The sequence below is a fragment of the Wolbachia endosymbiont of Chironomus riparius genome (assembly GCF_918315375.1).
Window position 1 is genome coordinate 388,598 of the sequence record NZ_OU906733.1, and the last position, 53,076, is coordinate 441,673.

General features: G+C 30.7%; 45 protein-coding genes and 1 pseudogene. 16 read left to right on the forward strand and 30 right to left on the reverse strand.

Translation table 11 applies throughout. From position 1 onward, the window contains the following. From coxB to murD, 3 genes are all read right to left on the reverse strand, one after another. Nucleotides 1-652 (reverse strand): cytochrome c oxidase subunit II (gene coxB, locus NL275_RS01875; RefSeq protein WP_253299829.1); only part of this gene is annotated, 652 nt, incomplete at its 3' end. Between the two features lie 465 nt (nucleotides 653-1,117). Then, nucleotides 1,118-1,726 (reverse strand): COQ9 family protein, encoded by a 609-nt coding sequence (locus tag NL275_RS01880; protein ID WP_253299830.1) that lies wholly within the window; start codon nucleotides 1,724-1,726, stop codon nucleotides 1,118-1,120. Further along, nucleotides 1,713-3,083, reverse strand: coding sequence for a UDP-N-acetylmuramoyl-L-alanine--D-glutamate ligase (gene murD / locus NL275_RS01885; RefSeq protein ID WP_253299831.1), 1,371 nt, complete (start codon nucleotides 3,081-3,083; stop codon nucleotides 1,713-1,715). The genes NL275_RS01880 and murD overlap by 14 nt, the downstream gene beginning before the upstream one ends. Nucleotides 3,084-3,208: 125 nt before the next feature. Between murD and NL275_RS01890 the strand changes: the two genes are divergently transcribed. The 3 genes from NL275_RS01890 to recO all read left to right on the forward strand — a co-directional run bounded on the left by NL275_RS01890 (nucleotide 3,209) and on the right by recO (nucleotide 6,195). After that, complete coding sequence (locus tag NL275_RS01890) at nucleotides 3,209-4,420, forward strand: pyruvate dehydrogenase complex dihydrolipoamide acetyltransferase (RefSeq protein WP_253299832.1); 1,212 nt, start codon at nucleotides 3,209-3,211, stop codon at nucleotides 4,418-4,420. A gap of 83 nt (nucleotides 4,421-4,503) precedes the next feature. Then, entirely contained in the window at nucleotides 4,504-5,328 is an 825-nt protein-coding gene (locus tag NL275_RS01895) for a hypothetical protein (RefSeq protein ID WP_253299833.1), read from the forward strand. A 153-nt stretch (nucleotides 5,329-5,481) separates the two neighbouring features. Next, nucleotides 5,482-6,195, forward strand: a complete 714-nt coding sequence (recO, locus tag NL275_RS01900) for a DNA repair protein RecO (protein WP_253299834.1) — start codon at nucleotides 5,482-5,484, stop codon at nucleotides 6,193-6,195. Nucleotides 6,196-6,266: 71 nt separating this feature from the next. Here the strand turns inward: recO and NL275_RS01905 are convergent, their stop codons facing one another. The 6 genes from NL275_RS01905 to polA form a co-directional block, all read right to left on the reverse strand. Then, on the reverse strand, nucleotides 6,267-7,424 hold the full coding sequence (locus NL275_RS01905) for a ribonuclease D (RefSeq protein ID WP_253299835.1): 1,158 nt from the start codon (nucleotides 7,422-7,424) through the stop codon (nucleotides 6,267-6,269). Nucleotides 7,425-7,588: 164 nt separating this feature from the next. Further along, nucleotides 7,589-9,385, reverse strand: coding sequence for a hypothetical protein (locus tag NL275_RS01910; RefSeq protein WP_253299836.1), 1,797 nt, complete (start codon nucleotides 9,383-9,385; stop codon nucleotides 7,589-7,591). 572 nt (nucleotides 9,386-9,957) lie between these two features. Continuing rightward, the gene (locus NL275_RS01915) at nucleotides 9,958-11,511 is read right to left on the reverse strand and encodes a penicillin-binding transpeptidase domain-containing protein (protein ID WP_253299837.1); all 1,554 of its coding nucleotides are present in this window, start codon (nucleotides 11,509-11,511) and stop codon (nucleotides 9,958-9,960) included. Further along, the gene (locus NL275_RS01920) at nucleotides 11,508-12,293 is read right to left on the reverse strand and encodes a polysaccharide deacetylase family protein (protein WP_253299838.1); all 786 of its coding nucleotides are present in this window, start codon (nucleotides 12,291-12,293) and stop codon (nucleotides 11,508-11,510) included. The genes NL275_RS01915 and NL275_RS01920 overlap by 4 nt, the downstream gene beginning before the upstream one ends. Nucleotides 12,294-12,366: 73 nt before the next feature. Further along, entirely contained in the window at nucleotides 12,367-13,239 is an 873-nt protein-coding gene (locus NL275_RS01925) for a hypothetical protein (RefSeq protein WP_253299839.1), read from the reverse strand. 94 nt (nucleotides 13,240-13,333) lie between these two features. Then, nucleotides 13,334-15,865 carry a DNA polymerase I gene (gene polA, locus NL275_RS01930; RefSeq protein ID WP_253300226.1) on the reverse strand — a complete coding sequence of 844 codons (2,532 nt, stop codon included), beginning with the start codon at nucleotides 15,863-15,865 and terminating at the stop codon, nucleotides 13,334-13,336. Between the two features lie 289 nt (nucleotides 15,866-16,154). Here polA and NL275_RS01935 point away from each other — a divergent pair, with 289 nt between their 5' ends. Together NL275_RS01935 and NL275_RS01940 are read left to right on the forward strand one after the other, a co-directional pair. Further along, the gene (locus NL275_RS01935; protein ID WP_253299840.1) at nucleotides 16,155-17,396 is read left to right on the forward strand and encodes a hypothetical protein; all 1,242 of its coding nucleotides are present in this window, start codon (nucleotides 16,155-16,157) and stop codon (nucleotides 17,394-17,396) included. A 280-nt stretch (nucleotides 17,397-17,676) separates the two neighbouring features. After that, the gene (locus NL275_RS01940; protein ID WP_253299841.1) at nucleotides 17,677-18,942 is read left to right on the forward strand and encodes a hypothetical protein; all 1,266 of its coding nucleotides are present in this window, start codon (nucleotides 17,677-17,679) and stop codon (nucleotides 18,940-18,942) included. 26 nt (nucleotides 18,943-18,968) lie between these two features. On the opposite strand, the gene NL275_RS01945 is transcribed toward NL275_RS01940, so the two are convergent. The 7 genes from NL275_RS01945 to NL275_RS01975 all read right to left on the reverse strand — a co-directional run bounded on the left by NL275_RS01945 (nucleotide 18,969) and on the right by NL275_RS01975 (nucleotide 26,435). Further along, nucleotides 18,969-19,526, reverse strand: coding sequence for a hypothetical protein (locus NL275_RS01945; RefSeq protein ID WP_253299842.1), 558 nt, complete (start codon nucleotides 19,524-19,526; stop codon nucleotides 18,969-18,971). A gap of 77 nt (nucleotides 19,527-19,603) precedes the next feature. Next, nucleotides 19,604-21,622, reverse strand: a complete 2,019-nt coding sequence (locus NL275_RS01950) for an ATP-dependent DNA helicase RecG (RefSeq protein WP_253299843.1) — start codon at nucleotides 21,620-21,622, stop codon at nucleotides 19,604-19,606. 16 nt (nucleotides 21,623-21,638) lie between these two features. After that, complete coding sequence (mnmG, locus tag NL275_RS01955) at nucleotides 21,639-23,534, reverse strand: tRNA uridine-5-carboxymethylaminomethyl(34) synthesis enzyme MnmG (RefSeq protein WP_370107083.1); 1,896 nt, start codon at nucleotides 23,532-23,534, stop codon at nucleotides 21,639-21,641. A gap of 21 nt (nucleotides 23,535-23,555) precedes the next feature. Further along, nucleotides 23,556-24,461, reverse strand: a complete 906-nt coding sequence (locus NL275_RS01960; protein WP_253299845.1) for a hypothetical protein — start codon at nucleotides 24,459-24,461, stop codon at nucleotides 23,556-23,558. A 556-nt stretch (nucleotides 24,462-25,017) separates the two neighbouring features. After that, nucleotides 25,018-25,422, reverse strand: a complete 405-nt coding sequence (locus NL275_RS01965) for a hypothetical protein (protein ID WP_253299846.1) — start codon at nucleotides 25,420-25,422, stop codon at nucleotides 25,018-25,020. 50 nt (nucleotides 25,423-25,472) lie between these two features. Further along, the gene (locus tag NL275_RS01970) at nucleotides 25,473-25,922 is read right to left on the reverse strand and encodes a DUF3482 domain-containing protein (RefSeq protein ID WP_253299847.1); all 450 of its coding nucleotides are present in this window, start codon (nucleotides 25,920-25,922) and stop codon (nucleotides 25,473-25,475) included. Between the two features lie 93 nt (nucleotides 25,923-26,015). Continuing rightward, the gene (locus NL275_RS01975; RefSeq protein WP_253299848.1) at nucleotides 26,016-26,435 is read right to left on the reverse strand and encodes a hypothetical protein; all 420 of its coding nucleotides are present in this window, start codon (nucleotides 26,433-26,435) and stop codon (nucleotides 26,016-26,018) included. A 124-nt stretch (nucleotides 26,436-26,559) separates the two neighbouring features. Here NL275_RS01975 and NL275_RS01980 point away from each other — a divergent pair, with 124 nt between their 5' ends. Next, nucleotides 26,560-27,744 carry a dicarboxylate/amino acid:cation symporter gene (locus NL275_RS01980; protein WP_253299849.1) on the forward strand — a complete coding sequence of 395 codons (1,185 nt, stop codon included), beginning with the start codon at nucleotides 26,560-26,562 and terminating at the stop codon, nucleotides 27,742-27,744. A gap of 8 nt (nucleotides 27,745-27,752) precedes the next feature. Then, entirely contained in the window at nucleotides 27,753-28,370 is a 618-nt protein-coding gene (gene pyrE / locus NL275_RS01985) for an orotate phosphoribosyltransferase (protein WP_253299850.1), read from the forward strand. A 40-nt stretch (nucleotides 28,371-28,410) separates the two neighbouring features. Here the strand turns inward: pyrE and NL275_RS01990 are convergent, their stop codons facing one another. The 5 genes and pseudogenes from NL275_RS01990 to NL275_RS02010 all read right to left on the reverse strand — a co-directional run bounded on the left by NL275_RS01990 (nucleotide 28,411) and on the right by NL275_RS02010 (nucleotide 36,511). Further along, the gene (locus NL275_RS01990; RefSeq protein ID WP_253299851.1) at nucleotides 28,411-34,311 is read right to left on the reverse strand and encodes an ankyrin repeat domain-containing protein; all 5,901 of its coding nucleotides are present in this window, start codon (nucleotides 34,309-34,311) and stop codon (nucleotides 28,411-28,413) included. Nucleotides 34,312-34,593: 282 nt separating this feature from the next. Continuing rightward, nucleotides 34,594-34,740 (reverse strand): annotated as a pseudogene (locus NL275_RS01995) (coproporphyrinogen III oxidase); the annotation flags it as partial. Between the two features lie 266 nt (nucleotides 34,741-35,006). Continuing rightward, the gene (locus NL275_RS02000; protein ID WP_253299852.1) at nucleotides 35,007-35,882 is read right to left on the reverse strand and encodes an enoyl-ACP reductase FabI; all 876 of its coding nucleotides are present in this window, start codon (nucleotides 35,880-35,882) and stop codon (nucleotides 35,007-35,009) included. Continuing rightward, complete coding sequence (locus NL275_RS02005; RefSeq protein WP_370107087.1) at nucleotides 35,883-36,146, reverse strand: hypothetical protein; 264 nt, start codon at nucleotides 36,144-36,146, stop codon at nucleotides 35,883-35,885. 92 nt (nucleotides 36,147-36,238) lie between these two features. Then, on the reverse strand, nucleotides 36,239-36,511 hold the full coding sequence (locus NL275_RS02010) for a hypothetical protein (RefSeq protein WP_253299853.1): 273 nt from the start codon (nucleotides 36,509-36,511) through the stop codon (nucleotides 36,239-36,241). A gap of 127 nt (nucleotides 36,512-36,638) precedes the next feature. Between NL275_RS02010 and purM the strand changes: the two genes are divergently transcribed. After that, nucleotides 36,639-37,646: a phosphoribosylformylglycinamidine cyclo-ligase gene (purM, locus tag NL275_RS02015; RefSeq protein ID WP_253299854.1), complete on the forward strand. Its 1,008-nt coding sequence runs from the start codon at nucleotides 36,639-36,641 to the stop codon at nucleotides 37,644-37,646. A gap of 124 nt (nucleotides 37,647-37,770) precedes the next feature. On the opposite strand, the gene NL275_RS02020 is transcribed toward purM, so the two are convergent. Together NL275_RS02020 and typA are read right to left on the reverse strand one after the other, a co-directional pair. Further along, entirely contained in the window at nucleotides 37,771-38,172 is a 402-nt protein-coding gene (locus tag NL275_RS02020; protein WP_253299855.1) for a hypothetical protein, read from the reverse strand. 250 nt (nucleotides 38,173-38,422) lie between these two features. Continuing rightward, nucleotides 38,423-40,246, reverse strand: coding sequence for a translational GTPase TypA (gene typA / locus NL275_RS02025; protein WP_253299856.1), 1,824 nt, complete (start codon nucleotides 40,244-40,246; stop codon nucleotides 38,423-38,425). A 156-nt stretch (nucleotides 40,247-40,402) separates the two neighbouring features. Between typA and NL275_RS02030 the strand changes: the two genes are divergently transcribed. The 6 genes from NL275_RS02030 to NL275_RS02055 all read left to right on the forward strand — a co-directional run bounded on the left by NL275_RS02030 (nucleotide 40,403) and on the right by NL275_RS02055 (nucleotide 45,594). Beyond that, on the forward strand, nucleotides 40,403-41,404 hold the full coding sequence (locus NL275_RS02030; RefSeq protein ID WP_253299857.1) for a hypothetical protein: 1,002 nt from the start codon (nucleotides 40,403-40,405) through the stop codon (nucleotides 41,402-41,404). Nucleotides 41,405-41,624: 220 nt separating this feature from the next. Next, nucleotides 41,625-42,728, forward strand: a complete 1,104-nt coding sequence (locus tag NL275_RS02035; RefSeq protein WP_253299858.1) for a porin family protein — start codon at nucleotides 41,625-41,627, stop codon at nucleotides 42,726-42,728. A 277-nt stretch (nucleotides 42,729-43,005) separates the two neighbouring features. Next, complete coding sequence (locus NL275_RS02040; RefSeq protein WP_253299859.1) at nucleotides 43,006-43,299, forward strand: hypothetical protein; 294 nt, start codon at nucleotides 43,006-43,008, stop codon at nucleotides 43,297-43,299. Nucleotides 43,300-43,631: 332 nt separating this feature from the next. Further along, a complete protein-coding gene (locus NL275_RS02045) occupies nucleotides 43,632-44,006 on the forward strand; it encodes a hypothetical protein (protein ID WP_253299860.1) in 375 nt (124 codons plus the stop codon). Nucleotides 44,007-44,123: 117 nt separating this feature from the next. Further along, complete coding sequence (locus NL275_RS02050) at nucleotides 44,124-45,074, forward strand: outer membrane protein (protein WP_253299861.1); 951 nt, start codon at nucleotides 44,124-44,126, stop codon at nucleotides 45,072-45,074. 112 nt (nucleotides 45,075-45,186) lie between these two features. Beyond that, nucleotides 45,187-45,594, forward strand: a complete 408-nt coding sequence (locus NL275_RS02055; protein WP_253299862.1) for a hypothetical protein — start codon at nucleotides 45,187-45,189, stop codon at nucleotides 45,592-45,594. 675 nt (nucleotides 45,595-46,269) lie between these two features. On the opposite strand, the gene NL275_RS02665 is transcribed toward NL275_RS02055, so the two are convergent. After that, entirely contained in the window at nucleotides 46,270-46,404 is a 135-nt protein-coding gene (locus NL275_RS02665; protein ID WP_256468532.1) for a hypothetical protein, read from the reverse strand. Nucleotides 46,405-46,775: 371 nt separating this feature from the next. On the opposite strand from NL275_RS02665, the gene NL275_RS02060 reads away from it, so the two are divergent. Both NL275_RS02060 and ruvC read left to right on the forward strand, forming a co-directional pair. Then, the gene (locus NL275_RS02060; protein WP_253299863.1) at nucleotides 46,776-47,600 is read left to right on the forward strand and encodes a cytochrome c oxidase subunit 3; all 825 of its coding nucleotides are present in this window, start codon (nucleotides 46,776-46,778) and stop codon (nucleotides 47,598-47,600) included. Further along, nucleotides 47,600-48,085 (forward strand): crossover junction endodeoxyribonuclease RuvC, encoded by a 486-nt coding sequence (ruvC, locus tag NL275_RS02065; RefSeq protein WP_253299864.1) that lies wholly within the window; start codon nucleotides 47,600-47,602, stop codon nucleotides 48,083-48,085. The genes NL275_RS02060 and ruvC overlap by 1 nt, the downstream gene beginning before the upstream one ends. A 131-nt stretch (nucleotides 48,086-48,216) precedes the next feature. On the opposite strand, the gene trxB is transcribed toward ruvC, so the two are convergent. From trxB to NL275_RS02095, 6 genes are all read right to left on the reverse strand, one after another. Further along, entirely contained in the window at nucleotides 48,217-49,140 is a 924-nt protein-coding gene (gene trxB / locus NL275_RS02070) for a thioredoxin-disulfide reductase (protein WP_253299865.1), read from the reverse strand. Further along, a complete protein-coding gene (locus NL275_RS02075; RefSeq protein WP_253299866.1) occupies nucleotides 49,140-49,739 on the reverse strand; it encodes a peroxiredoxin in 600 nt (199 codons plus the stop codon). The genes trxB and NL275_RS02075 overlap by 1 nt, the downstream gene beginning before the upstream one ends. A gap of 58 nt (nucleotides 49,740-49,797) precedes the next feature. Further along, entirely contained in the window at nucleotides 49,798-50,688 is an 891-nt protein-coding gene (locus tag NL275_RS02080; RefSeq protein ID WP_253299867.1) for a hypothetical protein, read from the reverse strand. Nucleotides 50,689-51,016: 328 nt separating this feature from the next. Then, nucleotides 51,017-52,372, reverse strand: coding sequence for a hypothetical protein (locus NL275_RS02085; protein ID WP_253299868.1), 1,356 nt, complete (start codon nucleotides 52,370-52,372; stop codon nucleotides 51,017-51,019). A gap of 2 nt (nucleotides 52,373-52,374) precedes the next feature. Further along, nucleotides 52,375-52,575: a hypothetical protein gene (locus NL275_RS02090; protein ID WP_253299869.1), complete on the reverse strand. Its 201-nt coding sequence runs from the start codon at nucleotides 52,573-52,575 to the stop codon at nucleotides 52,375-52,377. Between the two features lie 94 nt (nucleotides 52,576-52,669). After that, nucleotides 52,670-53,076 (reverse strand): hypothetical protein (locus NL275_RS02095; RefSeq protein WP_253299870.1); only part of this gene is annotated, 407 nt, incomplete at its 5' end.

A 53,076-nucleotide genomic window follows, 5' to 3' on the forward strand; every position in this document is an offset into this window, starting at 1 on the left:
CTTGGCCACATAGTTCGTAACATTGTCCATAATATACACCTGTTTTTTTTATATTAAACCACGCTTCATTCAACCTTCCAGGTATTGCATCAATTTTTATACCAAAAGCAGGAATTCCCCAACTATGTATTACGTCTGCTGCCGTCACCTGTAATCGAATGTTGGTATTTATTGGTAAAACAACATTATTATCTACGGATAATAATCTTAAATCGTTAATATTAAGATCGCTATCACTCTTAATGTAGCTATCAAATGATAAATCTTTATATTCTGGATATTTGTAATTCCAGTACCATTGATTACCAACAATCTTTAATGTTAGGTCAGTTTTTGGAATGTCTTGCTGCATTTTTATTAAATTAATGTTTTCAAAAATAAGTATAGCTATAATTATAGTTGGAATTATAGTCCAGGTAATTTCTAAAATTGTGCTATGAGTAATTTTACTAATATTTGATACTTTGTTTTCACGAAAACGAAATATAACATAAGCAAGCAGTAAAAATACAAATAAGAGAATTACTGACATTATAAGCATAACGAAAGAGTGTGATTTAGTTGCAGCTTCCATTAATTCAGTTGCTGGTGACTGAAAGCCAAATTGCCAAGGGGATGGAGAAGAGGCTATTGATGGGTTGAAAAAAAACATTATCAATATTACAAGTAACTTCACTTACTTATTCTCCAAAATTAAATACTCTAATATAATAGAAACTTATTATATAAACAAGATTAATTATATTTAATGATTTCTTAGTACTAAATAGATATAATGATACCAAGATAAACGTTAGATAAAAATATTGAGTATTTTGAATTAATAGTAATAATACGTATAATGCTTATCAATAAGTATTTACTTTAAAAAAGTTGTATAATAAGTTTTATAGTGTCTGCTACTGAAATAACCCTCTAGCCTCACACCAAAACAGTAGCAGACACTATAAAACTTCATAAAAAACCCTTCTCAACAATCTACAAATATAGTCAATTTATAAATCTGTTAAATCAATTATGTATTGGTATTTATTAAGTAATTTTTAATCATAACTTTCTATTTGTAACATAATTATATCTTTTGTAAAAGTTAAATTTTTATGACAAGGTTATAAGTCTATAGTCTATTGTGTATATTAAAAATAATTTCTTTAAAATAAGATTTAAATTTTTGAAATTTTATTATATTTTCTATACGTCTATCAAGAAATGATAAAGTATTTGTAAAATTATCTGAGTAATCATTGATAAAAAATAATACTGTACTTGAATATAAGCCAGACAGTATTAGTCTTTTTGTATAATAATTGATATCTGTTGATTCATCATAAATACCATACCAAATGGTATTTATAGTTCTATACAAAATTTTACTCGAGAAATATATATTTCTTGGAAATATAGAAAATGATAAAATATTCTTTAAAAATTCTCTATAATTAGGTAACTTTGCATAATTTTTAAGATTTATTTTAATTGCTAATTTTATTCTTTCACGTATTTTATAATCTTCTAAGTTACAACTTTGCAATTCTATTTTCATTAAATTATTAAAATCTTCTGCTATATACTCTAAAGCACTGTATATTCCATTTTGAAATTTACAAAAACTATTAGCTAAATTAAGATCTTTACATACTTTCAACAATGTTTTATCACTTACTCCTTCAAAAGGTATAACTCTTATTAAACTATCTATTATTAAATTTATTTTATCGTCCTTCATTCTTACATTCCATATAAGCTTTATATGCTATTCTAATCTGATTATTTAAATTTTTAAACATTTTACGGAAAGCTTCACCACGTTCTTCAAAATTTTTCCACTGGTCAAAAGAAGCACATGCAGGAGAAAGTAATATAGTTATTGATTCCTCGCAATTAAAAGCTTCGTTATAAGCTAATCTGAAAGCTTGTTTTAGGTTGTTACACTTTTCAAAATCTATTTTATCTTTTACAATACTTTCAAAAGATTCTGCAGACTCTCCTATTAGGAATGCTTTTTTTACTCTTGAAAAAAACTTAATTAGTGGTTTTATACCTTCTATTTTGCTTTTTCCACCAACAATCCAATATATGTTATTATAAGATAAAAGAGCTTTCTGAGTTGCTTGAGCGTTAGTAGCTTTACTATCATTGACAAATAATACATTTTTTATTTTTCCTAATAATTCATTTCGGTGCTTTAATCCTGAAAAAGATTTAATTCCATTAACAATAGTTTCTTTGTTTATTTTAAGTAACTTACACACAGCATATGCAGCAGCTATATTTTCTGCATTAGAGATCAAATTGATTGTAGCATTGTTTATATGCACGTGTTTTCCATGATCAAATAAATCATTGCAAATATATGATATTCCATTTTTTACTAAAATTTTTCTTGATATTGGAACTTTATTTCCAGAAAAGTTATCGTATATTTTAGAGGTGATCTTACTATCATAACTTACTACTGCAGTTCTACTTCCTTGTACCAATTTTGATTTTATTTTTATATAATTCTCCATGCTTCTATGTCTATCTATATGATCTGGTGTAATATTCAATAGTACCCCAACATCCAGATTGATTTTATGAATTAGTTCTAGCTGAAAAGAAGAGAGTTCAATAATGTATATTTCTTCATTTATACTTAAATTTAAAACTGGATTTCCTAAATTGCCACCAATTTCTACTTTTTTTCCTGCACATTTTAATATATGGCCTATCAACGATGTTGTTGTAGATTTACCATTTGTTCCTGTAACACCTACTACCTTTTGTTTTGGCGTTAAAGTATCAAAAAATAATTCGATATCAGATTTTATTTTGCATTTAGCAAGCTTTGCTATCCAATGCTCTTTGAGATTTAAACCGGGGCTTGCAATTAACAAATTTATTTTATTCCAATCATATTCCTTAGGATGAATAAAATTACATTTTGTATATAGTTTACTTGCTTTTAAAACTTGTTCCTCGTCATCATCCCATGCATATACATTTGCTTTATTATTTATTAAAAAATTAATAACAGAAAACCCCGTCTTACCTAGACCAAAAACTACAATGTTTTTATTGTGATATTTTTTTTGGTTTATCATATACACGTTTATTCACTTAAACTTTTAAAAATAATGAATTAAGTTATTTTAAATTCAATAACCATTAGATTGACATAATGTAAAGAGTAATCTAAAAATTAAGTAGATTTTTAAGTATAAAATAGATGCCTATAGAAATATTAATGCCTGCTCTTTCTCCAACAATGAGTAAAACTGGGGGAAAAATAGTAAAATGGTGTAAACGAGAAAACGATAAGATAGAAGTAGGAGATGTAATTGCTGAAATAGAGACTGATAAAGCTATAATGGAATTAGAATCTGTGGATGAAGGAACTATGACAAAAATTCTAATCCCAGAAGGGACTAGTGGTATTCCTGTTAATCAAATTATAGCTTTGATGTTAGAAGAAGGAGAAGATGAAAATACTATTGATAATTTTGTTTTATCTTCCGTTAAAGATGAAGTTAAGAGTGAAATAAAAGAGCCAATAAATAGTCAAGGATCTAATACAACTTTGTGTAAAAGTAAAGATAGAATCAAAGTAAGTCCAATAGCTAGGGGAATAGCACAAGATAAAGGAGTAGATATAAGGCAGTTAAAAGGTACAGGTCCATATGGGCGTATAATTAAGGCTGATGTATTAGAATGTTTGAATAATGATTTGGAATTTGCAGAATCTAAAAGAACTAATGTGAAGGATGTTATATCTGAGGTTAGTAACATACGTCGAGTAATAGCTCAGCGTTTAGTTGAATCTAAACAAAATATTCCACACTTTTATCTAACAATAGATTGTAAAGTTGATAAATTAGTATCATTAAAAAACGAAATTAATTCTGCAAGTGAAAATAACAAAGTGACAATTAATGATCTGGTTATTAAAGCTTGCGCTCTGAGTATGAAAAAATTTCCTGATATAAATTCCTCGTGGGTGAATGAAACAATACTCAAATACTCAAATATAGATATTTCTGTAGCTGTAGCGTTGACCGAGGGATTAATCACTCCCATAGTCAAAAATGCAGATGAAAAAAGTATTTTATCTATTTCAAATGAAGTAAAGGATTTGGTGAGTAGGGCAAGATCTGGAAAATTAAAACCTGAAGAATTTCAGGGAGGTGGATTCACTATATCTAACTTAGGTATGTTTGGTATAAGGACTTTTAGTGCTATAATAAATCCACCTCAATCTTGTATAATGGCTGTTGGTGCATCTGAAAAACGTCCAATTGTTGTTAATGAAACAATAAAAATAGAAGAAATAATGACAGTTACACTTTCAGTTGATCATAGAACTGTTGATGGAGCGCTAGGAGCAAAATTTTTGAATGCTTTTAAATATTATATAGAAAATCCATACTCGATTCTTGTCTAGAATTTAGTGATTCATTTAGTCTTATAACAAAATTAATATTTTATAGGTTATTATAGTAGCAGTGAATAGGCTAGAGGGTAAAAATGACTTATATAAGTGAAAAAGATCAAGCACAAGTAGCAAGATACAAATCTAATGACTTTGCTTTAAAGCTGCAAAAATTTAAAATATTGGAACAAACGAAGCAAAAATATTTAAATAGTAGTGTAAATTATAAAGTTGCTCCTCCTGTTCCTAAGAGATCACCAGAAACTAAATTATCACAAGAAATACTATCTAAAACAACTCCTGATATACTTTTTAAATCATCAGAAGTAAAAGCAAATGGTAAAGAAATATTCACAAAGCAAGAAAAATCATTTAATGATGAACAGATTATAGTAAATCAAAAGAAAGAAGATACATTTTTACAAGTTGATAACATAAAAGTTCTAAATTGGCTTTCAGATACCGGGAAACTTGGTATATCAACTGTAAAAAACATTGAAGAGATCAAGAATATAGAAAGGCATCGTCGTAATTCATGCGATAGTGGTATATCTTCAGTTAGCAGTGATAACTGTGAATCAATAAGTAAAAAAAGTACTTTGAGCAATGACACTAGGGTATTTAGTCCTACAATGCAAAGGCTTATTAAAAAATTTGAACAACCTTCGAATGTAATCCCAGCAAAGGAAAAAAAATCACCTATAAAAGATAAGATTGAATTGTTTGATAAGATGAGTAACAAACAATCTACATTTTCCTTTTCTAACAAGGCTTCTGTCAACACATATGGAATAAGTGTAAAAAAATTGATGAATCAATTTGAAAAAGAAAAATCATTTAAAGCACCTAGTAAATATTCAAACACAGAGCTATCAAATGTTAGTGTTAGTGAATTAATCAATAAATTTCAAGGAAAGTGATGATAAGGATTATTTTTTATTAATAATTAGGGTTAATCCTGCTTATTAATATACTTTCATTTTCTTTGTGATTTTAATTTTATTAGCATTTTAATTGGCAAAAGGATAATAGCAGTTTATCATTTTTAAGTATTGTTTTATTATTCATCTAAAATGAAATGGAGAGATGAAGGTATTGTTATAGCAACAAAAGAATATGGTGATAAAAACTTAATTCTTTCTCTCTTTACAAAAAATCATGGAAAATGGAAAGGATTAGTTAGGGCAAGAAATGGTAAACTTCAAATAAGTAACTTATTGCACGTAGAATGGAGCGCTAAATTACTGGAAAATCTAGGGTTCTTTAAATGTGAATTGATTGAGTCTCCATTTCATTATTTTTATCATGATAGAATGAAAAATGTTGCTGTTGTTTCTTTTTCTTCAATCTTGGAAAAAGTACTTCCTGAGGGTGAGCCATTTACAGTGCTTTACAATAATTTTCAATGTTTCATCGATTTGATAAAAGATAATAGTAAATTTTGGTATAGTCATTACCTGAACTTAGAGCTTTCACTCCTTACACAACTAGGATTTCAGTTAGATTTATCTAAGTGTGCAGTTACAGGTTCTACGGAAGACTTACAATTTATTTCTCCAAAAACTGGTAGAGCTGTATCAAGAAAAATAGGAGGTATTTATGTGCAAAAACTCTTACCTTTTCCAAGAATGCTTTACGATGTATATAATCATAATGTGAAAGATAATTACTCAATTCAGGAATTTCAGAATGGACTAGAGGTTGTAGGATATTTCTTAAATAAATACCTGTTTTTACAGCTTAATAAAAAATTTCCTGAATCTAGAAAACTTATGTTTTCATTTTAGATTTTTGATAATAATTTGTATTACATTTCCCTATTTTAGAACTCCATTTTTTGATGAAAATCTGTTTCGGATTATGTGAACTCTCTACTTTGAATGCCAGTAATACCATTCATGGATTTTACTGCTGAGATTTCAAATTTCAAGCCAGAATTCATAAATAACTCAACAGATTTACCAAAAAAATTGTATCTCCAACCTTTAAATAAGTTATTTGTTTGTCCAGAAATTGACTTCATTAATTCTTCTTTTGATGCAATCAACTTTTGTGATATGTCACTTTTTTTACATTTACTATCTAAAATTATTGATAACATACTGAATATGGATTTATCATAATTCTTTAATGAAATACTATTATCTTGTGAATAGATTTTTTCATTCTTATTGAAGATTTCTATAAATTCTAATAAATCTTCATCTTTTAAATTTTTTATATTTTCCTTTAAGTAATCGAGAATTTCATCAACACGATCCAGTTTTTTTTTTATTAAATCATCTATAAGGGCATGATTTATTATCTTATTGCGATTTACGTTATAACGCTGTGCAAGAGTCTCTCGCCATTCACTAATTACTTTAATAGCTACGGGATTTTCTTCATAATAAAAGAGCATCTTTTTCCATGCATCTTGTGGATTGTGTGTGTATCTATCTATATTGCCTATTAAATGCATCTCTTCCGTAAACCAGTTCATTCTATTCTTCTCCTCAAGCTTTTCACGTAATATTTGATATAAATCATATAGATGAATTACATCATTTATAGCATAATCTAATTGTTCTTTTGATAATGGGCGTTTCAACCAATCTGAATTTTTAGCTTTTATTTTGTCTAATGTTATTCCTATGTATTGCTCTACCAATTTTGAATAACCAATAAAATCATAATAATAATTACAGAACATAGAAGCAATTTGAGTATCAAAAATAGGGAAAGGGACATTTTTAAATTTAGTTAATAAAGACTCAATATCCTGTTTGCAGCTATGAAATACTTTTATTATTTCTTTATTAATCATTAACTTCTCAATAGATGATAAATCAATTTCTGGTGCTAATGCATCTACAATAAAATGTTTTTCTCCGAAAGAAATTTGAATTAGTGATAATTTTGGATAGTAGGCTATATTATTTCTGATAAACTCTGTATCAACTGCTATAAATTTTGGTTTTTTTACAAGTAATTCATCACAAATATCTTCAAGCTCTGATGTTGTGCTAATGAACATATATTTTTCGCTTATATTGTTTGATATGTTTAAAGTATAAATCCAATAAATCAATTTATATTTTAAAATATTTTAATATAGAAAAATAGCACTAATTTTAGTACAAAGAAACCACAATTATTAAAAAAATATTAAATTTAATTTATTACACACATTGTGTTTTACTATCGTGTTTTATCATCATTTTCAAGGTATTGCTCAGTGACAGTTTCTTCAAGACAATTATTTATATCACGACTCACTCCAGCTCCGAGTGAAGCACCGACTACAGCAAATACAACAAATACTCCTATACCTAAAATAGCAGAAGTTAAAGAAGCAGCTCCTATATAATATGCTAAGTATAAACCAACTGATGCCAACATAATTGCACCTGTTGCTGTGCCAAAAATCATAATATCATTTTGTTTTTCTTTGAGCATCATATAATGAGGTGATGCGTAAAATTTATCTTTACGTATTTTTTCTTTATATTCATCATTTTTTATTTTTTCAATACGCTTCTCATTGCCAAAAATCATAATATCATTTTGTTTTTCTTTGAGCATCATATAATGAGGTGATGCGTAAAATTTATCCTTACGTATTTTTTCTTTATATTCATCATTTTTTATTTTTTCAATGCGCTTCTCATTATCTTCTCTTATATTTACTTCTTCAGCAGTTTCTAATTCTGAGCTATTTGTTGTTCTCATATTATGATCACAATCTTTATAAAGATTATCAAGTTTTTCTGTATCTTCTGAGTCAATTAAATTACTATACCCTATGATAAAAAAAAGATTATTTCGGCATTTTGAGTAACTACTTAAAAAAGCATAAGAATCTTTGCAATTTAGTGTCTTTTTTTCTCGTTTTGAGTAATAAATATTATCTGAATTTTCATTGTGATAAGCCGTAAATCTTGGAAAATATACTTCGGAGGTCTCATTACAAATAGTATGATTATAAGAAAAATCTTCTTGAATTTTTACCTTTTTCATCATCTTAGAGGCAATTTGAAATGTTAGTTTATTTTTGAAATAATCTGCAAAGTCAATGACAAAAGTTCTTGCATATTTACCTTCATTAAATTCTCTACCTTTTTCAAAGTCTCTTGCTTCCTCAGTTGTAAGGAAGGTTACAGTTTTTGCTAATTGAGGATTAGCTAATAGAATTAATTTTTCAATGAAATTTTGATTTTTTTTATCGACAATTATGGCTCTAACATTGAGTCGCTTATATAATACTTCTCCAGGTTCATTACCTGCTCCTGATAAAGTTATTTCATATGATGCAATTTTGGGTATCACCTCAAGTGAAAAAGAATTTGATAATATTCCTTCTTTTTTAATTGTATCAAGTAATTCTTGAGATTTAATATCTTTATAAAAAGTGTCATACTTGCCTATACCATCTCCTATCACTATTACTGGTATAGATGATAGCTCTTGATACAATTTTTTCATCTCAGGATTTTTAAGAATTTTTTTTAACTCTGTTACTGCTTCTGTTACTGCTAAAGATTTATCTACGTTATTATATTCCGTTAAAGATCGTTTTGTAAAATTTTCATAATTAAGTGCTTTATATCCTATTGAGTATTTTTGTGTAAGACTTAAATTTGCAGAAAAATCAGTTAATTGTAATGTGGATACGAAATTACTACCTTTTTGACCATTACCTCTTGCTTCACCTGAGCTAGCAAATAGTCCATTCAGTTTAATTTCATTTCCAGGTAGTAACTGCCCACCTGTAAATGCAAAAGCTGAAAATAATGCCCATCCCTTAGTACCATGGGCACACAGGTTCCTATAATTCACTTTTTCGGTTTTCTCTAGGCTAATTTCTGAATGTTCAGAAGAAAAATCTGCTTTTATCTTTTTTAATTTTTCTTCTGTCTTAGAGAGTTTTCTTTGCTGGTTATATTTTTTTTGACAATATATAAAATCTGTAATTAATGTGTCGTTACTCACTTCCATCACAATTAATGTTTTATACGTATATGTCAATTATATATATAATAATAAAAAAAATCAATTATTAAAAAATTAATACTCATGAAATGAGTTTTATTAGAACTTTTTAAATTCTATATTATTCCGTATAATGTTCATTCATAGATTCAAATAATTGTGTTAGAAAAATTTAAAATTGAACCTTTACTAAAGAATAAATCTCCATCTCAAACAAAAGTTGTTGTTAAAATATCAGGGAGATAAAAATATTTAAGATACTGTCACATGTTTATCGCAATTTTCAGAGAAAATATAACATGAGATTCAATATTGTTGCCGGAATTATCAATTTAGCTCATGGGTTACTTCTTAATGCTTTTTCCTAACTCCGTACCCCAAATTCTAAACTCTAAACGCTTCCTTCCTTATTCGCAGCAGATCTATTGTTTTATACCTTTTTTACTGCACCAATGCCTTCTTCTCACCCCTTGCTCAGTAGGCCTATATATAAAAGAATATTTAAGAATTCGATAAAAAGAGTTGATTTATTCTTCTTTTTTAATCTTTCAAAATGTTTTTGTAATATTACTCTGAAATCAGAGAAATTTATTTTTAAAATATTTTACTTTAACCATATAGTTGAATATTTTGTAAGCTACAGAAAAATCCTGGCGTGGTGTTGTACCGTGCTCTATAAATACAGAAATTGCATAGGATGAAGAGCTATAAGCAATAAATAACTTGTGACTTTGACCTTGAGAATTTATTTCTGGTGTGCCAGTTTTACCAGCAATTTGTACACCTTTAGGCAAGTCTCTAGTATATGCAGTACCAATTTTGGAATTCACTGTATCGAACATAGCCTTTTGCACTATAGCAAGGTGTTCACAGTCTACATCAATATCAGAAAAATCTTGCATTACTTTCTTTATCTCAATACAAGGAAGTATCTCTTTACCTGTTGCAAGCCTTGCTGCAAGTACTGAAAGTTGCATTGGCGTTGTTAGTATATAACCCTGACCTATAACTAAGTTAATAGTGTCACCTAATTGCCATTGTTTTTGCTTGCGCCAATCTTTTTTTGGTAATAATCCTGGAGTTTCCTCTTTGAATGTTTTGAGCAATGGTCCATTTCCAATACCAAATTTACTCGCCATTTCTACCAGAGAATCTATATTTATCTCTTTACCTATATTATAAAAGTACGTATTACATGAAGAAGCTATTGCTTCATTTAAAGATATATACCCATGACCATCCCTCTTCCAGCAATGAAATTTCCGGTTACCTATCATCATATGACCTGTACATAAGAATTTTTTCTGTGGTGTTATTATACCATCTTGCAAAGCTGTAAGAGCAACTATTACTTTAAAAATAGAACCAAGCGGAATTTGATAGGATAAAGCACGATTTACCAATGGTAACAAAGGAGTATTTAAACTCTCCCAAGCTTCATTTGATAACCCGCTAGTAAAAAGATTATTATCGTAAGCAGGTGAATTATATAATGCTAAAACTTCTCCACTTCTTACATTAAGTATTATTACTGAACCTTTATTTTTATGAAATATTTCTGCAACTTTTTTTTGTAAATTAATATCAATTGTTAACTTTACGTCCTTTCCATTTTGTGGTGGTATACTAGATAGCTCTTTCACTACATGTTTTTTAGAGCTTACTTCTTGTTCAATTTTTCCTGATATACCCCTTAATGTATCATCATATATATATTCAATTCCACTGATTCCCCCTTGTTCTCTTTTTGTGTATCCTAATATGTGTGAGCATATTGAACCAAATGGGTAGTAACGTTTAAAAAATGCAACTGTTTTCTCTTCAGGAGAAGATTTTTCTTTATCAGAATAGATCTCTTTCCAATTAGACTTTTCTCTAGAAGATTTTTTTTTATCAAATACAACAACATATGAAATTTTATTTACTGCAATTTCAATACTATTCCTATCTAAAATTTTCCCTCGCTGAGGAATAATTGTAGTAACTTTTATCTTATTATTATCAGATAGTATTTTATATTTTTGTTCGTCTCTTACTTGTAAAGTGTACAATCTATAACTAAAAATTGCAGAAATAGTAAATTGAACACCACCCAATATAAATGCTCTGCGGTTAAAGACCTTATTTTTCATCCGTATAAAATACTTTTAAAATAATTTTTTAATGTGCTTTCTTTTAGCGCATTACAAACCTTTTTTTCCCATTCACTCAAAGTAACAAACTTATAGCCTGATTTTTTTAATATTGTAATAATTTGAGGTAAAGCTTGTACTGTATTTGATTTATTACCATGGTCATGAAAAAGTATTATTGCTCCATTATGTAAACTACTTGTAACTCTCTCTATCAAAACCTCTGGCTTATCACCTTGCCAATCTAGCGAATCAATTGTCCATAATATTGAATCCATATTCAGTTTATTGGCATTTTTAATTACACTATTATCATGACACCCATATGGTGGACGAAACCATTTTAACTCTTTGTTTATTACTCTTTTAATTGCTATATTTGTCTTTTCTAACTCTTGAAATTGCTTTTCATTGTTCAATAACGTAAGCTTTCTGTGTGACCAAGAGTGATTTCCTATTTCATGTCCCGCTTTGTGAATTTTTTCTACTATTTTATACGTTTTTTTATTTATACGCTCGCCTAATAGAAAAAACGTTGCTTTGGATTTATAATCTTCTAATACTGAAATAATAGAGTTGGTTACATTGTAAGATGGCCCATCATCGAATGTTAATGCAACAAATTTGTCCTTCTTATTCAGAAATGTTTTTATATTGTTTAAACTTTTATGCGAAAGGTCTATATTACAATCGAGACCTGAATATGGTAAATTGAAGTTACAATTACCACAAAAAGCTATACTTGAATGTAATAAGAAAAAAACTACTGTTCTAATGAACATTTCGATATTTATTTTAGACTTTATTTTATATTACACTAAATATCCTAGTTTATAAAATTCAAATCTATCTATATTAGGAGGGTATTTGATTTTGTTGTAGATTTGGTTCAACTGATGCAGAATTGGAATTACTACTTGGTATACTTTTAATTTGCTCATGAGAATTTCCTCTTGTTTTGTCATCCTTAGAATTCAGAATATTATCGATTCCTTCATCAATTTTTTTATTCCAATCTTTTGGCTCAACTTCTCGTGAATAAGGGTTATATATAGTACCTTCTTTATCATTTGAAAAGAGGCTTGATATTGCTTTACATGTAGCAAATACTATACTAATAACACCAAAAATTATCATCAATGGATTCATGTTAAAAGCTAATGCCGTAATAATAAAAAGAGCTATAGGAAACAAAACTTTACAGATTGTATCGGTTACAATTTGTGTATCAGTCTTTGCTTCATTTTTGTCTTCTTGCACATGTAAAAATCTTTCAAGATTAAGATATGGAATTTTTTCTAACAAATCTCTTCCGGGAATTTTACTTTTGATATAATTAGTAAAGCAATCCCAAGCTTCTGCCTGGCGTGCATCTTCAGTGCACGTAGTTACTATTTTTTGTATTTTACCATCATCGGGATTCTTTTCATTAGTCAAACCTTGTTTTCTTGTTTCTTTTAATACATAAAGTAAAAACTTACAAAAATTTTCCTCGCTCAGCTGATTTGTATTTTTTTGGTTGATAATATCAAATATATCTTCTTTATGATCTAGTATGAAAGTAAAAAGTTCTATTTCTTCGGAATTTTGTTTTCTTTCTTTCAACACATTCAAAAAAGCATTCCAGACTTTCTCATGTTCTTTCTTAAGCATTTTTTTTTCATCTTTTTCAACTACCTGAATATCTGGCTTGACATTTTTTGCAGCTATTATACTTGGAGATGTCATAAGTACCTATTTGAGTTTATTATGTTTAAATTTTAACATACTTTTTATGCTAATTCAAATAATATATTGAAACATGCAGCTCTATTAATAAATTCTAAATCCCCCAATTATCACCTACCTTTATCTCTACTTCAAGTGGTATAGAAAGTTTTACCGCATTTTCCATCACGTTTTTTATCAATTCTGACGTTTCTTCTACTTTTTTTTCCTCAACTTCTACTAATAATTCATCATGAACTTGCAATATAATTTTGCCTGATTTCAATTGATCAAAAAGTTGAATCATTGCACGTTTTATTATATCTGCTGCAGTCCCTTGCAGTGGTGCATTTATTGCGGCTCTTTCTGCAAATTGCCTTACATAAGAAATTTTATTATCTATATCTCTTACGAAACACCTTCTACCAAATAAAGTCTCTACATAACCTTTTAATCTTGCATTTACAACTATATCTTCCATGTAATTCTTTATTTCTGGATAACACGAAAAGTAATAACTTATATATTCTGAAGCTTCCTGAATTGTAATACCTAGTTGTTTTGCTAATCCAAATGGACTAATTCCATATATAATGCCAAAGTTAATTGATTTCGCCTTTCTGCGTAATTGCTCATTTACAACAACATTATCTAATATACCAAAAACTTGCCGTGCTGTGATATCATGAATATCTTGATCATTTGAAAATGCCTTTTTAAATGCTGTAACATTAGCAACATGCGCTAGTAATCTAAGCTCTATTTGCGAATAATCTGCAGAAATTATTTTATATCCTTTTGGTGCAATAAATGCTTTCCTAATTAGACTTCCCTCTTTACTTTTTATTGGAATATTTTGTAAATTAGGATTACTAGAACTTAACCTGCCAGTTGCAGTTACTGTAATTGAGAAATTCGTATGTATTCTTCCATTTTGGTCACTTTGCTTTATTAATGAATCAGTATAAGTATTCTTTAGTTTACTTAAATGTCGCCAACTTAATATTTTACTTGCAATTTCTATTCCCTCAGATTCGAGCTTCTCTAATACTTCAAAATTTGTACTATATGTACCTGATTTTAATTTTTTCTTTTTGTTTAATCCCATCTTGTTAAACAAAATATCACTCAATTGTTGCGGTGAAGCAACATTAAATCTTTCTCCTGCTAAATTATATATCTTATTCTCGAGTACACTGATTACTTGCTGAAATTCATCAGATAAATTACGTAATATTTTCCTATCTATTAATATTCCGTTTCTCTCTATATCCAATTGAACTTTGACTAGCTGCTTATCAAAGCGTTCGTAAATTGTAAATAATTTTTCCTCAAATAATCTTTGCTTCAGTCTTTTATGAATAGCAAGTAAAGTTTGCGCTGAAAAAGTTTCCAAATCTTCACTTAAGTTGTGTGCAAAGATGTTGGCAATACTATGGTCATGCTTTCCTGTGTCTAAACTATATGACATTAACATTAAATCATCTATTGAAGTGAGAGCTTGTTCTATTGTAGGTATAGTTTCTCTTATTTCTTTTAAGTTGTGTACTATTTTGAGAATTCCATTCGAAAACAGAAGTGTATTAATTATAATCAATGCATCTTTTATGTTGCCTTCTTCTATATAAAAAATACTATTTTCACTATAAGATAGAGAAATTTTATTCAATTCTTTATTTTCAAAGTGACAATAAATGGCAATTTTACCTTCATATCTACAATGCTCTAAAAATTTCTCTAACCCTTTACTACTATATTCCACCACTTCTTCTTTGTGGGAGTCTTTGTAGCAAAAAAGCTTTTCTACTTTTCCTATCAAGGAATGAAACTCATATTTTTTGAGAAAAAACAATAACTTCTCCATAACAGGAGAATGAATTTTATATTCCTCGATGTCATGCTTAAGTTTTACATTCTCATGCAATGACACAAGATTTCTTGAAATCAAAGCTTTTTCTTTATGCTCAACAAGTAGATTACGTACTCTAGTTTGCTTTACCTCACTGATATTTTTCAAAATATCATCCAATGATCCAAACTCATCAAGCAATTTGACTGCAGTTTTTGGTCCTATTCCTGGTACTCCTGGAATGTTATCAGATGCATCTCCAGTTAACGAAAACAGGTCAAGTAGTTTGTTTGAGTTTACACCAAACTTTTCCAGTACCTTTCTTTCATCTATATATGTATTTTTAATAGGGTCAAATATTAATATATTGTGTTTTAAAAGTTGAAATAAATCTTTGTCTGAAGACACCACAACAACTTTAAAATCTTTATAATTACCGTATTTTACAGCTAATGTAGTAATTATGTCATCTGCTTCATAACCTTCTATTTCTTCATAGCTTAATCCAAAAGCTTCCACCGCTTCTCTCAACATAGTAAACTGTGGTACTAAATCTTCAGGAGTAGATATTCTGTTTGCTTTATATGCTGAATATAAATCATGTCTAAAGTTTTTTTTACCAGCATCAAATGCTACCACTAGATAATCTGAGTGTGAAATATATCTCATTATCATATTAAGAAACCCGTATACCCCTCCTATTGGTACACCAGTTGTGGTTACCAAATGAGGTAATACGTAATAAGCTCTGAAAAGAAAGCCATAACCATCTATGATTGTGAAAGTTTTTTCTTTCATTATAGATTCTCTTGCATAACCTGATACTCCAGTATTTAAACGCAAAAATCAAGTTGTTATTCTTGTTACTTAATATACTACAGTGTACTTAAAGTATAATAATAAATTGAGAATACTTTTCACGTACCATCATAATGATTCATCAAAATTACAACATAAAAATTGCAACATATTTTTTTCTTCTTTATTTCTATTCCAGATAGAAATAATACAATAAATTACAATTAATAATTGACATACTGGTAATTATATTTTATTAATTAAGTTATGTTAATAGTCGAGGTTTTTTATGTCTAACAATATTAAATATTATTTATCAGAACTTTTATCCAATTTTAAATTATGCGGGTTTTTATATAAACAAGGAGTAAGGTATTTATACACGCAAGTGACTGATAATGATCTTGTTTCACAACTTGTAAAGCAAAAGCTAAAAAACATCGTGGATCACACAATGAATGGGGAAATTTATAATAAAGATTCCAGAGAATATAAATTCACTGCTGAATTAATTAATAAATTAATTCTTCATGGGAAAACGTTTACAATTGAAAATTCAGATAATGATTCTTGCTACTCTTTTGATAAAGAGTGGGTTGATTTTTGTGCTACAGATATTTCAAATAACACATTACCTGAAAAACAAGGTGGACTAACTAATTCAAGCAATGAAAATGGATTTAAAAGAACATTACTACGAATCGTGGGTGAAGTATCTAAAATATCAAGAAAAAAAGCTAAAAAAGAGCAATCCATACGAAATGAATGGCAATCTAAACTTGATGTGAAATTTGAAGAGAACAGAGACACAGATACAATTGAAAATTCAGATAATGATTCTTGCTACTCTTTTGATAAAGAGTGGGTTGATTTTTGTGCTACAGATATTTTAAATAACACATCATATAAAAAACAAGATGGGTTATCTCATTTAAATAATAGCTCAGGATTTTTAAAACTTGAGTTACTAAAACAACATCTAGGAGAATTACGCAAAACACAAGATGAATTCTCTCCCCAAATAAAAGTAAAAGCTAAATGGATGGAATTAGCACAAGATAGATGGCAAACTGAACTTGATGTAAAATTCGAAGAGAACAGAGACACAGAATTAAGTAAAATTGCAAAGGACATTAATAGCAAATTTATGAAAAAATCAGTTAATAATGTCAACAATGGCTATTTTTGTATTTCTCTTGGGGGAATTCAAGACAGAATTTCTACAAATAATTTAGGCGGAGAATATACATATAAACAGATGTATCAAGACAGAAAGATTCTACTAAAAAATGAAATATACGAAGTAGAAACATTCTTAAGAAACAAGGATATAACAAAGACAGATAAATGTGTGTTAAAAAAAATGCATACAGAGTTGAAAAAAGAATGTAAGAGAAGTCTCACAACATTTGATCCACAAAACGATCATATGATTCAAGAATGGCAGAAAACTAGAAGTACACCACCTCATTCAAGCTTACAGAAAATATCTACTTATGAATTGAATCAAAGGGAAAATACAATGATATAAAAGCTTTTTTCTTCACGAAAAGGTTAAACCCTTACAAGCATGAGCGAGAATTCTCGTTCATGCTTAACTGTTATAGTTTATAATTGTTATATTCACAGCTATGTTTAATAGTAGCAATATATAAAAAATTTTCTTTCAAATTACATCGATTAACGAATTTATTAAAGCTTATTAGTTTAAAATAATTAATAAATTTTATTAGAATACTAGTATTAATATCAATATATAATTAATAATTTTTTACTAAAATTAAATTATATTATTAATTAAAGGTATTAAAATGTCTAAAAATTCAAATTGGGGGAAAAAAAATTTAAAACGTGATTTTAATGATGACAGTAAAATTTCTCAAAAAACACAACAGCATATAACTGGTAAAGATATAACTTCCCCTATAGTTCCTGATAACTCTAAAATAGAAGGAAAATTTTTAACAATACAAGTTGGGCAAAAACAAAACAATAATCAAAATATTAAAGCTAAAAATAGCTTCGCAACTTTTACAGGTAAATCGATTAATAGTGTAGATCAAATTTCTGATAGTGTAGATCAGTCTGATAGAGTATCAACATCAAACGATAGTGGAATATCGTCCATTTCACATAACAGTACTAATACAATACCTAAAACAATAGAAAACTATAATCCAGAGCAGCAAAAATTTGCTGGTATCAGGAAAAAGATAAATCACAGCGGAGTATCAAAAAAAATTCAAACTCCAACAGTACCTGCAGATTTTCAAACAAATAATCCGATTTCTTCAAAAGCAAAAGAAAATAGTGAGACGACCTTTTCAAAATTAGCACTACTGCGAATGAACAAATTAGATTATCAAGGATACCCCAAAATAGAAACTAATGAGCATTTGCAAGATTTACATAAAAAACAGATTAATGTAGAGAAAGAACTTAATCAACAAAAAGAAATTAAAAAGGTTCTCCCTATTTTGGAGAGACAATTACGCAAAGAATGCTCTCAGAAAATAAGAGAGCTAAAAAAAGAATTTTCTGAAGTAACAAAAGCTAAATGGCAAGCTAAGTTTGATTTAAGAATTGAAAAAAATAGAGACACGGAACTCGATAAAATCGCAGAGAATACTAATAGCAAATTTATAGATAAATTAATCAATAAGGCCGATAATTGGAATGGTAAATATAGTTACATGGAAAAGGATACAACAAAAAATCCAGGATTTCACTATAGAACTCTTGGAGAAATTAAAGATAGACTTCTTTTTGGAAGTAGCTCGGACATGCAATATACAGTTAAGGATATGCATAATGATAAAAGGATCTTATTGAAATATACACTACACGAAGCAAAAACTTTTTCACAAGACAAAAATATAGGAAAGCAAGATAAAGATTTATTAAAAACGATCATTAAAGACCTAAAAAAAGAGTTGAAGCAAAGTAAGAATGATTTCAATCCACAAAGTGATAAATATATTCAACAATTAAAAAGGAATAGGCCACCACAGTCGGGAATGAATTCATTATTTACAAAAAACATATTAAACGCGCCAACCTTAGGAAATAATATTTGATAAAGATTTTTAATCTGCAGTTGAGGCTACTGCAGAAGCACCGTCTTTTTTAATGAGGCTACCGTGTACTGACACAAAGAAGAAAAATTATACTTTTTATAATTAAAGTAAACCTCTATACAGTATCTCCCTCTTCGCGTGAAGGAAAAGCACTCTTTGATTTTTTCAACAATAGGTTCTATAATATTAGAATTAATTTTCTCAAGTAGAGGAAGTATTACATATTCTGCAGAAAAATCAGTCATAAAAAATGAAATGGGTAATACTATTGCCCCCATTAAAGCCGCTGACCCCATTCTAAGCATTATACCAGGAAATAAGGCACTTGCAGCTGTACCAAGACCAGCTCCAAATCCGAAACCTGTAGCAGCTATAATACTAAACACAACAACTACTTCTTTTATCTCAGTATTCTCTTTCCTATAAAGCTTCTCTCTTAAAATATCAAGCAGCATAAACATCGGCAATGCACAACCAATAATTCCACCAATAATCAAAGGTGACAAAGCTGTAAAACTTAGGCCAAATCCTATCAGCGCCCCGAAACATGTTGCAATACCTGTAAGTTGTAAGAATTCTTTCATAATTACCTCTTTAATTAAAAATGTAATAGCTGATTTTTGCGCAATGTGTATAGAATTTTTTAGCCCATAAAACTAATCTATAAGAATTGTGAGTTGCTTAATTTATGTCCGAACACATCAAGTAAAGATTGATTTATAGTAATATTGCTATGTGCGTTGTTGTATGCAAGATCAAGTAATTCTTTATCTTTATATAAATCAGCGAATTTGAATTCCATATATCCGGACTGTCTTGTTCCTAAAATATCTCCTCCGCCTCTCAGCATCATATCTTTTTCAGCAATGTAAAATCCATCTTGCGACTCACACATAACCTTCAATTTTAAATGTGTACTTTTATTTGAGTCATCGTATAATAATACACAAAAAGAAGGCTTATTCCCTCTTCCGACTCTACCTCTTAATTGATGAAGTTGTGATAATCCAAATTGCTCTGCATTTTCTATAATCATAATAGTCGCACTTGGTATATCTACACCAACTTCTATTACAGTCGTTGCAACAAGTAAGGAAATTTCTCCTCTTTTAAAAGAAAACACCACCTGATCTTTTTGATCTTGGCTCAATCTTCCATGCACTATTCCTACTTTATCGGCAAATATTTTTTGTAATTCTTGAAATCGTACCTCTGCTGATGCAATATTCAGATTCTCATTTTCCTCTATATAAGGACAAATCCAATACACTTTTTCACCTCTATTCATTGCATCTTTCAATCTCTCAATAACATTGGGAACTTTCTGTATACTAATAGCCACAGTCTTTATTGGTAATCTACATTTGGGCTTTTCTTTCACAATAGAAGTTGTGACATCACCATATACCGCTTGTTGTAACGTTCTTGGAATTGGAGTGGCAGTAACAAAAAGTATATCAACATTATTACCTTTTTCTACTAAACGATTTCTCTGCATCACACCAAATCTCTGTTGTTCATCTATTACTGCAAGTCCTAGTTCTTTAAATACAATCTTATCCTGAAACAACGCATGAGTACCAATTACTATGTTTAAAATACCACTTGCAAGTTCATTCATGATAAGTTTTTTTTCTTTACGTGTGGTTTTACCTATTAAAAGCGCAACCTTTATATCAGTAGAGGATAGGGTTGATTCAATACAATCATAATGTTGTTGCGCTAAAATAGTAGTTGGTGCCATAAGAACCGCTTGTAGACCATTTTCAACGGCATTGAGCATAGCAAAAAGCGCAACTATAGTTTTTCCACTTCCCACATCGCCTTGTAATAAATTTAACATACGATACTTGGATTTTTGCTTTTTCGAAATTTCTTCTATTGCCTTAACTTGATCACTCGTTAATTCAAACGATAATTCACTCAAGATTTGTTTTGTATATTTATTAGATATTATAAAATTCCGGTCTCTGACTTTAATATTATTTTTTCTTGTAAGTTTTAATGCAAGCTGATACGCAAGTAATTCATCATAAGCAAGCCTTTTTCTACATATTTCTACTTCAGTTAATGATTCAGGTTTATGTAGCTTAATAATACTTTCTTTCCAACTAAGCCATCTTTTTTGCTTGATCAGTGCATTATCTATCCACTCTGGAACATTAGGCAAATCTCTAAGACAAAAACTAATTATATTCCTAATAGTTTTGTTAGTAATACCGCGACTTAATTGGTATATTGGTTCTATGCAGGAAATTTCTTTAAATAGATTAAGATTAGGTGAAATATAGTCAGGATGGGTGATTTGTAAATGCTCGTTAAATTCTTCAAGCTTACCACTAACTATAAATGTAGAATGAATAGGAAATACTTTATATAAATACTTAGCTGAATAATTAAAAAAAACAATAGATACATATTGATTCTCGCTTTTAACAAATATCTTATATGGTCTTCCTTTCATAGTAGGTGGTTGGTGCTCGCAAACTTTTGCAATAAAAGTTGTAAATTCACCTCTCTTAGCCTTTGACAAAGGCTTCCTTCTATCTATATAGCTAATAGGTTTATAAAATAACAAGTCTATTATTCTAATTCCACCACACAACTGAGTTAAAGTTTTAGCGTGAAATTTAGAGATATTTTTTAAATTTGAAGTCAGAAAAGACAATAGGTCATGCATTTATTTCGTTTGTTATTTAGTTACAAAAATTTTTGCAACTATTGCTTACTTTATTACTCTTAAGGTACACTAATATACTCACTATTGCAGCTGGGGTAACACCTTGAATCTGTTTTGCAACCCCTACGGTAGTTGGTCTGATTATCTGCAATTTTTCCATTACTTCATTTGATAACCCTTTAATGTTCGAATAATCAAAATTCAGAGGAATATGAGTATTAATTTCTTCATGTAAAAATTTTATATCTGCCTCTTGTCTTACCAAGTAAGGTTTATACTTTGCTTCAATTTCAATTATTTCACATGACTCATTATGAATAATATTTAATTCTGGCCATATTTTTTCTAACTTATTTAAGGTGACATTCGGATAACTGAGTAAATCCAATGCTGTTTTTTTTACTCCATCATAAGAAATTTTGATTCCATACGGGGCCAAACCCTCAGGAGTAATGGTAAGATTTTTTAGTTTTGCTTCGAGTTGTATAACGGATTGAAGTTTATTTTGTAGAGCAGAATACCTTTCATGTGACACAAGGGAAATATCATAACCTTTCTTTGTTAATCTTCTATCAGCATTATCTGACCTGATTGACAACCTATATTCTGCACGAGAAGTAAATAACCTATATGGCTCTATGACCCCCTTAGTCACTAAATCATCTATCATTACACCAATATATGAATCAGTGCGATGAAGAATGAAGGCGTCTCTTTTACCAGAGGCAGACAGTGCTGCATTAATTCCCGCAATTATCCCCTGTCCCGCCGCTTCTTCATATCCAGTAGTACCATTAATTTGACCTGCAAAATATAGCCCTTTAATCTTTTTCGTTTCAAGGGTATGGTCCAGTTCTTTTGGATCTACATAATTGTATTCAACTGCATATCCAGGTCTTAGTATTTCTGCGTTTTCAAGACCTTTTATACTCTTTACCATTTCATTTTGTATATTAACAGGAAGTGAATTAGAAATTCCATTTGGATATACAGTTTCATCATCAAGCCCTTCCGGCTCTAAAAATACCTGATGGCTATTTTTTTCTGCAAATTTTTTAACTTTAACTTCAATTGAAGGACAATACCTTGGCGCTATAACATCATCTAAGTATGAAGAAGCTGACCTGTGAAGGTTCTCTCTTATTATTTTGTGAGTGTTTTCGTTAGTATAAGTAATGAAACATGAAACTTGAGGTTGATTAATACTTTCAGTCAAGTATGAAAATTTAACTGGAGGATGATCACCAACTTGCTCACTCAATATTGACCAATTTATAGTATTACGATTCAATCTTGGCGGAGTGCCGGTACGTAATCTGCCTAATTTAAAATTATACCTACTTAGTGTATCAGCAAGTTTTGTTGAAGGTTTATCACCTATTCTTCCTGCTGGAGTTGTCTCTTCTCCTATGTGAATTACTCCTTTAAGAAAGGTTCCTGTAGTCAGAACAACTTTACCAGCAAATATATACTCTCCGGAATTTGTTACTACTGCTTTAACATAAGAATTTCCATTATCATCAACCTCTATAAGAAAATCATCAACAGATTCCTCTTTTACTGTCAAGTTACTGTAATTTAAAATTATCTCCTGAATTGCGCATTTATACAACTTACGGTCTGCCTGTGCACGTGGTCCCCATACTGCCGCACCCTTACTTTTATTTAACATCATTGAATGTATGCTTGATTTATCAATGGCCTTGCCCATTATACCATCAAGAGCATCAATTTCTCTTACCACAACACCTTTTGCAATACCTCCAATAGCTGGATTGCATGACATTTCTCCAATAGTGGAAATTTTATGAGTTATCAGTAAAGTTTGAGCACCAAGACGCGCAGAAGCTGTAGCTGCCTCACATCCTGCATGTCCACCACCTACTACAATTACATCGTACATATATCTCATGTATTAATGTAAAGGAATTTATTAAAGATTACAACCATACTCCATAACAACTGAAGTCACATTAAATTGCTCAAACAATTTTCTTGGAGATTTTGTATAAACACCATAACATACATCTTCCATATCTTTTTTATACATAGCCACCTTTTCACTATCATCACTCAACTCAAGTAGCCTATCTAAGTCATTAACTCTATCATGAGCGACATCTCCACGTGGAATATATTTACTTGGAAAACCAGGCTTCACTGTTAAATTTGTAGTGTCAAGTATAATATCACCTTTTGCTGTGTTCAAATCATAGGATGCTTCCATAAAACTAAGTTTTTTATCAACAATGTATGACTTCTCAAAAATATATGATTTGTTAATAAATATATCCTGCTCATCTTCTAATATAATGTTTAGTATTTTTCGTGTGTTAGTTGCTTCAGAATATCCTTTTGATCTGCTACCATACCTATCGCCTATCATAATCACTTCTTTTTTACCATCAGGCATATAATTAAAAATACTTTTGATGAACTTTCGTGAAGAGCCTAAGCTGATATGAGCTAAAGCTGTCTTTTTAGTATTTACATCCTGTATAATCAACGCAACACAATCCTGAACATTAGTTGTGCTGAGTTTCTTATCAGTTGCAAATTTGACATTACCCTCATTAACATAATAGCACTCTCCATCCAGCACACTTTCTTTTTTGAAAATAGTTCCATCTTTTCCAATTATTTCATTATTAAAATCTGTTGTGCCATCTTTTTTAGTAATCACAAAATCAAAAAATCCTTCTTGCTGCAAGTCATAAATTGTACTATCAAAATCTGTTTTTACATTTGGAAATGGAGCAGGGAGATTTTTAATGGCATCTAATATCTCATTTATTGGAGAATCCTTACTGTAAACTTTATTATTAATATATAAAACCATACTAATTACCTTAATAATTTAAATTAATTATACAAGAAGATAACTACTTTTTCAAGTGCCATCTTTTACTTTTATGAAAGATACGCCGAGCTTCCTTTATTTGTGTAAACCAATTGCATTAAGTTGCAAAATATACCGTTGATATCACTCCAGTACATTTCTTGACCTAAATATTTTAATGCTTAATTTCCAAATGTATTGATCTATACTTTTCAGATAATTTGACTTCATATTAATACTCCTACCATAAGTAATTAATGTCAAAATAGGTGGCAAAGTAGATGCTAAACAGATTTCTCCCACGCCAAGCAAGAAAATTATAAAAAATCACGTATCGTTTTACTATCAATAACTTATGCAAAAATATATAATCTTTTATTACAATTATACTTCGCCCCTCAATCCATCTTTAGCTTGTTGGCATTTTTAGATAACTGGTTTACAGTGTGGATATCTTTATTTTTAGTATTATCTAAATCTTCTAGGCTTCCTTTTCACTCAAACCCTCTAAAAAAAGGTATTTTTTATACCTAATCTTCTTTTATCGAATCCATAATTATTTTGTAAATAAGATAAAAGTTCCTGCTAACGCATAAAGTGTTCCAATTGTTACAGTCGTTCCTACTGCTGAACTTACCAAAGCTGCTGACCCTATTCCAAGCATTACACCAGGAAATAAAGCATTTGCAGCTGCACCAAGGCCAACTCCTACAAAAGCACTTAAAATTAATGATAAACCTGCAACCTGTGCTATACATGGTTCAAGTTTCCATCCATTTTTAGGGATACGCACCAACTCTATTATAGACAAAGCTGTAGCCAATGCAGGTAATATAGCAGAAACAATTCCACATATAATTAAAGGTGAACAACCTACAAAACTTAGGCTAGCACCGACTACAGCAAATGTAGACGGTACACCAAAAAGGACTGCAAGTTCTATAAAATCTTTTTTTTCCATACTATTCTGAGTGCTATCTAAACAATAAAATTGTATTTTAAGTGCAAAACTTACGTTCTTGCTGGTTGTTCTGTGAACTTATATTTATCTAATGTATCAATTATTAAACGCGCTGCGGGTAAGCTGACTAATTGAGTACAAGCTCCTATTACTGCACCTACCAAAGCTGCTCCAAGTATTGCACCAGGAAATAAAGCATTTGCAGCTGCACCAAGGCCAATTCCAGCTATAGCACTTATAACTGTTGCTATGCCAAACCCTATTATATGACGTTTAATATCATCCTCTGTGGTTTCCTTTTTACATAACAGATCTTTAAGTGTTTCATTATATAGCGCTCCTATATAAAAGATCATTACTAATATAGGAAATACCCAACCAACAATTCCACCAACAACTAAAGGTGATAAAGCTGTAAAACCTAAACCAAAACCACTTACAGCACTCATGGCTATCAATAATCCATAAGATTTTAAAAAGTCTTTAGTTTCTTTATCCATATTTATCTCTTAACATTTTATTAATAATATCATTATATTTACTTGTTTGTAAAGTATTTTGCTAAAAATAAGTAAAGTTAACTTTAGTTTTAGTTAAATTGATTTGGAATTTTTTGCATGTATATAGTCATCTATTTGTGTAGCTATAAATTCCCCAGTGAATAAGCTTGTTAATGACATCGAAAATCCTATTGCTATACCCACTGAAGTAGCTACCAACAAAGGGTTTAACATTACACCAAAAAAAAGAACATTCGCAGCTATAGAAAGACCAACTCCAGTCACTACACCAGCAACACATGTACTAGTTAGCTGAATAATATCTTTTCTGTACAAGTCATTGTTTTTTATTTTTATAACGTATGCAATACATGTAGCAATTAATACTGAACTAACAATGATGCCAATAATAAAAGGTGAAAGAGGTATAAGACCTAGACCTAATCCGATCATACCACCTATTGTTGTAGAGAGCCCAGAAGCTTTTAAAAAATCTTTAAAATCTTCACTCATACTATTCTTTTTATATTTAATTTATAATTATATATAATATATTAACATTATTTTCATTGTTTATCAATGTAATTTGAAAATAAACAGATACTTGTATAATGTTATTTCTGAAGTGTGATTTTTGATGCGTAAGTTTGCAATACTTTTTTCTATACTATTTGCGGTAATTTCGTACTATCTAAACAATGAATTTATATTTGAAGTAGCAAAGTTATTTAGTGATATCTTTATCAGTTTATTAAAATTAATAAGCTTGCCTTTGGTCTTTTTTTCCATAGTATCAACAATTTCAGGATTAAGGGATTCTGTTGAAATAAAAAACTTAGTGAAAAGAACGCTATTTTACACTCTAATAACAACAATTATAGCTGCATTAGTTGCATCAGTGCTCTATTTATTAATAGATCCAGCAAAAAAAAAATTCATAAGCTATACAATAGAGAATGTAAATAATAATAATTACAGTTACTTTTCATATTTAAAATCCCTCATTCCTTCTAATTTTATTCAGGTTTTTCTTGAAAACAACATCGTTGGAAGCATATTAATAGCCTTCTTAATGGGTAGTGCTATTGTTTCGCTTAACGCAGAAAAACAAGATATATTACACAAAGTATTTTCCGCACTTTTTGATACGCTACTTAGAATTGCACAACTATTATTAAAATTTATTCCTTTTGCTATCTGGTCTTTTATTACATGCTTTTTACATGATTTAAAAGGTAGTAGTGAATTGTACAATCTCTTATGGTACTTTATTTGTATAATGTGTGCAAATTTTGTTCAAGCTTTTGTAATTTTGCCAGCATTTATTTGGTATAAAGGCATATCACCAATTCAAACATTGAGAGGAGTTATACCAGCATTAACTCTTGCATTTTTTTCTAAATCATCTAGTGCAACATTACCAACAACTATAGATTGCGTGCAGAGAAATTTGAACGTTTCAAAGAAGTTATCCTCATTTATTTTACCAATATGTACAACAATTAATATGAATGCATGTGCTGCATTTATTCTCATCACTGTTATGTTTGTTGCTGAGGTTAATGGATATAACTTTTCCTTAAATGAAATGTTTATATGGATTTTTTTAGCAACTGGCGCAGCAATCGGTAATGCTGGAGTACCGATGGGGTGCTACTTTATGGCAACTAGTTATCTAGTATCAATGAATATTCCTTTGCACATCATGGGTCTTATCCTGCCGATTTATACAATAATAGATATGTTTGAAACTGCAATAAATGTTTGGTCTGATGTTTGCATTACCCGAGTAATTGATAAAGAATATAAAAATGAAACTTAAGGTATAAAATGATATTGAATAAAAATGATCCAATAATAAAGGAATTTCAGGAGAGTAAAGCAATTTTACATGGTCACTTTATACTTTCATCGGGACTGCATAGTGATACATATATACAGTGTGCTAAAATTTTTGAAAATCCAATCAGAGCAGAGAAGATTTGTTCATGGTTGGTGAGTAAAATACAGGAGAAGTTGAGCAATTCTTTAGATCTTATAGTAGCTCCTGCAATAGGTGGTATTATTATTGGCTATGAAATTGGTCGGCAACTTGGAATAAGAACTATATTTTGCGAACGTGTTCATGGCAAATTTGAACTGCGTCGTGGTTTTCAAATTCATAAAGGAGAAAAAATATTATTGATAGAAGATGTGATAACCACAGGAAAATCTTCACTTGAGACTGTAAAATGCATTGAAGAAAATGGAGGACAAGTTATTGCTGAAGCTGCACTGATAAAGAGGAAAAGTGAAGTAGTCCTACCTTTTCCTGTCATATCTCTTCTTGATTTAAATATCAAAGACTACAGTAAAACAGAACTACCTGATCATCTAAAAGAATTACCTGTTAGCAGACCAGGAAGCAGAGAATATTTAAGTTTTTACTCAACAACAAATAATTCTTGAAGAAATTTTTAAACTTACTTATATAAAGTGCTGAAAATTATTATAGATAAATCAATTTTTCCAACATATAATCCAATAAATTATAGTTATCGTTTTGTATCACCTGAATATCTTCTATTATTGAATCGTTTTTCGAATCTCTAATCTGAATTTTACTATCATGGATTTTAATATTTAGATCTTTAGAATCATAATCATGATCTATTAACCCTTTGTGATAATTTGAGCAATGTAAGCGATCACCTTTATAAATACAAAGCTCATCAATTAAAGTACCTATTTTTTTATTCTCACTAAAGTCCGATATTTCTGCACTAAAATCTCTTGAGGAAGTTCCTTCTGGGTGACCTTTTTTTAGCACAAGTAATGGTTGATAAGAGTTATATTTATCAAAGTTAAAATTTTTTTCTACTTTGATGTATCGAGTATCTATAAATTTATATTCAAATGGTAGATTTGCGTATTCTTGATCATATTTTTTATATTCAAAAAAATAAATTCCTAAATTATTACAAAAAGCTAACTTAACATCTCCGAAATTATCTTCTATCACCTTCAAAAAAAGAAAATCTCTAGGTATGATTACGTCTTCATTTGTAATATGGTTGCGTATATGCAATTCATTGTCGCGAAAGAAATATCCAATTTGAGAGAAAGCAGCTATAGTACCCGCTCCCTCTAAAGCTATATTTGCCTCACTGAATTCTTCATGACTCTCTCCCTTTACAATTTTAAGGACTATTTTTGGTAATTTTTCATAAGGTGAATCAAGTATTTTTTTTGCAAATTCTTCTAATTTATTTGTAACTGCTTCTACTATTAAGTTTTTATCATCGGCTTTTAAAATAGCCTGTCCTAATTCAGCAGCTTTATTTTGAATTAATTCATTAGCCACAGCACTAGCTTCTGGGCTGACTCCATCTTTACCAGTTTCACCTTTATCACCCTTCAGACCTTGTGCACCTGGCACACCTTTTACAGAAGCTTGAAAGGATACATCTGTCTTTAATTTCTCTGCAACTTCTTCAGGTTTAGCATCTTTACCAGCCGTGCCAGGCTTACCTTCTGCACCAGCCGGACCTTGAGCACCATCTTTACCAGCTGCACCAGTTTCACCTTCTGCACCAGCCGGACCTTGGGGACCAGCTGCACCAGTTTCACCCTGTGAACCCTGTTCACCTGGCACACCTTTTACAGAAGCTTGAAAGGATACATCTGTCTTTAATTTCTCTGCAACTTCTTCAGGTTTAGCATCTTTACCAGCCGTGCCAGGCTTACCTTCTGCACCAGCCGGACCTTGGGGACCAGCTGCACCAGTTTCACCCTGTGAACCCCGTTCACCTGGTACACCTTTTACAGAAGCTTGAAAGGATACATCTGCTTTTAATTTCTCTGCAACTTCTTCAGGTTTAGCATCTTTACCAGCCGTGCCAGGCTTACCTTCTGCACCAGCCGGACCTTGAGCACCATCTTTACCAGCTGCACCAGTTTCACCTTCTGCACCAGCCGGACCTTGGGGACCAGCTGCACCAGTTTCACCCTGTGAACCCTGTTCACCTGGCACACCCTTTACAGACAACTTAAAAGATTCATCTGTCTTTAATTTCTCTGCAACTTCTTCAGGTTTAGCATCTTTACCAGCCGTGCCAGGCTTACCTTCTGCACCAGCCGGACCTTGAGCACCAGTTTCACCTTTATCACCCTTCAGACCTTGTGCACCTGGCACACCTTTTACAGACAACTTAAAAGATTCATCTGTCTTTAATTTCTCTGCAACTTCTTCAGGTTTAGCATCTTTACCAGCCGTGCCAGGCTTACCTTCTGCACCAGCCGGACCTTGGGGACCAGCTGCACCAGTTTCACCCTGTGAACCCTGTTCACCTGGCACACCTTTTACAGAAGCTTGAAAGGATACATCTGTCTTTAATTTCTCTGCAACTTCTTCAGGTTTAGCATCTTTACCAGCCGTGCCAGGCTTACCTTCTGCACCAGCCGGACCTTGAGCACCATCTTTACCAGCTGCACCAGTTTCACCTTCTGCACCAGCCGGACCTTGGGGACCAGCTGCACCAGTTTCACCCTGTGAACCCCGTTCACCTGGCACACCTTTTACAGAAGCTTGAAAGGATACATCTGTCTTTAATTTCTCTGCAACTTCTTCAGGTTTAGCATCTTTACCAGCTGCACCAGTTTCACCCTGTGAACCCCGTTCACCTGGCACACCTTTTACAGAAGCTTGAAAGGATACATCTGCTTTTAATTTCTCTGCAACTTCTTCAGGTTTAGCATCTTTACCAGCCGTGCCAGGCTTACCTTCTACACCAGCCGGACCTTGAGCACCATCTTTACCAGCTGCACCAGGCTTACCTTCTGTACCAGCCGGACCTTGAGCACCAGTTTCACCTTTATCACCCTTCAGACCTTGTGCACCTGGCACACCTTTTACAGACAACTTAAAAGATTCATCTGTCTTTAATTTCTCTGCAACTTCTTCAGGTTTAGCATCTTTACCAGCCGTGCCAGGCTTACCTTCTGCACCAGCCGGACCTTGGGGACCAGCTGCACCAGTTTCACCCTGTGAACCCTGTTCACCTGGCACACCTTTTACAGAAGCTTGAAAGGATACATCTGTCTTTAATTTCTCTGCAACTTCTTCAGGTTTAGCATCTTTACCAGCCGTGCCAGGCTTACCTTCTGCACCAGCCGGACCTTGAGCACCATCTTTACCAGCCGTGCCAGGCTTACCTTCTGCACCAGCCGGACCTTGAGCACCATCTTTACCAGCCGTGCCAGGCTTACCTTCTGCACCAGCCGGACCTTGAGCACCATCTTTACCAGCCGTGCCAGGCTTACCTTCTGCACCAGCCGGACCTTGAGCACCATCTTTACCAGCCGTGCCAGGCTTACCTTCTGCACCAGCCGGACCTTGGGGACCAGCTGCACCAGTTTCACCCTGTGAACCCCGTTCACCTGGCACACCTTTTACAGAAGCTTGAAAGGATACATCTGTCTTTAATTTCTCTGCAACTTCTTCAGGTTTAGCATCTTTACCAGCTGCACCAGTTTCACCCTGTAAACCCCGTTCACCTGGCACACCTTTTACAGACAACTTAAAAGATTCATCTGTCTTTAATTTCTCTGCAACTTCTTCAGGTTTAGCATCTTTACCAGCCGTGCCAGGCTTACCTTCTGCACCAGCCGGACCTTGGGGACCAGCTGCACCAGTTTCACCCTGTGAACCCCGTTCACCTGGCACACCTTTTACAGAAGCTTGAAAGGATACATCTGCTTTTAATTTCTCTGCAACTTCTTCAGGTTTAGCATCTTTACCAGCCGTGCCAGGCTTACCTTCTGTACCAGCCGGACCTTGAGCACCATCTTTACCAGCTGCACCAGGCTTACCTTCTGCACCAGCCGGACCTTGAGCACCAGTTTCACCTTGTGAACCCCGTTCACCTGGCACACCTTTTACTTTTCCTGGATTATTCCTCAACTCATCCGCTATCTTAGTTTGCAAACTCTCATTATCTGCAGCTCTTTTCACTATTGAAGCTTTAGTACTTGCATTTATATCACTTTCTTCTACAAGATGTTGTACTATATTCCAATAATTACTTTCATCAGCCATCTCTAAAGCTGTTTTTCCATCTTTATTCTGAAGATTAACATCCGCTCCTTTTTCTATAAGGTATTTTACTATGTCCTTGTGACCTGTTTTAACAGCAAGATGTAAAGGAGTACTACCCAAGTCGTTATGAGCCTCAATATTGGCTCCTTTGTCTATAAGGGATTCTACTATATCCTTGTGATCTGTTCTAACAGCGAAATGTAAAAGAGTCCATCCATTTTTATCCTTAGTCTCAATATTAGCTCCTTTGTCTAAAAGGTATTTAACTATTTCCTTGTAACCTTTTTGAATAGCAAAGAATAAGGGTGTTTGATCATTTTTATCCTGAGCTTCAATATTAGCTCCTTTTTCTATAAGGTATTCTACTATGTCCCTGTGACCCTGATTAGTAGCAAAATGTAAAGGAGTTTTACCAAAGTCGCTCTGAGCTTCAATATTAGCTCCTTTGTCTAAAAGGTATTTAACTATTTCCTTGTAACCTTTTTGAATAGCAAAGAATAAGGGTGTTTGATCATTTTTATCCTGAGCTTCAATATTAGCTCCTTTTTCTATAAGGTATTCTACTATGTCCCTGTGACCCTGATTAGTAGCAAAATGTAAAAGATTTCTGCCATCTTTATCCTTAATATCATGAAGATCATATACTTTTATAAGATTTTTAACTGTATTAAGATTACCTTCTGTTACAGCATCAATTAGATCTTTGTGTATCTTTTCTATTGTAGATTGCAAATAACTACTTTTGTCTAATTCAAGAGCTGTATTACCCTTACTATTCTTAATAGTAGGATCAGCTCCTGCTTTTAAAAGTAATTCAACTACTTCATTGTTACCTTGATTAACAGCTAGGTGTAAAGCTGTTTTTCCATCTTTATTCTGAAGATTAACATCCGCTCCTTTTTCTATAAGGTATTTTACTATACACTCATCATTATTATAATAACAAGCTGTATGTAAAGCTGTTTCACTATTAACATTACCCTTACTATCAATAGGAAATTTTCCTTTTTCAACAAGACATTTAACTATTTCTAAATTACCGTTCCAAGAAGCTATATGTAAAAGATTTCTGCCATCTTCATCCTTAATATCATGAAGATCATATACTTTTATAAGATTTTTAACTATATTAAGATAATCTTCTGTTACAGCATTAATTAGATTTTTGTGTATCTTTTCTATTGTAGATTGTAAATAACTACTTTTGTCTAATTCAAGAGCTGTATTATCCTTACTATTCTTAATAGTAGGATCAGCTCCTGCTTTTAAAAGTAATTTAACTACTTCATTGTTACCTTGATTAACAGCTAGGTGTAAAGGTGTTTTATCATCTTTATCCTGAGCATTAACATCCGCTCCTTTTTCTATAAGGTATTTTACTATACACTCATCATTATAATAACAAGCTGTATGTAAAGCTGTTTCACTATTAAAATTACTCTTACTATCAATAGGAAATTTTCCTTTTTCAACAAGACATTTAACTATTTCTAAATTACCATTCCAAGAAGCTATATGTAAAAGATTTCTGCCATCTTCATCCTTAATATCATGAAGATCATATACTTTTATAAGATTTTTAACTGTATTAAGACCACCTTCTGTTACAGCATCAATTAGATCTTTGTGTATATTTTTTATTATAGTAGGATCAGCTCCTGCTTTTAAAAGTAATTCAACTATTTCCTTGTGACCTTTTTCAACAGAAAAATGTAAAGGAGTTTCACCAAATTTGCTCTGAGCTTCAATATCAGCTCCGTTTTCTATGAGGTGTTTTACTACTTCCGTGTGACCTTTTTCAGCAGCAAGATGTAAAGGAGTTTGATAATTTTTATTCTCAGCTTCAATATTAGCTTCTTTTTCTATAAGGTATTTAACTATTTCCTTGTAACCTTTTTCAGCAGCAAGATGTAAAGGAGTTTGATAATTTTTATTCTCAGCTTCAATATTAGCTTCTTTTTCTATAAGGTATTTAACTATTTCCTTGTAACCTTTTTCAACAGCAAGATGTAAAGGAGTGTTACCCGATTCGTTCTGAATCTCAATATCAGCTCCTTTGTCTAAAAGGTATTTAACTACTTCCTTGTAACCATTATAAGCAGCTATGTGTAAAGGAGTCCTGTTAAATTTATCTTGAGCATCAATATCAGCTCCTTTTTCTATGAGGTGTTTTACTACTTCCGTGTGACCATTAGAAGCAGCACTGTGTAAAGGAGTAGTTTCCTTAACATTAGCTCTTTTTTCTATAGAATTTTTAACAAGGTCATCGCCTTCCACTTTACTAAGAGGTAATTTTTTATCTAAAAGGGTCATTTTCACTCAAATATATGCTTTGTGTTCAACAGCAATAAAGTTTATAGATGTGCTAATGCAAATCAGAGTAATTATATATAATAAAGCATAACAATCTGTTAAATTAAGTTTTTAAATAAAATACTTTTTTAATTAAAAAAAATCTGGTGAAATTTAAGAAAATTTAGAATCTTTTACTAGCAAATCAGAATATAAAATTACAAAAAAAATGAGGGGCTATTAACCAAGAACCTAATCTATTTTATCACATTCAGTTACTGTACAAAAAAGTTCCTGATTTTTTTATAACCTCTTAACTAATGGAGGCATTGACATCATAATTGCATTCGGATTGACGTCTGTCATTAAACCAAACTTTTTACCACGGTCATATAGCAGATTATACCTACTACGTTTTATTAATTGGCATTCACGCTGCTCATTCGTCCAACATGTGTTTTTGTATGATATGCAAGTATAATTCTAGAAATGTTTTACCTAATGCTCTTTCTTTAAAAACTCTATCTGCTAGCAGAGATCTTGCTTGTTTTATCCATTTGCATATAACTCCTGAAAATGTGTCTCTTGAGTATCTTTCATACTTGACCGAGTTATTTTGCTAATTTCAACAATTATAATTTTGGCTTTTGTTTGTATTTTCTCCTTTCTTTATATTGTTCTTAACTTTTTTCATTTTCAGTCTTGTTTAGTGCAAATCAATTTATTTTAGTAAAACATTTTTTGTGCAAATTTCCAAAATCTTCATTTATATGAGATGTTTTATTTGATGCTTCTGTTTGCTCTTCTGTTACTTTCATTCCTACTACATTATACCCTGAGTCAACATGTAAGATTTCTCCTGTAGTTCCGCTACTTAAGTCACTAAGTAAATATAATGCTGCCTTTCCCACATCCTCTATAGAAGTATTTCGTCTAAGTGGAGAATTATTCCTGTTCCACTCTGAAATGAAATGAAAATCACTTATTCCTGAAGATGCTAAAGTTCTAATTGGGCCAGCAGAAATAGCATTTACTCTAATATTTTTTGGTCCTAAATCGCATGCTAAGTATTTCACACTTGCTTCAAGTGCAGCTTTGCATAAACCCATGACGTTATAATTTGGCATAACTTTTTCAGCCCCATAGTAAGATAAAGTAAGTAAATTACCACCATCTTGCATGATTTTTTCAGCTCTTTGTGCTAAAGCGGTAAAGGAATAACATGATATGTGCATTGCATTTAGGAAGTTGCTAAGTGAAGTATTGATATATCTTCCTTTTAACTCATTTTTATCAGAAAAAGCTATTGCATGAACCAAAAAATCTATAGTTTTCCACTTTTTTTGTATTATGTTAAAAGCATTATCTATTGTTTCCTCATTACTAACATCACATTTCAGTATTAATTCTTTATCAAGTGTAAATTCATCTGCGATAGGTAATAACTTTTCTCTAATGTCTTCATTTTGATAAGTCATTGCAAATTCAGCTCCATGCTCCGATAGAACTTTACCTATTCCATATGCAATTGACCTTTTATTTATTACACCAGTTATCAACCCCTTTTTGCCTTGTAAAAATTTTCTTGTCATTTATACACCAGATAAAATACTTACATTTATTTCTATAAGATTACTTTCATAATTAAAAGAAATTTCTGCATTATAATTTTCTAACAATAATAATGTGAGATAAGTATTTACATTTTTTGTGTCTAGGTCAATTGTACTTTTATTGATTAATTTATCTATTAAATATTTACTAAGAGATTTATGTTCATTGAAAATTCTAATAGTTAATAGAATTTTATTTTCTTCTTGAGTAAGTAGGATTAGTATTTGATCAATTTCTGCCACTGTATCTGATATGGTTAATATTATGCTAGAAATTATTTTATTTACCCTTTCGATTATACTCTCTGTAAGACTCAAGTTCAACGTTTCCCATATCAATGTAATTTTTTTTTTAATAAATAATTTTCGATATTTGATTTGGTTTTATAAAAACTTAAGTTGTCACCTGAAGCAGAATATGCTTGCTTCATCACTTTATACTTTACAAATAGATGATCGAACCCCTTTTGAATTAATGATATCCCCGCTTTTTGATCACCAACTTTGCATTCCTCCAAGCCAAACACAATGCTGTTCATGGAGTTGGCAAAGTCATGTAGTATACGTCCTGATAGTACTTCTATTATTAATAACTTATTCCCGCTCATAACTAAATAAAAAAACTAATTTAACGTGATGTTAAATTAATATATATAAGATAATCAATTTGAATAAAGTTTTATTGCGTTTTTTTTGTTTGAAGATTAACATAATTTTAACGATAATCGAATTAATATGAGCACTTATGCTAAATCAGGTGTAAATCTTGAATCATACAACAAGTTAATAAAAAAAATCAAGCCTATTGCAAAAGGAACAGCTAGAAAAGAAGTTATTAGTGAAATAGGCTCTTTTTCAGCGCTGTTTGATTTTGCTACGTTAAGTAAGCAATATGATCATCCTGTTCTTGTTTCTTCGACTGATGGAGTGGGTACAAAATTATTAATAGCACAAGAGATAAACAAACATGACACCATAGGTGTAGACTTAGTTGCAATGTGTGTAAATGATTTACTTGCACAGGGAGCAACACCTTTGTTTTTTCTTGACTATTTTGCAACTGGTACATTAAGTGAAAAAGTTTTGCTTGATGTTATGCAGAGCATCGCAGAAGGATGTAAAAAAGCCAACATTGCACTCATTGGTGGGGAAACTGCAGAAATGCCTGGAATGTATGGTAATAATCACTATGACCTTGCAGGCTTTGTAGTTGGTGTAGTTGATAAAAGTAAAATTCTTCCAAATTATAACATTATGGAAGAGGGAGATTATATAATTGGTTTACAATCAAGTGGCATTCACTCAAATGGATTTTCCTTAGTACGTCAGATCTTTAAAGACTTAAATATAAGTTATAGTGATTTATCTCCATGGGATAATAAATCTTGGGGTGAAATATTACTTGAACCAACAAAAATATATGTTGATTGTTTATTACCTATAATGTCATTAGTTAAAGGTATTGCACACATCACAGGCGGTGGATTATTAGACAATATTTCACGCGTTCTTCCTGAAAATCTTTTTGTAAATATAGATACCGATTCATGGAAATGGCCTGATGTGTTTTTATGGCTAAAAGAAGCGGGGAATGTAGCAAAGGATGAAATGTTAAAGACTTTTAATTGTGGAATTGGTATAGCTTTAATTATATCACCTACAAGGTTGCACGATATAGAGAGTCATTTCAAAAAATATGGTGAAGAAATTAGGTTTATAGGGAAGCTTAAAGAAAGAAATTAAAAGTTCAGTTATTAAAAAATAGTAAGAGATTAGCTACTTCAGAGGTATTTCTTTCACTAATCTCTTACTATTTAATTTTTACTAGTTTTATACAATCATTTTTATGTTTAACCTTGTATAAGTATCAATCATAAATTGTATAAGGATCATATGAATTTATATCATCATAATTTGTACTGTTACTAGGGTGAAAAAAATTCTTTAAACTATTAACAGCACCTTTTATCCAATCGCCTGTATCTTCAATAGCACCATCTGTCCAATTGGCTGTATCTTCAACAGCACCTTTTATCCAATCGCCTGTATCTTCAACAGCACCATCTGTCCAATTGGCTGTATCTTCAACAGCACCATCTGTCCAATTGGCTGTATCTTCAACAGCACCTTTTATCCAACGACTGGCAGGATTAATAGTATTATAAGTCTTTACTAGCCAATCATCTTTGGGATTGTAGTCATTGTCATCACTCGACACTTGCTCTAGTTCTCCACTAGTTTTTATTCCCATGAAATTATTATACATCATATTATATCTCCTTTAATATAAATTACAGGATTATAGAATTAGTTTGTTAAAAATATATTTATTTTGGTATAAAATAAACTGTAAAATAGTGATTAAAATAATAAAATATTGTTTGTACCGATAATACATCACACATTAATATATTTTTCCTCTTGGTTAATCAATAATTATGGTTTGTGTACTATGTAAGCAATACAACTATTTTTTTAATACAGAGCAATATCTTCATTTAGATATTAAAGGGTATGTATCATTTACGCATTGTTCTGCTGATACGTTTCCGTTCATTAGGATCAAGAAATTTTTTTCGTAACCGTATAGACTTAGGTGTTACTTCCACTAATTCATCATCATCTATATATGCTATCATATCTTCTAATGTCATTATTTTTGGTGGAGTAAGTTTAACCGCTTCATCACTACCGGAAGCCCTTACATTTGTTAATTGTTTACCTTTTAAAACGTTTATTTCCAAATCATTATCACGGCTATGTTGACCAACGATCATACCACAGTAAACTTTATCTTGTGGTTTAACAAACATAATTCCTCTGTCTTGCAAGTTAAAAATTGCATAAGCAACAGCCTCACCTTTATCTGTAGAAACTAAAACCCCATTACGTCTACCAGAAATTGTTCCCTTATGTAGAGCGTAGCTGTGAAATAAGCGATTTATTATTCCTGTACCTCGAGAATCGGTTAAAAACTCTCCTTGATAACCTATTAATCCTCTTGATGGCACTAAAAACGTCAACCTTGTTCTCCCATTACCAGAAGGCCTCATGTCAATAACTTCACCTTTGCGAAAACTTAGCTTTTCCATGATGATACCACTATACTCATCATCTACATCAATAACCACTTCCTCTATAGGTTCAAGTTTTTTACCGCCTTCATCTTTAAATAATACTCTAGGACGTGAAACAGAAAGCTCAAAGCCTTCTCTTCTCATGTTTTCAATTAACACTCCAAGCTGTAATTCGCCACGCCCACCTACCTCAAATGCTTCACCATTAGTAGTTGGAGTAACCGTAATAGCAACATTTGTCTCTGCTTCTGAATATAAACGATCTTTTATAACAGTTGAGGTAAGTTTTGTACCTTCTTGTCCTGCAAAAGGCGAATCATTAACGCTGATTGTTATTGCCATTGTTGGTGGATCAACGGGAGTTGAACTTATGGCGGTTGTTACTTCAGGCCCTGCTATGGTATCTGATACTGAAGCTTTTTCAAGTCCTGCAATTGCTATGATATCACCTGCCATAGCTTGTTCAACAGGAGTACGTTTTAAGCCAGAAAATGAGAGTAATTTAGTTAACCTTCCACGTTCAATTACTTTTCCATTTAAATCTAGTACTTTCAGGTCTGAATTCACTTTTGCACTACCTTGATACACTTTACCCGTCAATATTCGACCAAGAAATTTATCAGATTCAAGTAGTGTTACCAACATGGCAAATGGTGCATTTTGATCATAATTAGAGGGATTTATATAGTCTAGAACTGTTGAAAACAGAGGAGTTAAATCTTTTCTTTCATCAGAAATTTCCTTAACACACCAACCATTTCTTCCTGAAGCATATAACACCGGAAAATCTAATTGCTCATTCGTTGCATCTAAATTAAAAAATAAATCATATATTTCATTTAATACTTCATCAATTCTACTGTCTGGACGATCAACTTTATTGATTATTACAATTGGCTTTAAATTTGCCTTCAGTGCTTTTGATAACACAAATTTAGTTTGCGGCATTGGACCTTCTGCAGCATCAACTAATAACAATACCCCGTCAGCCATACATAGAACCCTTTCTACTTCTCCACCAAAATCTGCATGTCCTGGCGTGTCAATAATATTGATTTTTTCTTCATTCCACATTACTGATGTACATTTTGCAAGTATAGTAATACCACGTTCACGCTCTTGGTCGCCGCTGTCCATTACTCGCTCTTGGATTTCTTGGTTCTCACGAAATGTACCACTTTGTTTTAGCATGTTATCAAGTAGAGTAGTCTTACCATGATCAACGTGTGCAATGATTGCAATATTACGTATTGAGTTAAATTCCATTTTATAAACCTTAAAGTTGAACTTAATTTTATAAAAAGTTTTAAAACAAGTCTATTTTTTTATAAAACCTAATGATTAAAAATCACTCTATATAGATTTCTTTAAAACTAAATTAATCAATATAAGATACTACATGCATGTATTCTTTACTTTTTTATGAAAAGATTTTTGATATTGTTCACCTTACTATATTCAAATATATGTTTTTCTTCTACTGAATTTAGTATTTTCAAAAAAAAATTTAATATTGCTGAAAGTGAAGCATTAAACAAATTTGACGAAGGCTACATGCCAATTGAAGAGAAAGGCAAAAAAGATTTTTATATTAGCGCTGGCGTAGGAAAATTACACTTCAGCAATCTTAATTATACTTTCAATTTTATCAAAGGAAACATTGAACATCTTACACCTTCGAAAGAGGTTCTTGATGCACTGAAAGCTATACCTGAAGAATTTACAGAATTTGATACATATATTAATGATAAAGCAAATAGTAATAAAACAATAAAATCATTTATACAAATAATCAATACAGGATTAAAAATCTCTGGAGAAGGTTTTAATACAAGTGAAGTATTAGAAAAAGTTGCTAAATTCACTCATAAAGTAAAAGTATCTGAATTAGAGGGTTTTGCTCGCGAATACTACTCTAAAATCAGGGGCATACTTGTTTTACCTACAATACTTAGTAGCATTCGGAACAATCACATAGATTATAAGCAGTTAGCTAGCGTTTCTTTAGGAAGTTATATTGGAGATAATTACAGGCTTGAATTTGAAGTTTTTGGCTCTAAAATTAATCTTAATGTTCCATTTAATGGAAATATGTATACACCTTTAAGTACTTATTTATTTGGAGTAATTCCGACTTTATATCGTGACTACAACATTAAAAACACACCTTTCAATTTACATTTTGGTATGGGTTATGGGCCTGCAATTTTTGCAGTTGATATAAAAGATACTAATAATGAGTCATTCATACCTATACCTATACCTTTACCTTCCTTAGCTTTAAAGAGCAAGCTCGGTGTTGATTATTCTGTAAATCAAAGGACCAAAATTTCTTTAGGTTATCGTTTCTTGTATATGCCTATGATATCACTTTTAGGTATTACTACGCATAATATTGAAGCTGGGCTAACCTTTTATTTTTAATGATTTTACAAAATAGAAAGTTATAGCAATTAAAAAATTAATTACTATGTATTAAGCTCAATATTGTATCAATCTTAAGATTGTACTTAATTTTATAAAAAGTTTTAAAACAAGTCTATTTTTTTATAAAAGCTAATGATTAAAAATCACTCTATATAGATTTTTTTAAAACTAAATTAATCAATATAAGATACTACATGCATGTATTCTTTACTTTTTTATGAAAAGATTTTTGATATTGTTCACCTTACTATATTCAAATATATGTTTTTCTTTCACTGAATTTAGTATTTTCAAAAAGAAATTTAATATTGCTGAAAGTGAAGTATTTAAAAAATCTGATAAAGACTATATGCAAAAAAAAGAAGAAAGGAAAAAAGGTTTTTATGTTAGCAATAGTGTAGGTAAATTACATTCTAGTAATATTAATAAAATTTTGACTAATGTTAAACCGATTGTTGGAATATTTAATTTTTCAAAAGGTGATATATATGGAATAAAATACCTACCTAAAAATTTTGATGAGTTAAATATATACCTTAAAAATACAGAAATTAATGACCACAAAATAAAAAAAGTATTGGAAGCTTGTATTGAAAACATCAATGAATTACTCTGGATCAAAGATTTTGATGTTAATAATACGTTAAAAGAGCTTATTGCAGCTTTCCAAAGAGACGAGTTGGAAGATGCAACAAATAAGATTATTGAATATATAAAAACAACACCCTTCAAGAGATATACTCAAAATTTAGAAAAGCTATTTCAATTTATTCATGATGAAGAAGAGGAAAAACTAATTCAATTGACTAAAATCTATTATTCCAAAACAAGAGATGGGCTTGTTTTTTTAACTAATATACCTAATAATATTCAAAATGGTGAAATAGATCTAAGATGGTTATCCAGTTTATCTTTAGGGTATTACATTGGAGATAATTACAAAGTTGAACTTAAAGCTTTTAGCTCCAAAATGAATTTAAATATTCCTTTTAATGAAAAGATACATACACTTTTAAGTGCATCGATATATGGGCTTATACCAACTTTATATTATACTTATAATATTAAAAACACACCTTTTAACTTATATTCTGGCATGGGGTTGGGACCTGCAATTTGTGAAATTACTATGAATATAGGTACTCAATCATTAACTTCATCTATACCTTTTTTAACTTCTCAAGCTAGAATTGGTATTGATTATTCTTTAAATCAAAGGACGAAAATTTCTCTAGGGTATCGCCTGTTTTATATGCCTATGGCATCAATCTTAGGTGTTCATACACACAATATTGAGACTGGATTAACTTTTAATTTTTAATAATTTTGCAAAATAGAAAGTTATAGCAATGTAAAAATTAATTACTATGTATTAAGCTCAATACTATTGTATCAATCTTAAGATTGGACTTAATTTTGTAAAAAATTTTAAAATAAGTTTGTTTTTTTATTAAAGATAATAATTATAAATCACCCTACTTTAACATTAATAGTATGTTAAAATTAACATTATTAGTATGTTAATTTTAATATTAATAGCATATTAATCAATAATTGGTACGTTGTGCACATATTATTTATTGAGGAGGGTGATTAAAATGAAGAGGATTTTTGTATTGTTAATTTTACTATATTCGAATATATCTTTTGCTTTCACTGACGCTAGTATTTCCAAAAAGAAGATTAATACTACTACAATTAAAAAATCAAAAAATCTGACTACTTTCATATCAAAACAAAAATTTCCTAGCTACGCTAAAAAAATGGAGAAGATTTGTACAAATAAAACAGCTTATTTAACTTTTCAGGATTATGAAAGAAGAATGCACCTAATGCTCAATCTGAAAATAAAAAAGAAAAAAAGCTTAATTTTTATGTTAGTGCTAATTTAGGTAAATTATATTTTAGTAATTTTGAGTTATTCCATAATCTGGCTAAAGAACAAACTTCAACACTGTTAGATAAGTTACATTACACAAAATTAGAAATTAATAACTTAATCCTTTATGAATCAGGAAGTAAGCTTGCTAATCTAAAAGAGTCTAAAAAAATAATTGACAAACAACATGATGTACTTTCAGCCATTCATAATGGTAAGATACAATTAGGATGGTCAGGTAGTACATCTTTAGGGTATCACATTGGAGATAATTACAGACTTGAATTTGAAGTTTTTGGCTCCAAAGTAAATTTTAATACCGTATTTGATAAAAAACCTTTTACTTTGAATGCAACTATAGGTGGATATATGCAACTTCTTTATCGTGATTATCAAATAAAAAATACACCTTTTAAGTTATATTATGGCTCGGGTATGGGAATTGGACTTTTTTTTATCAACAAGAATATTAAAGATATTGCAACTTTACTATCTGATATGAATATAATTAAGGTAAATCCAAAGGTAAATCCATCTGAAGACATAAATATACCTTTCTTTATGCCTTTTTTTCCTATACAAACAACAATTGGTGTTGATTATTCTTTTAATCAAAAGACCAAAATTTCTTTGGGTTATCGTTCATTTTATGCACCTATGATATCAATTTTAGGTACTAGTACGCAGAACATTGAAGCTAAGTTGACCTTTTATTTTTAATAATTTTGCGAAATAGAAAGTTATAGCAATCTATATAGATTTCTTTAAAACTAAATTAATCAGTATAATGTAAGATATAGGTGTACCATCTATTCCTTTATGAAAAGGTTTTTAATATTGTTCACCTTAATATATTCAAATATATGTTTTTCTTTCACTGACTTTAGTATTTTCAAAAAGAAATTTAATATTGCTGAAATTGAAGCATTAAACAAATTTGACGAAGGCTACGTGCCAATTGAAGAGGAAGGCAAAAAAGATTTTTATATTAGCGCTGGCGTAGGAAAATTACACTTCAGCAATATAACCACTATACTAGATACTATGAGGGGAGTATCTAAAGAGCTCAGCATAACAAAAGATGAGCTAGATGAAATTAAAAATATGCATAGTAATAGATATCATAGTTTGAATGCAAAGCTTTCAAGTACTTCCATTTCCAAGACATCACATATTTTTTCAAGCAAACGTTTAAAAGAAATTCTAATCAAAGTAATATACGAGTATAATAGAGGGTGGAAGGACATTTTAACTGTGACTGAGAATGACATGGCCGACATGACAGTGCGATTTTTAGGAATATTTAACAATATATTAGATGTACCTACAAAATTAAATGTAGATCTAAGATTAATATCAAATATCTCTTTTGGATACTGTATTAATGATAACTTAAAGTTTGAGATTGAAGCAATAATTACTAAAATTAATATTAATTTTAAAAACGATTGGGATTCATTTGTATGTGCTAATTTTTTAATCTATAGCTTGATTCCAAATATATACTGTGACTATAAAATACAAGATCTACCTTTAAGGTTATATCTTGGTATGAGTTTAATGCCTTCAATTTCTTTGGTTAATATTAATAGCACCTCAGATGGACACAACCACAAGGATATATCAACATTGTTTTTTACTCATCAAGTCAAGTTTGGTGTTGATTACGCTTTAACCAAAAAAATAAATATGTTTTGTGGATATCGTTTTATTTCTATACCTGTAATTACTGCACTAGTGAATCTTACCACGCATAATATTGAAGCTGGGCTAACCTTTAATTTTTAATGATTTTACAAAATAGAAGATGATATCAATGTTTTGTAGATAAATTTATACTATAATAAATATTATAGTAATACACAAGCCTTATAATGTTACTTTATTGGATAGATATAATATGATTAAAATAACAAAAACTCATTATATACAAAATAATAACCTAGAGGACACTAGATCTGATTCTAGTAAATTGTATAATAATGAATCATATAAGATTGAAATTCCGGCTGCTGAGTATCTTACTTTGTTTGATTGGATTAATTCGAATCTTCAAGCTGCTAAAGGTTATATTGACTTGGCAGAGCAAAATGCTAAAGATGCTAGTAAATGGTTTGATGAAGCTAAGGTAAATGTTAATAGATGGGTAGATGAAGTTAAAGTTGAAACTTTGGCTTTGGCTATGTCTTTGGCAGGTGCTCCTAAATTGGCAGATGGAGCTGCGATAGAAAAAAATTATAGTTGTGATGAAGCAAAAATTATCACAGATCATGATACATCAACAGATACAATGTCAATTGTAGGCTAATATGTTGCTGAATATAAGACATATTTCTATAACAGTAAAACTTAATTTTATATAAATTAAGGGTAGGAGATTAGTGAAAAAGAAAATAACTCTTAAGTAGCTAATCTCTTATTATTTTTTAGTAACTGAACTTTTAATTTCTTTTTCAATTAGGAATTTGTTATAAAATAAGTAGTGAGAGTGGAAAAATATTGAATAATTAACTTTAATTTTTAAAAATATTACTTCAACATATCTTGATCTTCTACTAGTAATAAAAATAGCATTGGATTTCCTAGTCGTATTAAAGTTTCATATATATTATCAGGTTATGGCGTTCTAAATCAACATTTGATATGAACATTTTTATCAAGAAAACTGGTAGCTGTAATTGATTTCGAAACTGCAGATTTACAACCTGCAATAATTTTTCAATAAACCTATCACATTTTCAACAACAACTCTTTGGCTTACAATCTTCTAATTTTATTGTCTCTTTCGTTAATTGTTTCTTTTTCGTCCTTCTATTCTCATTTGCATGAATTTCTTGCAAACCTCTGTAGCCGCTATCTACTAAACACTTTTATCTCCCCTAATATCCCCTCACCTTTGACTCTTTGAAAAGCAGAAATAATGTTTTCTACCGTTCAAAAAAGATGTAAAAATTACTCTCTTTTTCCACTATAACTTGTGTTTTTAGTGTGTGCTTTTTCTTTTTTTCAGAGTAAAAATACCAATACTTGGTTGCTCATTCGCTTGCATCAATCTCATGTCTCTTTTTAACACCTCTTTTCGTCCTGGTAACGCAAGATTTGGGAAAGTATCCTCCATCTACTTTATGATTTTTTACACTGTGCTTTCGCTTACTCATAACTTTGCGCGATATGTCCTATATTCCCCGAGATATTCTGATACCATAAGTAGAATATTCTCCTCGCTCAGCTTGTTTTCCTACCACCTTTTATCTTCTTTTCCTTCCCATAAAATCTCTGCCATTTTTTTTGGTTCTAAGTAGAAACTTATTTATTTCTAATACTTACTAAAATCCTGTTTGTTAATTGTATGCCTTTTGTAATTTACAGGCCGAATTAATACCCGGCCAAAATGATACTTACACGAAAAATATGATAAAGTTTTAAGAATATTGACAATTTTAGGTTATATTATATTCTGAGTGCATATTAATTTACTTTAAAAATGGTATGAGTAGTAAAGAACATGATTTTCATTTAGTGAATCCAAGTCCTTGGCCAATTGCTATATCAGCAGCAATTATCATTTTTGTATTAGGATTAGTGGGTACAATACATAAGCAAGTTATTGGTGTTGTGACACTAATTTTTGGAACTGCTTCAATATCAGGAATTCTTTTTTATTGGTGGAGAGATGTAATAAAAGAAGCTGTTTATGATAAATGTCACACTTACATTGTAAAACATGGGCTTAGGATTGCAATGTACCTATTTATTCTTTCAGAGGTAGTATTTTTTATAGCTTTTTTCTGCTCATTTTTTAAGGCATGGCTTGATCCAGTTTTTATATTTGAAGCATTTTCTCCAATAAAAAAAGTTGCATGGCCTCCTGAAGGCATTCTACCACCTGATCCGTGGTCATTGCCATTCATGAATACATTAATTTTATTACTATCAGGCACAACAATTACGGGAGCACATCATTTTTTGCTTGAAAATAATAAGAAAGGTACAATAAATATGTTATTAACTACCATATTACTTGGTGTTTTTTTTATAATAGTTCAAGCAATAGAATATTATGAAGCAAGTTTTACTCTAATTGAACCAGGAGAAAAACTAATTTATACTTCTAATTTTTATTTGATTACTGGTTTTCATTGTATACATGTTATAATAGGTATATTATTTTTGATAGTTTGCTTGTTTAGAACATTAAAAGATCATTTTACACCTCAAGATCACCTATGCTTTGAATTTGCTTCTTGGTATTGGCATTTCGTAGATATAGTCTGGCTCTTTTTGTTTATCTTTGTTTACTGGCTAAGTTCATAGTGATTAAAATAATAGGTTTGGATCCGGGAATAGTTAAAACTGGGTGGGCTATTATTACGCTCAATGAAAAGAATAGCATAGAGCTTTTGAGTAGTGGTACTATATCAACTTACAATAATCAGGATATAGGTGAACGTTTACATGTAATCTTTGCTCAATTAACGGAGGTGTTATCTTTATATTCTCCAAATGAGGCTGCAGTAGAAAAAATTTTTATTAACAAAAATCCAAAATCTTCACTCACTTTGGGTTACGCAAGAGGAGTGACAATTTTGGCACTTAAAATAGAAAAAATATCCATAAATGAATATGATGCAAATTATATAAAAAAAAGTATTACTGGAAATGGCCATGCAAATAAAAATCAGGTTATATTTATGGTAAAACAAATAGTGAAAAATGTAGATGTAAAATGTCATCATGTTGCAGATGCCTTAGCCACAGCAATATGTCATGCTTCTTTAAAACATTGTTTAATGTTTTAGAATACTAAGAAAAAAAGTAGAGTGGGATTTTAATTATACATTATCATTTTTTTGCAATACAAGATGAAGATATTATATTTTTTTCGTGTTTAAGAAAATCTCAAAAAATTTTAGAAGATATTTTAAACGATTTAAGTTTCTAAAAAATTTTCTGCATCAAGCGCAGCCATGCAACCGCTTCCAGCTGCAACTACTGCTTGACGATATATTTTATCCTGAACATCACCTGCAGCAAATACTCCTAATTTACTGGTTAAAGTTGTGCCAGGTTGAGTAATTATATAACCTTCTTCATCCATTTTTATAAAATTCTTAAAAATTCCTGTGTTTGGTGTATGTCCGATTGCAACAAACACTCCATCTATGCTGATTTCTTTAATGTCTCCTGTTTCAGTTGATTTTAGTATAATACTAGTAACTTTTTTTGGATTATCTTCCCCTAATATTTCTTCTACTGTATTATTCCACATTATTTCTATTTTATCATTCTTAAAGAGCTTTTCTTGCATAATTTTTTCTGCTCTTAATGAATCACGCCTGTGTATTAATATAACTTTTTTGGCGAAACGAGTTAAAAATATAGCTTCTTCAACAGCAGTATTCCCACCACCGATTACAGCTACAACTTTATTCTTAAAAAATGCACCGTCGCATGTGGCACATGCTGATACCCCGTAACCTTGAAATTTTTTTTCGCTCTCTAAATCAAGCCATCTTGCCTGCGCACCAGATGCAATAATAATAGTGTTTGAATCATATATATTAAAATTACCGTAAGATTTAAATTGATGTAAATCAATTTGCTCAACAGTTTTTATTTCATCATTGACTATTTGTGCTCCTGCTTTTTCTGCATGTAATTTCATTTGTTCCATTAATTCTGGACCCTGTATTGAAATGAAACCAGGATAGTTTTCAACATCCGTAGTAATTGTTAGCTGACCACCTGGCTGCATTCCTGTTACTACTATTGGTCCTAAATTTGCACGTGCTGCATATATAGCAGCAGAATAACCTGCTGCTCCAGAACCAATTATGAGGACTTTCGTTTTCATTATAACGCTTCGTTGTTAGAAGCGAGATAATCTGCAACTCCCTCATGAGTTGCTTGCATCGCTTGCTTACCTTTTTTCCATCCGGCAGGACATACTTCTCCGTGCTCTTCATTATGTTTAATTGCGTCAATTATTCTAATAAATTCATCTACATTGCGTCCTAAAGCCAAATCATTTATTGATTGGTGACGTACAATAAATTTATCATCTATAATAAAGGTTGCTCTAAATGCAACTGTATCATCATATAATACTCCATAATCTTTTGATATTGATTTTCTGATATCAGATACTAAAGGGTAACTAACTTCTCCAATACCACCTTCACTAACTGGAATTTTGCGCCAGTGATGATGTGAAAACTTTGAATCTACGCTTATACCTATCACCTCAGTATCACGCTTTGAAAAGTCATTAACTTTATTATGGAACGATATTATCTCAGTAGGACAAACAAATGTAAAATCAAGAGGGTAAAAGAAAAGTATAGCATACTTACCTTTAATATGCTCACTCAAACAAAAATCATCAATTATCTCTCCATTTGCAAGAACAGCTGGAGCTGTAAAATCAATAGCAGATTTTGTTATAAGATTCATAGTCACTCCGAAAATAAACCCAATTATATACTTTAAGTAGGCAAGTTACAAATTATCTTTAAAATTTATTATTAGTGAATCTATCTTTATAACATAAATCATTCATACGTGAATTCACACAATTACTGATGTTTAAGTTACGCATCTGTGATTGTGGTTGCTGTTGAAAGCTTTCAGATAAAAAATCATTAATGATATGTAAACTACTTGTGTTTACAGGTGATAATTGCTGTTCAGAATTCTTATTTATAACGTTAGAATCGTACATACTTGATTGAGTGCAATTTAAGGATGAAGAGTTATTTGAAATAATACTTGGGCTTGATAATGACCTCTTTCTAGAATTTTTATTAAGTGAAATATAATGAGTATTCATATTTTGCTGTTCAAAGCTTACAGTTGGAGAGTTATGTGAACTACTTGTACTCAGTGGTGGTATTTGCTGATCAAAATGCTTAGTTGCGATGTTGGAATTGCACATACTTGATTGTTGATTATAATAATTTCTATGTGTAGGGTTACTTGAATTACTTGAGGTTAGTCTCTTTTTAGAGCTTATACTAGACAAAGTACAATGAGTATCCATACTGTGCTGCTCAGAGCTTACAGTTATAGGGTTATGTGAACTACTTGTACTTAGTGGTGGTATTTGCTGATCAAAATGCTTAGTTGCGATGTTGGAATTGCACATACTTGATTGTTGATTATAATAATTGCTGTGTATAGAGTTATCTAAATCACTTGATGATAATCCCTTTTCAGGAGAAGTATAATAGAAATCATTTGTGCTTAATAATAGTTGCTGTTCAAAATTCTCTGGCACGGATGATTTATCCATAATATTTTCACCATAATTATTGCTAAATAGATTTTCTGAAGATGATGCTTTACTTGATCCTTCACTATCAGAAGAACTGGAACGATCTTTGGAAAGTTTATCATCAGACATTGCTATTTTAATATAATTACTTTTTAGATAAACTTTATAAATTGGTTTCTTATCTTTTTTGGGCATATTTCTTTTTCAATCTATATTAAAATATTATGGTAATAGTTATACTAAAAATAAAATAACAATGCAAGTTCTTTTTTGTATAAAATAGTAAATTTAAATGAACTTTAAAAAAGGTAAGCTTTATCTTATGAAATGATTTGTATTGCCTTACTTATAATAATTGATCAGTTTGTAATGACCAACTATTACATTTATCGTAATGTGCTTTATTAAAATGCAACATGAATACCATAAGGGTTATAAACCCTTATGGTTAATATGATTAAAGAATAACGCACCATGATTTTTTTATTTGTTGTACGTTTCCTTCTTTTATTTGTTGTACGTTTTCTTCTTTTAATTCTTGTAGACTTGAGCTTGGTTCTGATATGTCATGCTTCTTCATATATGAAGAATAACTATCATAATGCTCTTCAGCACTTCTTCCATGTGATTCTTCCCTTATATTTGGTAAAGTATTAACTTTAGGTGAACGTTCAGAAATATTGTCTATGCTGCCATATCCACTTTCACTCCTTGATGTATTGGCATTATTAGAAACTTTAAGCTGTTTATGTTTTTGTTGATTAAAAATTAAAGTGCAACGTCCATCAACTTGTCCTATTACAGCGCTTTCCAGACATTTCTCCATAAGAGGCATAACAACTTCTGGATCATCTAAATTTATAGCATATACTCCAAGCTCATCAGCTTTATCAGGGTCTATAAATCTACTGTCATTAATTTCTAATAAAGGAGTAATAGGATTTAATAGATCAAAACCAGCCTCAGCGTTGACCTTATCTACTTCTACAATAGAAAGTCCTAAAGAAGTGTGTTCATTTTCTTTTCTATAAGGTGTCATTAATGGATGACTAGGATCTTCTTTCTTCACTCGATTAATAAAAAAAGAAAAGTTAACATCTGGTAAATTAGAAAAAAATCGTTGATTTATTAACATTTTTAAATCATCTTTTTTATGATTAGTCTGCTCATATGTACATAAAATCTTAAAAATTCTATATATATCTTCATCATGATAGTTACGAACAAAATTCAAATTGTTAACAAAATTATATGTAATACATAATTTATTATCTTTAACAATGATATCTGATGAAACATCATAATCGTATCTTTGTTCAATAAGATTCACAAATTCCTTTTTAAATGTTTGCGCCAATTCCCTACTTTCAAACTTCTGTACTAAGAGATACTTCCCCTTATCAAAGCTTGGAAAGGTCATATTATAAATATCCTTATTTTCACTATCTGGTATTACCCTCTGTATTATTGAATTAGCAAGGTAAGATTTTAAATTAAAGATAATCTTTGAATTGATTGGTAAACACAGCTCAAAATTTCCTGATTTATTCTTACGTATACTGCCTGAGTCAATATGAAACGGAAAGTGATTTACATTAAACGCATTTTCACCCTTACCTTCCACAAACGAAGATCGTATTTTATTTCCCATCGTTTTTAGATAAGAAAGACACTCTTCTTTACTCATGTCAGGAGCAAATTCTATAGAGATATTCCTCTGATCACTTATAGTGAAGTTAGTTAAACCAGTAAAAAAGAAATTCAGTGTATTAAATGTTTTCACTAATTCCTTTGTTAAATTTAAGTTACTCATAATTACCTCTTTTGATTACTAGATTGTTGTTTGGGAAATTGTTGTTTGGGAGGTTGAGTATCACCCATTGAAGAACCTGGATTTAAGATACTATAATTTTTTGCCTTTTCCAATTCACTGTTTTTAAAACGTACTCCACCTGGTTCACCCTTGCAATGATCGTATACTTGTTTCCACACATTTTCTTTTTTTGTATTATTCATATTCGCTCCTAAAAATATATATAAATCACATATACTAAAAGTATATAAATAATTATACTAATTATTCCTTAATAGCAAATTTTTTTTTATTTACTCACAGCATTCGTTGATTGTCTTCATTGATTTGCAAGTTCTGTATTGTTGTAGCAGGCTCTCCTTGAGTTATTGTTTTAGCTTTTCTATCTTTTAATAACGTTTTTATATCAGTATCAAGAATATTATTATACATCTGTTTTTTTTCTGATTGATTATTTCTATGTTTATCTTCCTGAATTTCAGTACCAATAGCTTTTTTTATTATATCTTCTTTTTTATTAACCACTGGTTTCACAACAGGAGCAGCAACCACAGGTTTTTCCTGAGTTAGTTTCTCTTGCTGTGTTGTTTTTTGTGCTTCAAACTTTAGTTTTTCTTGTGGTTTAAGAGAATCGGCCAACTTTACATTCTGATCCAACATGCTAGAAGCATGTTTTTTAATTGACTCATGAAATTTTGTTGTTA

Bases quoted from the DNA above. Each gene is read 5' to 3' on its own strand.
- mnmG (WP_370107083.1), bottom strand. From the start codon at position 23,534: ATGAGATATATGTACGATGTAATTGTAGTAGGTGGTGGACATGCAGGA.
- trxB (WP_253299865.1), bottom strand. From the start codon at position 49,140: ATGAAAACGAAAGTCCTCATAATTGGTTCTGGAGCAGCAGGTTATTCT.
- NL275_RS02060 (WP_253299863.1), top strand. From the start codon at position 46,776: ATGAGTAGTAAAGAACATGATTTTCATTTAGTGAATCCAAGTCCTTGG.
- NL275_RS01915 (WP_253299837.1), bottom strand. From the start codon at position 11,511: ATGAAAAATAAGGTCTTTAACCGCAGAGCATTTATATTGGGTGGTGTT.
- NL275_RS02020 (WP_253299855.1), bottom strand. From the start codon at position 38,172: ATGATGTATAATAATTTCATGGGAATAAAAACTAGTGGAGAACTAGAG.
- NL275_RS01935 (WP_253299840.1), top strand. From the start codon at position 16,155: ATGTCTAACAATATTAAATATTATTTATCAGAACTTTTATCCAATTTT.
- NL275_RS02090 (WP_253299869.1), bottom strand. From the start codon at position 52,575: ATGAATAATACAAAAAAAGAAAATGTGTGGAAACAAGTATACGATCAT.
- NL275_RS01910 (WP_253299836.1), bottom strand. From the start codon at position 9,385: ATGGAAGTGAGTAACGACACATTAATTACAGATTTTATATATTGTCAA.
- NL275_RS01925 (WP_253299839.1), bottom strand. From the start codon at position 13,239: ATGACATCTCCAAGTATAATAGCTGCAAAAAATGTCAAGCCAGATATT.
- NL275_RS02010 (WP_253299853.1), bottom strand. From the start codon at position 36,511: ATGAGCGGGAATAAGTTATTAATAATAGAAGTACTATCAGGACGTATA.
- NL275_RS01970 (WP_253299847.1), bottom strand. From the start codon at position 25,922: ATGGATAAAGAAACTAAAGACTTTTTAAAATCTTATGGATTATTGATA.
- NL275_RS01965 (WP_253299846.1), bottom strand. From the start codon at position 25,422: ATGGAAAAAAAAGATTTTATAGAACTTGCAGTCCTTTTTGGTGTACCG.
- NL275_RS01920 (WP_253299838.1), bottom strand. From the start codon at position 12,293: ATGTTCATTAGAACAGTAGTTTTTTTCTTATTACATTCAAGTATAGCT.
- NL275_RS02665 (WP_256468532.1), bottom strand. From the start codon at position 46,404: ATGGAGGATACTTTCCCAAATCTTGCGTTACCAGGACGAAAAGAGGTG.
- polA (WP_253300226.1), bottom strand. From the start codon at position 15,865: ATGAAAGAAAAAACTTTCACAATCATAGATGGTTATGGCTTTCTTTTC.
- recO (WP_253299834.1), top strand. From the start codon at position 5,482: ATGAAATGGAGAGATGAAGGTATTGTTATAGCAACAAAAGAATATGGT.
- NL275_RS02035 (WP_253299858.1), top strand. From the start codon at position 41,625: ATGAAAAGATTTTTGATATTGTTCACCTTACTATATTCAAATATATGT.
- NL275_RS01990 (WP_253299851.1), bottom strand. From the start codon at position 34,311: ATGACCCTTTTAGATAAAAAATTACCTCTTAGTAAAGTGGAAGGCGAT.
- murD (WP_253299831.1), bottom strand. From the start codon at position 3,083: ATGATAAACCAAAAAAAATATCACAATAAAAACATTGTAGTTTTTGGT.
- NL275_RS01945 (WP_253299842.1), bottom strand. From the start codon at position 19,526: ATGAAAGAATTCTTACAACTTACAGGTATTGCAACATGTTTCGGGGCG.
- NL275_RS02030 (WP_253299857.1), top strand. From the start codon at position 40,403: ATGAAAAGATTTTTGATATTGTTCACCTTACTATATTCAAATATATGT.
- NL275_RS02000 (WP_253299852.1), bottom strand. From the start codon at position 35,882: ATGACAAGAAAATTTTTACAAGGCAAAAAGGGGTTGATAACTGGTGTA.
- NL275_RS01880 (WP_253299830.1), bottom strand. From the start codon at position 1,726: ATGAAGGACGATAAAATAAATTTAATAATAGATAGTTTAATAAGAGTT.
- NL275_RS01950 (WP_253299843.1), bottom strand. From the start codon at position 21,622: ATGCATGACCTATTGTCTTTTCTGACTTCAAATTTAAAAAATATCTCT.
- NL275_RS01895 (WP_253299833.1), top strand. From the start codon at position 4,504: ATGACTTATATAAGTGAAAAAGATCAAGCACAAGTAGCAAGATACAAA.
- NL275_RS02055 (WP_253299862.1), top strand. From the start codon at position 45,187: ATGATTAAAATAACAAAAACTCATTATATACAAAATAATAACCTAGAG.
- pyrE (WP_253299850.1), top strand. From the start codon at position 27,753: ATGATATTGAATAAAAATGATCCAATAATAAAGGAATTTCAGGAGAGT.
- NL275_RS02075 (WP_253299866.1), bottom strand. From the start codon at position 49,739: ATGAATCTTATAACAAAATCTGCTATTGATTTTACAGCTCCAGCTGTT.
- NL275_RS01940 (WP_253299841.1), top strand. From the start codon at position 17,677: ATGTCTAAAAATTCAAATTGGGGGAAAAAAAATTTAAAACGTGATTTT.
- NL275_RS01890 (WP_253299832.1), top strand. From the start codon at position 3,209: ATGCCTATAGAAATATTAATGCCTGCTCTTTCTCCAACAATGAGTAAA.
- typA (WP_253299856.1), bottom strand. From the start codon at position 40,246: ATGGAATTTAACTCAATACGTAATATTGCAATCATTGCACACGTTGAT.
- purM (WP_253299854.1), top strand. From the start codon at position 36,639: ATGAGCACTTATGCTAAATCAGGTGTAAATCTTGAATCATACAACAAG.
- NL275_RS02085 (WP_253299868.1), bottom strand. From the start codon at position 52,372: ATGAGTAACTTAAATTTAACAAAGGAATTAGTGAAAACATTTAATACA.
- NL275_RS01975 (WP_253299848.1), bottom strand. From the start codon at position 26,435: ATGAGTGAAGATTTTAAAGATTTTTTAAAAGCTTCTGGGCTCTCTACA.
- NL275_RS01960 (WP_253299845.1), bottom strand. From the start codon at position 24,461: ATGGTTTTATATATTAATAATAAAGTTTACAGTAAGGATTCTCCAATA.
- NL275_RS02040 (WP_253299859.1), top strand. From the start codon at position 43,006: ATGAAGAGGATTTTTGTATTGTTAATTTTACTATATTCGAATATATCT.
- NL275_RS02080 (WP_253299867.1), bottom strand. From the start codon at position 50,688: ATGTCTGATGATAAACTTTCCAAAGATCGTTCCAGTTCTTCTGATAGT.
- NL275_RS01980 (WP_253299849.1), top strand. From the start codon at position 26,560: ATGCGTAAGTTTGCAATACTTTTTTCTATACTATTTGCGGTAATTTCG.
- NL275_RS01905 (WP_253299835.1), bottom strand. From the start codon at position 7,424: ATGTTCATTAGCACAACATCAGAGCTTGAAGATATTTGTGATGAATTA.